This window comes from Butyrivibrio sp. TB (genome assembly GCF_900110805.1).
Taxonomy (GTDB): domain Bacteria; phylum Bacillota; class Clostridia; order Lachnospirales; family Lachnospiraceae; genus Butyrivibrio; species Butyrivibrio fibrisolvens_C.
The window spans coordinates 57,672-115,342 of the sequence record NZ_FOER01000006.1 but is presented as its reverse complement, the minus strand read 5'-3'; the positions used below and the strand labels follow the sequence as shown (position 1 = coordinate 115,342).

Annotated in this window: 41 protein-coding genes and 1 tRNA gene (1 of these 42 only partly in view); 7 read left to right on the top strand and 35 right to left on the bottom strand. The window is 41.0% G+C overall.

Going from position 1 to position 57,671, the window contains the following annotated elements; all coding sequences use genetic code 11:
• The 6 genes from BMX21_RS05570 to cls all read right to left on the bottom strand — a co-directional run.
• A protein-coding gene (locus BMX21_RS05570) for a hypothetical protein (protein ID WP_027206221.1) crosses the window boundary here: on the bottom strand, positions 1 to 24 show its 5' end (the start). 396 nt of this gene lie to the left of the window's left edge; the window shows 24 of its 420 coding nt (coding positions 1-24); the start codon lies at positions 22 to 24; its stop codon lies off the left edge, out of view.
• Positions 25 to 293: 269 nt separating this feature from the next.
• Entirely contained in the window at positions 294 to 1,778 is a 1,485-nt protein-coding gene (locus tag BMX21_RS05565; RefSeq protein ID WP_092042210.1) for a DUF1846 domain-containing protein, read from the bottom strand.
• A 181-nt stretch (positions 1,779 to 1,959) separates the two neighbouring features.
• Positions 1,960 to 2,655 carry a FadR/GntR family transcriptional regulator gene (locus BMX21_RS05560; protein ID WP_177173939.1) on the bottom strand — a complete coding sequence of 232 codons (696 nt, stop codon included), beginning with the start codon at positions 2,653 to 2,655 and terminating at the stop codon, positions 1,960 to 1,962.
• An 84-nt stretch (positions 2,656 to 2,739) separates the two neighbouring features.
• The gene (locus BMX21_RS05555; protein ID WP_092042204.1) at positions 2,740 to 3,816 is read right to left on the bottom strand and encodes a DUF4349 domain-containing protein; all 1,077 of its coding nucleotides are present in this window, start codon (positions 3,814 to 3,816) and stop codon (positions 2,740 to 2,742) included.
• Between the two features lie 329 nt (positions 3,817 to 4,145).
• Positions 4,146 to 5,516 (bottom strand): MATE family efflux transporter, encoded by a 1,371-nt coding sequence (locus tag BMX21_RS05550; protein ID WP_092042202.1) that lies wholly within the window; start codon positions 5,514 to 5,516, stop codon positions 4,146 to 4,148.
• Positions 5,517 to 5,553: 37 nt separating this feature from the next.
• Positions 5,554 to 7,254: a cardiolipin synthase gene (gene cls / locus BMX21_RS05545; protein WP_092042200.1), complete on the bottom strand. Its 1,701-nt coding sequence runs from the start codon at positions 7,252 to 7,254 to the stop codon at positions 5,554 to 5,556.
• A gap of 415 nt (positions 7,255 to 7,669) precedes the next feature.
• Between cls and trxA the strand changes: the two genes are divergently transcribed.
• Positions 7,670 to 7,981, top strand: coding sequence for a thioredoxin (gene trxA, locus BMX21_RS05540; RefSeq protein ID WP_022752915.1), 312 nt, complete (start codon positions 7,670 to 7,672; stop codon positions 7,979 to 7,981).
• Between the two features lie 558 nt (positions 7,982 to 8,539).
• Positions 8,540 to 9,145: a manganese efflux pump MntP gene (locus BMX21_RS05535; RefSeq protein WP_092042198.1), complete on the top strand. Its 606-nt coding sequence runs from the start codon at positions 8,540 to 8,542 to the stop codon at positions 9,143 to 9,145.
• Between the two features lie 45 nt (positions 9,146 to 9,190).
• Here BMX21_RS05535 and BMX21_RS05530 read toward each other — a convergent pair whose 3' ends face one another.
• From BMX21_RS05530 to BMX21_RS05480, 11 genes are all read right to left on the bottom strand, one after another.
• Positions 9,191 to 10,081 carry a YitT family protein gene (locus BMX21_RS05530; protein WP_022752913.1) on the bottom strand — a complete coding sequence of 297 codons (891 nt, stop codon included), beginning with the start codon at positions 10,079 to 10,081 and terminating at the stop codon, positions 9,191 to 9,193.
• Positions 10,082 to 10,391: 310 nt separating this feature from the next.
• A complete protein-coding gene (locus tag BMX21_RS05525) occupies positions 10,392 to 11,414 on the bottom strand; it encodes a hypothetical protein (protein ID WP_092042196.1) in 1,023 nt (340 codons plus the stop codon).
• Positions 11,415 to 11,564: 150 nt separating this feature from the next.
• Positions 11,565 to 12,584, bottom strand: coding sequence for a GGGtGRT protein (locus BMX21_RS05520; RefSeq protein WP_092042193.1), 1,020 nt, complete (start codon positions 12,582 to 12,584; stop codon positions 11,565 to 11,567).
• A 24-nt stretch (positions 12,585 to 12,608) separates the two neighbouring features.
• Positions 12,609 to 13,301, bottom strand: a complete 693-nt coding sequence (locus BMX21_RS05515) for an iron-sulfur cluster assembly scaffold protein (RefSeq protein WP_022757072.1) — start codon at positions 13,299 to 13,301, stop codon at positions 12,609 to 12,611.
• Positions 13,302 to 13,516: 215 nt separating this feature from the next.
• A complete protein-coding gene (locus BMX21_RS05510) occupies positions 13,517 to 14,194 on the bottom strand; it encodes an LbetaH domain-containing protein (protein WP_022752909.1) in 678 nt (225 codons plus the stop codon).
• A gap of 117 nt (positions 14,195 to 14,311) precedes the next feature.
• Positions 14,312 to 16,465, bottom strand: a complete 2,154-nt coding sequence (locus BMX21_RS05505) for a DNA topoisomerase (RefSeq protein ID WP_092042190.1) — start codon at positions 16,463 to 16,465, stop codon at positions 14,312 to 14,314.
• An 88-nt stretch (positions 16,466 to 16,553) separates the two neighbouring features.
• Entirely contained in the window at positions 16,554 to 17,954 is a 1,401-nt protein-coding gene (locus BMX21_RS05500; RefSeq protein WP_092042188.1) for a hypothetical protein, read from the bottom strand.
• 226 nt (positions 17,955 to 18,180) lie between these two features.
• Positions 18,181 to 19,266 (bottom strand): aspartate-semialdehyde dehydrogenase, encoded by a 1,086-nt coding sequence (asd, locus tag BMX21_RS05495; RefSeq protein ID WP_022752906.1) that lies wholly within the window; start codon positions 19,264 to 19,266, stop codon positions 18,181 to 18,183.
• A 230-nt stretch (positions 19,267 to 19,496) separates the two neighbouring features.
• Positions 19,497 to 20,882 (bottom strand): argininosuccinate lyase, encoded by a 1,386-nt coding sequence (gene argH / locus BMX21_RS05490; RefSeq protein WP_092042185.1) that lies wholly within the window; start codon positions 20,880 to 20,882, stop codon positions 19,497 to 19,499.
• A gap of 520 nt (positions 20,883 to 21,402) precedes the next feature.
• Positions 21,403 to 21,582 carry a hypothetical protein gene (locus tag BMX21_RS05485; protein ID WP_022752903.1) on the bottom strand — a complete coding sequence of 60 codons (180 nt, stop codon included), beginning with the start codon at positions 21,580 to 21,582 and terminating at the stop codon, positions 21,403 to 21,405.
• Positions 21,557 to 21,751, bottom strand: a complete 195-nt coding sequence (locus tag BMX21_RS05480; RefSeq protein ID WP_034484156.1) for a hypothetical protein — start codon at positions 21,749 to 21,751, stop codon at positions 21,557 to 21,559. Before BMX21_RS05480 ends, BMX21_RS05485 begins: the two co-directional genes overlap by 26 nt.
• Before the next feature lie 174 nt (positions 21,752 to 21,925).
• Here BMX21_RS05480 and BMX21_RS05475 point away from each other — a divergent pair, with 174 nt between their 5' ends.
• Together BMX21_RS05475 and BMX21_RS05470 are read left to right on the top strand one after the other, a co-directional pair.
• Positions 21,926 to 22,588 carry a hypothetical protein gene (locus BMX21_RS05475; protein ID WP_092042183.1) on the top strand — a complete coding sequence of 221 codons (663 nt, stop codon included), beginning with the start codon at positions 21,926 to 21,928 and terminating at the stop codon, positions 22,586 to 22,588.
• Positions 22,585 to 23,559, top strand: coding sequence for a hypothetical protein (locus BMX21_RS05470; protein WP_092042181.1), 975 nt, complete (start codon positions 22,585 to 22,587; stop codon positions 23,557 to 23,559). Before BMX21_RS05475 ends, BMX21_RS05470 begins: the two co-directional genes overlap by 4 nt.
• A 61-nt stretch (positions 23,560 to 23,620) precedes the next feature.
• Here the strand turns inward: BMX21_RS05470 and BMX21_RS05465 are convergent.
• The 5 genes from BMX21_RS05465 to BMX21_RS05445 all read right to left on the bottom strand — a co-directional run bounded on the left by BMX21_RS05465 (position 23,621) and on the right by BMX21_RS05445 (position 32,698).
• A tRNA-Thr gene (locus BMX21_RS05465) sits at positions 23,621 to 23,693 on the bottom strand.
• A gap of 159 nt (positions 23,694 to 23,852) precedes the next feature.
• A complete protein-coding gene (locus tag BMX21_RS05460) occupies positions 23,853 to 24,869 on the bottom strand; it encodes a mechanosensitive ion channel family protein (protein WP_092042179.1) in 1,017 nt (338 codons plus the stop codon).
• Between the two features lie 32 nt (positions 24,870 to 24,901).
• A complete protein-coding gene (gene glgB, locus BMX21_RS05455; protein WP_092042177.1) occupies positions 24,902 to 27,505 on the bottom strand; it encodes a 1,4-alpha-glucan branching protein GlgB in 2,604 nt (867 codons plus the stop codon).
• 151 nt (positions 27,506 to 27,656) lie between these two features.
• Positions 27,657 to 29,156 carry a L,D-transpeptidase gene (locus BMX21_RS05450; protein WP_092042175.1) on the bottom strand — a complete coding sequence of 500 codons (1,500 nt, stop codon included), beginning with the start codon at positions 29,154 to 29,156 and terminating at the stop codon, positions 27,657 to 27,659.
• A gap of 140 nt (positions 29,157 to 29,296) precedes the next feature.
• Entirely contained in the window at positions 29,297 to 32,698 is a 3,402-nt protein-coding gene (locus BMX21_RS05445) for a DUF5107 domain-containing protein (RefSeq protein WP_092042173.1), read from the bottom strand.
• Between the two features lie 534 nt (positions 32,699 to 33,232).
• Between BMX21_RS05445 and BMX21_RS05440 the strand changes: the two genes are divergently transcribed.
• A complete protein-coding gene (locus BMX21_RS05440) occupies positions 33,233 to 34,159 on the top strand; it encodes an AraC family transcriptional regulator (protein ID WP_092042170.1) in 927 nt (308 codons plus the stop codon).
• Here the strand turns inward: BMX21_RS05440 and pgmB are convergent.
• Positions 34,119 to 34,751 carry a beta-phosphoglucomutase gene (gene pgmB, locus BMX21_RS05435; protein ID WP_027219085.1) on the bottom strand — a complete coding sequence of 211 codons (633 nt, stop codon included), beginning with the start codon at positions 34,749 to 34,751 and terminating at the stop codon, positions 34,119 to 34,121. The genes BMX21_RS05440 and pgmB overlap by 41 nt on opposite strands.
• A 136-nt stretch (positions 34,752 to 34,887) precedes the next feature.
• Positions 34,888 to 36,576: a glycoside hydrolase family 3 protein gene (locus BMX21_RS05430; RefSeq protein WP_092042168.1), complete on the bottom strand. Its 1,689-nt coding sequence runs from the start codon at positions 36,574 to 36,576 to the stop codon at positions 34,888 to 34,890.
• 598 nt (positions 36,577 to 37,174) lie between these two features.
• Between BMX21_RS05430 and BMX21_RS19335 the strand changes: the two genes are divergently transcribed.
• Both BMX21_RS19335 and BMX21_RS05425 read left to right on the top strand, forming a co-directional pair.
• On the top strand, positions 37,175 to 37,327 hold the full coding sequence (locus BMX21_RS19335) for a hypothetical protein (protein WP_177173938.1): 153 nt from the start codon (positions 37,175 to 37,177) through the stop codon (positions 37,325 to 37,327).
• Positions 37,328 to 37,504: 177 nt separating this feature from the next.
• Entirely contained in the window at positions 37,505 to 38,647 is a 1,143-nt protein-coding gene (locus tag BMX21_RS05425) for an AraC family transcriptional regulator (RefSeq protein WP_092042166.1), read from the top strand.
• A 226-nt stretch (positions 38,648 to 38,873) separates the two neighbouring features.
• Here the strand turns inward: BMX21_RS05425 and BMX21_RS05420 are convergent, their stop codons facing one another.
• The 11 genes from BMX21_RS05420 to BMX21_RS05370 all read right to left on the bottom strand — a co-directional run bounded on the left by BMX21_RS05420 (position 38,874) and on the right by BMX21_RS05370 (position 56,689).
• Positions 38,874 to 40,259: an MFS transporter gene (locus BMX21_RS05420; protein ID WP_092042310.1), complete on the bottom strand. Its 1,386-nt coding sequence runs from the start codon at positions 40,257 to 40,259 to the stop codon at positions 38,874 to 38,876.
• Between the two features lie 173 nt (positions 40,260 to 40,432).
• On the bottom strand, positions 40,433 to 43,168 hold the full coding sequence (locus BMX21_RS05415) for a glycoside hydrolase family 2 TIM barrel-domain containing protein (RefSeq protein ID WP_092042162.1): 2,736 nt from the start codon (positions 43,166 to 43,168) through the stop codon (positions 40,433 to 40,435).
• 30 nt (positions 43,169 to 43,198) lie between these two features.
• A complete protein-coding gene (locus BMX21_RS05410; RefSeq protein WP_092042160.1) occupies positions 43,199 to 45,019 on the bottom strand; it encodes a family 43 glycosylhydrolase in 1,821 nt (606 codons plus the stop codon).
• A 609-nt stretch (positions 45,020 to 45,628) separates the two neighbouring features.
• Positions 45,629 to 47,302 (bottom strand): biosynthetic-type acetolactate synthase large subunit, encoded by a 1,674-nt coding sequence (gene ilvB / locus BMX21_RS05405; protein WP_022752888.1) that lies wholly within the window; start codon positions 47,300 to 47,302, stop codon positions 45,629 to 45,631.
• Positions 47,303 to 47,481: 179 nt separating this feature from the next.
• Positions 47,482 to 49,155 (bottom strand): dihydroxy-acid dehydratase, encoded by a 1,674-nt coding sequence (gene ilvD / locus BMX21_RS05400; RefSeq protein WP_092042157.1) that lies wholly within the window; start codon positions 49,153 to 49,155, stop codon positions 47,482 to 47,484.
• A gap of 16 nt (positions 49,156 to 49,171) precedes the next feature.
• Positions 49,172 to 50,767, bottom strand: a complete 1,596-nt coding sequence (locus BMX21_RS05395; RefSeq protein ID WP_092042155.1) for a glycosyltransferase family protein — start codon at positions 50,765 to 50,767, stop codon at positions 49,172 to 49,174.
• Between the two features lie 24 nt (positions 50,768 to 50,791).
• Positions 50,792 to 51,886 (bottom strand): 3-isopropylmalate dehydrogenase, encoded by a 1,095-nt coding sequence (gene leuB / locus BMX21_RS05390; RefSeq protein WP_022752885.1) that lies wholly within the window; start codon positions 51,884 to 51,886, stop codon positions 50,792 to 50,794.
• 260 nt (positions 51,887 to 52,146) lie between these two features.
• The gene (locus BMX21_RS05385; RefSeq protein ID WP_092042152.1) at positions 52,147 to 53,397 is read right to left on the bottom strand and encodes an RNA-guided endonuclease InsQ/TnpB family protein; all 1,251 of its coding nucleotides are present in this window, start codon (positions 53,395 to 53,397) and stop codon (positions 52,147 to 52,149) included.
• A 214-nt stretch (positions 53,398 to 53,611) separates the two neighbouring features.
• Complete coding sequence (gene yajC, locus BMX21_RS05380) at positions 53,612 to 53,959, bottom strand: preprotein translocase subunit YajC (protein WP_034453778.1); 348 nt, start codon at positions 53,957 to 53,959, stop codon at positions 53,612 to 53,614.
• A 190-nt stretch (positions 53,960 to 54,149) separates the two neighbouring features.
• Complete coding sequence (gene tgt, locus BMX21_RS05375; protein WP_092042150.1) at positions 54,150 to 55,331, bottom strand: tRNA guanosine(34) transglycosylase Tgt; 1,182 nt, start codon at positions 55,329 to 55,331, stop codon at positions 54,150 to 54,152.
• Positions 55,332 to 55,549: 218 nt separating this feature from the next.
• Positions 55,550 to 56,689, bottom strand: coding sequence for a M15 family metallopeptidase (locus BMX21_RS05370; protein ID WP_177173937.1), 1,140 nt, complete (start codon positions 56,687 to 56,689; stop codon positions 55,550 to 55,552).
• Between the last annotated feature and the right edge of the window lie 982 nt (positions 56,690 to 57,671).

Here is a 57,671-nt window from a genome sequence, read left to right as displayed (position 1 = left end):
GTCTTCTTCATTATGTACCAGCATATTCCAACCTCAAATACATCTAAATCTTGCAGATTCCTGGGGCTGGCAGTTTATAAATGATTTTAGTGTCTTCAAAAGTATTATCAAATTCAAGAGTTTGATAGATGGGTTTTTATATTCTGTTTGGGATCCACATGTTTGAGCGAAGCGAGTTTGGATCCCAGAATATAAAAGCACATATATCAAGCCTTGAATTTTAATACTTTTGAGACACTAAAATCATTTATAAACTGTCAGTCCCAGGAATCCCCCAAGACTAGCTATTTCATTTATTTATGATAGAGCTTCTGGCTCTCGTAATGCGCTTCGCATGTAAGGTTCACACCAAGCTTCTTGAATACAGTCTCATCAACCTGTGACAGGATAACTGAGCTGTGTGCTTCGCATCCCTTAAGATCCGGGATATGCTCAAGAGCTTTTCTTGCATTCTCATTATTAACAGCTGTCACTGACAGCGCGATAAGAATCTCATTAAGGTGAAGAAGTGAAGAATGATCTCCAAGGCAGTCACTCTTGAGCTTCATGATAGGCTCGATGAAATCCGGCGGGATCAGTTCTACACTGTCTTCTATTCCTGCCAGCTCTTTAAGCGCATTGATAAGAAGAGCTGAAGATGCTCCAAGTAGAACAGATGTCTTACCAGTAAGGATCTTGCCATTAGGAAGTTCCATAGCTGCTGCCGGGCCGCCGGTCTGCTCTGCTTTAAGATTAGCTGCTGCAACAACAGGTCTGTCAGCAGGTGAGATTCCTGCCTTATTCATAAGAAGCTCTATGATGCGGACAGGTTCCATTCCGGCATTACCTTTACGATATTCGCAAAGAGCCTGATAGTATCTTCTGATGATCTCCTGATTAGCAGCTGCTGATACAGCCTCATCATCAAAGATGCACTTGCCTGCCATATTTACTCCCATGTCTGTAGGAGACTTGTATGGTGAACTTCCGGAGATCTTCTCAAACATAGCATTAAGTACAGGGAATACCTCTATGTCACGATTGTAGTTAACTGTAGTCTCACCATAAGCTTCAAGATGGAAAGGATCTATCATGTTAACATCATCAAGGTCAGCTGTTGCTGCCTCATATGCAAGGTTTACAGGGTGATTAAGAGCAAGATTCCAGATAGGGAATGTCTCGAACTTGGCATATCCGGCCTTCACACCTCTCTTGTTCTCATGATAGAGCTGTGACAGGCATGTAGCCATCTTGCCGCTTCCTGGTCCCGGAGCTGTGATGACAACAAGTGGATGAGTTGTTTCGATATAATCGTTTCTACCAAAACCTTCGTCACTAACGATAAGTGATATATCAGAAGGATAATTCTCAATAGGATAGTGTCTGTATACTTTAAGACCAAGTGCTTTGAGTTTTTTCTCATAAGCTATGGCAGAAGGCTGCTCTGCAAATCTTGTAAGAACAACAGATCCAACATACAGACCTTCCTCGCGGAATGCATCAGCAAGTCTTAAAAGGTCCATATCATAAGTGATACCAAGATCGCCTCTTACTTTGTTCTTCTCGATATCTGCAGCGTTGATAGCAATAACGATCTCAGCCTGATCCTTAAGTTCTTTTAACATAGTGATCTTACTGTCAGGATGAAAGCCGGGAAGTACTCTGGAAGCGTGGAAATCATCAAAAAGCTTACCACCAAATTCCATATAAAGCTTGCCGCCAAACTCGCTTATACGCTTGCGAATCTGCTCACTCTGCATTTTAAGATACTTGTCATTGTCAAAACCTATCTTGTTCATATAAGAATCTCCTACCTGTTTAGTTGTACCAATACCTACGGAATAACTTTTTATACACATATGATGTGTTGTGAAAAAATAAGAAGTCAGCTATTACATAACTATGCAATACAAGAACACATTTTAACGCTAAAATAAAATGCATTTCAAGTACTTTTTTACGTCACTTTATGCATGATGGTCACAGATCTTTATAGATACTATAATCTCCGCTAATAGTCTCAGTTGTGGATTTTGATAGCTGTTTAAAGACTCCCTCAAAATCCCTTTGTCTGATATGAAAATAGACCTGGGCAAGGCTCTTATAAAGTTGTGATATGCCAAAATTATTAACATACCTTTGCCAAAGCTTAATCGTAGATGTTTTAAAACCAAGTGTAGTCATTGGGATTATTGAATTGCCGCTTAGAACTGCCAGCTTGTGATAATACTCGTAGGTACATAAAGCCGCTTCCTCTGCAGAACCTGAATCCAGCACTTTATCAAGCATATGGCCAAGGTCTGCTATCTCTTGGTCACTGGCAGTCTCGATGACACGCTTACAGGCAAGTAGTTCCATAGCCCATCTGAATTCAAGAAGCGATCGGATCTCCTGGGGCTGAAGTTCGAACTGCACATTCATAAGAGCCTCAAGGGTATAGATATTGCCATTATGTCTAAAATCATTGACAAAGACTCCCTGCCGCGGCACTACGACAAGAAGTCCTCTTCTTTCAAGTTCTTTTATTATATCCGAACAAAGCTTTCTACTGATGCCCATACTTTGAGCCAGCTCCCTTTCAGGAGGGAGCTGGTCATCAGGCTTGAGCTGGCCTGTTAGTATCATTTCGGTAATGCGAGCTGTAACAATGTCACGGGACGATCTTTTCTCTTCCATCTGTCGCCTTTCCTCTGTATCAATCTGCATTCCAAATCAAGAATATCTTTCTACTAAGAACAACTAAATCGCTTATTCTTATCTTTATTTCTTATCCTTCTGACCATCGCTGTCATTCTGGTAATTGTCACCTTCCTGACTATTAACCGCGTCAATAGGATCGATTATATCTTTGCGACTAAAAACTCCCGATCTCTTCTTGGACTTATTCTCTTTAGATGACTTCATACTTTTTTTAGCGATAAGTACTATAACAATGATTATAGCTGCAAGAAGTATAAGCTGTGGAATGTTGACAACGATGATTATGAACAGCTCAACGAGGAAGTTACCTGTTCCTTTAAGGCTTGACATAAAGCCGTCGCCTATCCTCTGGAAAACAGTCTTCTTCTCAGTAATAGTGAGATTATCAGGCTCAACTTCTTTAATGCTTATATTGATAGTGCTGTAATCAATCTTGTTATCATATACACGGAGCTGGGATTTGATGGAATCAATCTGGTACTGAACATCTGTTAGCTCAGTCTGGATAGTGATGATATCTTCCATGTTCTCAGCCTTCTCCATAAGCTTTTCAAGAGCCTCTTTCTCTGTCTCAAGCGCCTCCTGATGAGCTACTATATCAGTATATGTAAGAGTTACATCTTCTACGTTCTTGCTCTTATATGTGATATTGGTCTTAGAATCAACATCTGTAAGGAATCCTTCAAGCTTCTGCTCAGGTATACGGATTACATAGTCTGCAGTATGAAGATCCACATATCTGTCACTATAGTAATAACTGCCACTTACAGATATGCTGCTGCTCTCAACGTATCCGCCAAGCTCCAGAGTCCTTGCTTCTATCCAGGATATAGTCTCATCAAAGCTTAATGTCTCAGAATTGATATTGACTGTAGTGATAAGCTTCCTGTCAGTAGCCTGCGATGACTCATCTACTTCCACATCAGTTTCTGCTTCTACATCGCCTTCAGCTCCGCCATCAGCATAGTCTTCTGACATTGCAACTTCATAATTAGCATTCTCCGTCGCATAGTAGGCATCGCCCCCTGCGGACTTTGCATTATAGGACGAGCTGTCTGATGAGCTTCCGCAGCCCGATAACAGCAGTGAAAACGATAATGCCACTGTTCCGATAAAGCTTAAACTTTTTTTCTTCATAATAATCCTCCTCACCCTATGGGTAAACTTTTTTCAACACGTTACGATAAACGGCCTGTTAACTCTTTAATCTAAGCTGCTGAACTTATCAGTATAACCTTGCAACCTGCAAACAGGACATTTATATTATTAAGCCCTTACATACAGTAAGACGGAGCGTCATATATAAACGTCACAACTTTTTTATTATTTGGAAAAAATTTTCAAGGTCCAAGATTTGCAGATAAAAAAGTCCCCAAAAACAACTACAGTTATACTGCGGCTATCGAAACGTACATCTCCTTTTTTATAGCACCCCCTATACGCTATATCATTATCATTATATCAGTTTATCGCGCTTTGATAACATCTTTTTTCCAAAGGCCTGTCAGATATAAGGCAAAGAGGATAACTGCCGAGCTTGCATTGGATATAACTACAGAGTACCATACAGACTCAACGCCCATGTCAAACACATGCTGACAGATAAAAAGTGTTGCAAATCTAAATATCCACAACCTTGATGCATCTACTATCATAGTCACAAGAGTATGACCACTTCCTTGGAAAAGTCCCATAGTCACATTATAAAAAGCATTGGTAAAACACCAGAAAGCCATCAGACACAAAAAGTCTGTAGCAAGAGCTACAACCTGGTCATCTGATGTAAGAGTTCTGACCATAAACTCAGCTATAGGGCGCCTTGAAAGGATAAGTCCTGCAATAAGCAGATATACAAAAGCCATCTTAAGAGCTATCCTAAAGCCACTGTCAGCCCTCTTTTTGTCACCTGCTCCTATATTGAGACCTACTATGGTACTGATAGCTGAGCCTATTCCGTTATTAGGAAGAGTTATTATGGAGTTGATCTTATTGCCTATACCATAAGCCGTCGTTGCAATCATGCCATAGGCCTGTACACTTCTACTCATAAGTAGGAAGCCAAACTGCATAGTGCTGTGGCCTATCGCTGTAGGAAGACCTATCCTCACTATGCTAAGGAGCTTTTCTTTCTGGAATCTAAATCCCTTAAAATGAAGAGTGATGACCTGTCCTTCTCTTGTAAGAGTATATAGAGCTATAAGTGCTCCCGGAAGCTTTGCAAAAAGGGTTGCAAAAGCAGCACCTGCGATACCAAAATGAAGGACTACCATAAGAAGCGGGTCCATTATAAGATTGACCACCGCTCCTATAAGATTTAAAAGCATAGGGCGCACAGAATCGCCCTGAGCCTGATGCACCGACGAATAGATATTGATCATGTACAAAAGAGGCATATCCAGAATGACGATCCTGATATAAATAAGTGAATAGTCATATTGAAGCCCTGTAGCACCAAGCCATCCCACAAGAGGCGGAGATATGATAAAACATAATATCGCGCATATTACCGAGAAAATAAGTGTCGAAATGCAGACATGATCCGCCATATTCGAAGCTTCCCTGTCATTGTGCGCACCAAGGTACTGAGCTATAAGTATAGAACCTGCCACGGTGATACCGGATCCAAAATTCTGTAATATAGACTGAAAAGGCGATACAAGCGTGATCGCAGACTGGTACTCTGTTCCCAGAACTCCCAGCCAGTATGTATCTGTCAGATTATAAAGAGACTGAATAAAACTGTTGATCATTACAGGCACTGCCAGCATCAGCACAGCCTGATATATATTACCGTTTAAAACTATATTTCTTTTGTCTTCACTTAACTTTTTTGCCAAAACTATCTTTCCTTACCTAAGCCTGTATTTTCCATTATCACACAAGCGGTGCCACGATTCTCAGAGCGCACTGACTTATACGAAGCGGCACACTTCTATGCGAATGATACTTGTCTGTAACTTCGGTGCTGACTTTAAACATCTCCTTAAAGTCCTCTTCTATATCATTTATAGCTTTACAATTGTATAGATATACGCCATCTTCAAAGTGCAGATACAAGGATCTAAAGTCAAGATTAAGCGTCCCGACAGCCGCGCACTGCCCATCAGCTATGCACATCTTGGCATGACAGAATCCCGGCGTGTATTCGAAGATCCTGACACCATTTCTTGCAAGCTCATTGTAATAAGACCTTGTGATCGCGTATACAACTTTTTTATCAGGAATGCCCGGGGTTATGATCCTGACATCAACGCCCCTCTTAACCGCAATCTCGAATTCGCGGCACAGCTCATCAGTTATAACAAGGTACGGGGTCACAAACCAGCAATACTTCCTTGCAGTCTGGAGCATCCCCATATAGACATTCTCTCCCAGAAGCTCCTCATCCAGCGGCGTATCTGCAAAAGGCTGCACGAAGCAGTCCTTCTCCACAGCTGTGTAAGACACCCTTGGAAAAAAGATTGAAAGATCATTGTCATCAATATCGTTGGCCTTAACTGCATTCCACATCTCAAGGAAAAGAGCTGTAAGCGTCACCACCCCGTCTCCTGTAAGCCTGACACCTGTGTCCTTCCAGAATCCATGCGGCTCGATCCTATGTGTATAAAGATCTGCAATATTATATCCGCCTGTATATCCAACTTTTCCATCTATAACGGTTATCTTCCTGTGATCACGGTTGTTCATAATAACCTGGAAAAAAGGACTTACGTGATTGAACACACGGCACTTGATGCCAAGATCTTCCATCCTCTTTATAAATCCGCTATTAATAAAGCCTCCGCTTCCTATATCATCATAGATAACGCGAACTTCAAGTCCCTCGGCAGCTTTCCTTGCCAATACTTCCTTGATCGGCTCAAAGGTGTCTGTATCCTGAATCGCATAATACTCCATAAAGATAAAGCTTCTGGCCTTCTCCAGTTCTCTTACCTGATCTTCAATTCCCTTCCTCGCATCATCAAAATAGACTACGTCAGTATTCTTATATACCGGGAAGTGACCATAGTCTTCCACATATTTGACTCTTGAAGCTATATTAGGATCACTTATTTCAAGAGAATTAAGAATGCTCCTTCTAGGCTTGAGATAAGGAAGGATCTTGGAGTCAATCTCTTCAAAACGCTTTTTGGCCTTAGCTGTTACACCAGGTCGGCCCATAAGAAGATACAGAAGTATGCCAAACACAGGAACGCACATTATGAATATCATCCATGGCATCTTGTTGGCAGAATTGGTATGTCTCCCGTATATAGTCAGAACGATTATGATCGAGAGAACGCCAAATCCAATCTGAAAATAGATACTGTAATTACTAAATTCATACAGCATAAGTCCCAGTACCACAATCTGAAGCAGGGTAAAAATAGCAATTGCGGCTATTCTGTTCACACTGTTCTGGGCGTTTCTGTTTGCCTTTCCTTTGGGATTGATCTTTACCTTTAAAGACTCATCCAGTGACTTTTTATGAGCCTTGTTTTTATTATTTATATCGCTTTTATTATTGGTATCATTTTTATTATTTAGATTATCTTGATTCTTTATTATTGGTTCTTTTCCCTTATCTTTATACATAGCCCTCCTTACATATAACTTCACTTACCACTCTTCTTGACCTTTTGAGAAGTCTTGTTCATCTAAAATGAAATAAGTGCATGGCATAATAGTAAGTACAATAGTCTTACTATGATATTCATGGCGTTACAGGATAATAATAGACAGCATGATGAATTTTTAGCTCTTACGCTAAAAGTTTGAAAAATGTTTCATTTTCAAACCAAAAATCACAATCCAAGATATGTTATATACTAATTATATCACGCTAGCATTATAACACAGTACTTTATTAAATATTGCTATTTTCATCAAGAGAGTTATTAAAATTGTGTGAAATTTAATTTTGCTGTATCTTTTTTTCGTTTTTCAGTTTATAATATGATTGTGTGAAACCAATAATATTATTTTTTCTATTTAAAAAAGGAGAATTTTTATGGCAATAATACAGCTTACATCTGATAACTTCGAAGCAGAAGTACTTAATTCTGACAAGCCTGTTCTTGTAGACTTCTACGCAGACTGGTGCGGACCTTGCAAGATGATGGCACCTGTTGTAGATCAGATTGCAGAAGAGAACGACGATATCAAGGTTGGTAAGATCAATGTTGATGATGAGCAGGATCTTGCTGCTAAGTACGGCGTAATGTCTATCCCTACAATCGGATTCTTTAAAGGTGGCGACATCGTAGACAAGAGCGTTGGCGCTAAGCCAAAGTCAGAGCTTCTCAAGATGATCGGCAAGTAATATCGAAATAACACTTGTCACAACCTAATAACTATGTTAAAGTAAACAAGACTTAGATGAAAATTTAAGTCTTGTTTTTGTATGCTCCATGAGGGAGTAGCAAGCGTGATTTTGATACGTAATAAGTCAACATACTGGTTTGGCAAGAACCTGGCTTATTTTAAATTGCGAGACTCATGTAAAACTTTCATATAAACTATGGGGGTTTTACATGTGTCTCGTTTTTTATGTGCATCAAAGTCACATCAGCACACATTGCAGCAATGTAATAAGGACATGTAGATGTATCATCACTATCAGATATGTATGAACGCATTTATATGACGTAAGGGTCAAAAGTCATTTCGATTCGAGCTTGCTCGAAATCGAATATGAATTTATGACCCGCCAAACATGAGCAAAGTAGCACGTAGTGCGGATTTGCGAATGTTTGAGGATTGTGAGAGTTTCGAAGAAACGGAACAATCCGGTAGTCATATGGTGTCAAAAGGAACTTTTGACACCTACCTCATTTATATGTTCCAACATCAAAAATCAAATAACAGGCAGGTACAGACTATGATAATCGAATTCTTAATCCTTAGTATAGGCCTTGGCATCGGTCTTGCTATGGACGCTTTTTCTGTGAGCATTGCAAACGGGCTCAAAGAGCCAAACATGTCAAGTTCAAGGCATGCCAAGATGGCCGGCATATATGCCTTCTTCCAGTTCGCAATGCCAATGATCGGATGGCTGTGTGTACACACAATACAGGAAGCCTTCGTATCATTCCAGAAATTTATCCCGTGGATTGCTCTTCTACTCCTTCTATACATCGGAATCCAGATGATAGTAGATGGAATCAAAGGCGAAGATAATGCCAAAGAGCAAAAGGAAGAAGCCCTTTCAAAAGGGGAAAAGAAAATAAGCACTAAGACACTGATAATCCAGGGAATCGCAACCTCTATAGATGCTCTCTCTGTTGGATTTGCAATAGCAAACTATAGCACTATAAGAGCATTTGCAAGTTCACTTGTCATAGCAGTTGTAACCTTCATAATCTGCATGATAGGTGTAAAGCTTGGAAAGATCTTCGGATGCAAGCTCCACAAATATGCCAACTTCCTTGGAGGCGGAATACTTATTGCAATCGGATTGGAAATATTCATAAAATCATTTATTTGATAAAAAACACCACATTCCCGTGATGATTGGGAGTGTGGTGTTTTTTTAATCATTAGGATGAAGATGGAACTTACCGCTAAGCTGTTCTGTCTTGATAACATTAAGGAAAGCATCGGGATCTATGTCAAGTATCTCTGACACTACTGTTCTAAGCTCATCACTTGATACAACCGAATAGACTATCGTCCTGTCCGCATTCTGATAGGATCCGTAAGCTTCAATATCTGTAGCACCGTGGCCTGTAAGCTCATAAATCATATCGGCGATCTCTTTGGGCTTCTGGGTGACGATAAGGAGCGTATTCTTCTTATACCTTTTGTATAAGATATGTATTACCTGTGTAGATGAGAACTGGAAGATGATCGAATACAGCGCTTTGTCCCATCCAAAGATATAACCATCTATTGTAAGGATTATCGCATTAAAGAACAGAATATAGTTAAAAGAATCTATACCGAATCTTTCAGATATCGCTATAGCTATAAAATCTGTTCCACCTGTTGTCGCATCAGCCTTAAGACACAAGGTGATTGCAAATCCGTTGATGAGTCCTCCAAAGATACTGATAAGAAGCACATCATAGGTTATGGCATAGACAGGTATTATATCAGTTAAGAACGTTACTAAAAGTATTGTAATACATGAATAGAGAGTAAACTTCTTGCCTATAAATTTAAAAGCAATAACTATCGGTACTGAGTTCATGAGGAAATAAATAACGCCGTATGGAACTGTTATTCCAAGGAACTTATGGAAGATAGCCTGTAGAAGGAGTGTAAGTCCTGCAAAACCTCCCGGAAGAAGATTTCCTGTATAAACGAATGTACGAAGGTTGACTGACATAAGTATTCCGGCGCAGATACATAGAATTATCCTCCATATATCACTACGCTTAAACTGAAGAACTTCTCTTGATGCTAATTTTTTACGCAACATAGTATGTATACCTCTTAAAGGATAATCTTGGCTGACCGGATAATAAATGCCATGTATACCAGCATTAATAATACTAATTGCTACAGTATATAACATGTTCTCATATCTATATCGGTCAAATGCCAGATTTATTCTACACCTACATTGTTTTTTATGTATATAGGTAAATGCAATATTTATGTATGTTTTTGTGTATACAAATATGCATTAAGTTTTTTATGAAATTAGCTTCTTCCTGCAAGATTTTCAATTATGTCATAATTAACCTCATGTCGCGAGTGAAAAGTTTGAATTCCTAATAAAAACCAGTTCAATCGTTGTCAACAGCCATAACTATACAAAGGATATACTGATCAAATACTACAAAATACAAATGCTCAACTTCGTCATGTAAGAGTTCCTCTCCCAAAAGCTTTCCGGCATATTGACTTAAGGGTTCAGCATTTTCATACATTCCAACCGGCTCTCCAAGATTTTGTAAAAGGTAATAATACAGCCCCTCAGCATGTTCCTGAACATCTCTTTTTTTCTTTCTTGCCTTTGGCGACTCATAGCTGATCATCTCAGGAAAGCCACCATTTACAGGACGGATATTAAAATTCACCTCTCTTAGCTGTCTTGCCAGATCTTCATCCCACTCGTCGAAACGTGAACAAAGATAAGTAAAGAATGACTCCTGAAGAGTTCTGCCATTCTGCCTGTATAACAAGGCTGTAGCCTTATGATGATCAGGTCTGAATCCTATAAAAGCACAGTCAGTTACATAAGTTATGTTAAAATCATAAGTTTTTGCAGGATCGAGCTGTCTTACAAGAAAATCTATAGCACTGTCAGTAATTAGTTTGCTCTCATCTATTGGTGCTCCCTGAGCCTGATTTCCTGCAAGCCTTTTAAGGGAATTGACCAGTCTTGCATAATTATCAAAATAATATGGGATTTTGACCTTCCTACCTAGATAACTGATGGTAATACAATCGGTGGTCTTAAAACCGCCTTTTGATAAATATGTTATTACATCGGCATACCAGGCAGTAATCTCATTGGCATATACTGTTTCAGGCGCTCCTAAAGTCCTTTGGATGATAAAATACCTATCCCTTTCATTAACAGTCACTGCCACTCTCTTATCGGAAAGAGATTGATACAAACAATATAAAATAAACGCAAAAAAGGCGATGCTGATTCCTGCAAATATCGCATATTCCACAGCTGATTCCAATACTAGATATTTTAAAATAAAACCGTATCCTCCAATAGAAAAGCCTCCGATGATCATCATTCCTACAATATCAAAAATCTTAAATCCAGCTGATTCTCTTACCTGATAAGTCATTGCGTATCTCCTCCAAACAAATATAATAATAAACCATTTATAAACAGCCAGCCCAAGGAATTTTCCGGCAACGTACCTCGCTTATGCCCAAAAAAGCCGCCACACCAAAACAGTGTGACGGCCTTCATTACTTACAATTATGCGTGATAATTAGAACTTACCAGCCTTTGCAGCCTCTTCGATAGATACAGCTGTAGAAACAGTCATACCAACCATAGGGTTGTTACCAGCGCCGATAAGACCCATCATCTCAACGTGAGCAGGAACTGAAGATGAACCTGCGAACTGAGCGTCTGAGTGCATACGACCCATAGTATCTGTCATACCATAGGAAGCAGGACCTGCAGCCATGTTATCTGGGTGAAGTGTACGACCTGTACCACCACCTGAAGCTACTGAGAAGTACTTCTTACCAGCTTCAATACGCTCTTTCTTGTATGTACCTGCAACTGGGTGCTGGAATCTTGTAGGGTTAGTTGAGTTACCTGTGATAGATACGTCAACGTTCTCCTTCCACATGATAGCAACGCCTTCCTGTACGTCGTTAGCGCCGTAGCAGTTAACCTTTGCACGAGGAGAGTTAGCATCCTTAGAGTAGCACTTTCTGAATACTTCCTTAACCTCACCTGTGTAGTAATCGTACTCAGTCTCTACATATGTGAAACCGTTGATACGAGAAATGATCTGTGCAGCGTCTTTTCCAAGACCGTTAAGGATAACGCGGAGAGGTTTCTGACGAACCTTGTTAGCCTTCTCAGCGATACCGATAGCACCCTCAGCTGCTGCGAATGACTCGTGACCAGCAAGGAATGCGAAGCACTCTGTGTCCTCTTCAAGGAGCATCTTACCAAGGTTACCATGGCCAAGACCTACCTTACGACGATCAGCAACTGATCCAGGGATACAGAAAGCCTGAAGACCGATACCGATTGCAGCAGCAGCATCAGCAGCCTTACGGCAGTTCTTCTTGATAGCGATAGCAGCACCTACTGTGTAAGCCCACTTAGCGTTCTCAAAACAAATTGGCTGAATGCCTTCGATGAGCTTGTAAACATCGATACCAGCATTCATGCAAATATCTCTACATTCTTCTATTGAAGAGATTCCATACTCCTTAAGGCAAGCCAGGATCTGGGGCTCTCTTCTTTCATATGATTCAAATAAAGCCATTATTATATTCCTCCTTACCTATAATTACTCGTGTCTAGGATCAATGCAACGAACTGCATCAGCAACACGTCCATACTGTCCTTTAGCCTTCTCAAGAGCTGTGTTGGCATCATCACCAGCTTTGATGAAGTCCATCATCTTACCAAAGTTAACATACTTGTATCCGATGATCTCATCGTTCTCATCAAGAGCGATATCTGTAATGTAACCATCTGTGAGCTCAAGGTAACGAGGTCCCTTCTCAAGAGTACCGTATGTTGTACCAACCATTGAACGGTTACCCTTACCAAGGTCTTCAAGACCTGCACCAATCTGAAGTCCGTCTTCAGAGAATGCAGACTGTGATCTACCATAAACGATCTGAAGGAAGAGCTCTCTCATAGCTGTATTAATAGCATCACAAACAAGGTCTGTGTTAAGAGCTTCAAGAACTGTAAGGCCAGGAAGAATTTCTGAAGCCATAGCTGCAGAATGTGTCATACCTGAACATCCGATAGTCTCTACAAGTGCCTCCTGAATGATACCTTCCTTAACATTAAGGGAAAGCTTACAGCAGCCCTGCTGAGGAGCACACCAGCCGATACCATGTGTATAGCCTGAGATGTCCTTTATTTCTTTTGACTTAACCCACTTAGCCTCTTCCGGAATGGGAGCTGCGCCATGGTGTACCCCTTGAGTTACAGGGCACATGTTTTTTACCTCTGTTGAGTAAATCATGTAAAATCTCCTTTCGTATTGTAAAGTAACTTTCATTACTTACTACCGAATAAAAAAATAGATTGGTGTCTGCCAAGCACCAATCCTATTTTTGCATATAATCTCTTTAATTTCAATGGGGAATGATATTTTTTTAACAGCTTTTTATACATTACAAATATAAGCTATGCATAAATACTGCCTAATATCTCATATCGTCACCAAGGCAGATAGTATTAGTCATGCTTGGGCACGATGTTGTCCTGATTCTTGTAGATATGATGATCCGGAATGCATCCACGCACGCAGCTTGTAGGATAGATATTGGACCATCTTCCGATGCAGGTACCTGGGTTAAGTACGCTGTTACAGCCAACTTCTACATGATCGCCCAGCATAGCACCAAACTTCTTAAGACCTGTCTCGCACTTATCATCAGATGCTGTATCCTTGACTACAACAAGCTTCTTGTCACTCTTAACATTGGATGTGATAGAACCTGCGCCCATATGTGCGTAGTTTCCAAGGACAGAGTCTCCAACATAGTTGTAATGAGGAACCTGAACCTTGTTAAAAAGAACTACGTTCTTAAGCTCAGTAGAGTTGCCTACTACAGCTCCCTTGCCCACGATAGCATTACCTCTAATGAAAGCGCACTGGCGGACTTCAGCATCTTCATCGATGATACAATAGTCTCCAAGATATGCTGAGTCAAATACTGTAGCACTCTTAGCTACCCATACATGCTCTCCTCTTTGCTCGAACTTGTCCTTAGGAAGCTTTGGACCAAGCTCAGCTATGAAGTCCTTGATCTTAGAGAGAACTTCCCAAGGGTATGTAGCTCCCTCAAAAAGATCTGCTGCTATAGTTTCATTTAAATCGTACATATTTTTAATAGTATATGCTTCTAACATAATAGTTCCTCCTGCATTGATAAAAATAAATTTATTATTTTATATTCAATATTAAGTATTCAATGCCTTTTCTAATTTTTTATTGCTGTTTAATGTTATTGCTTTTTTAGAACCATTTCAACTGTTTTTCCCAGATGATGTCTTAGCTTTATCACCAGATCCTTTAGCACCTGATGACTTCGAACCCGATGACTTCTTAGCTTCAGGATAGTACTGATCTATCGTCCTGAACCTTTGCATCAGCTGGTTCTTGTAATTGTTCTCTTTGACCTGATTGGTTCTTCTTGATACGAAGTCGTCCAGCTTGTCCATGTATTCTTTTTCAGAAATAGCACCTTCTGCAACTCCTGTAAGTCCTTTCTCCCAGGACGCGGTAAGTGCAGGATTGAGCATAGGCTTCATTGATATAGCTACTGTCTCATATACCATCTCACCCAGCTGCGTAGGCGTTATGATCTGCGTCTTCTTGTTAAGATTCAGATACTTGATGGCAAAAAGCTTGGTAAGGATACCGGCACGTGTTGCTGATGTTCCGATTCCGCTTCCCTTGATCTGGGATCTTAATTCTTCATCTTCTATAAACTGTCCTGCATTCTCCATTGTAAGGATCATGGTTCCTGAATTATAGCGCTTAGGCGGAGCTGTCTCACCTTCCTTGACAGACATTCCGGATACAGGGATCTTACTTCCCTTTCTGATCTTCTGAAGTTCTTCAAAGAAAGCTTCATCCGTCATCTGCTCTTCATTTTCAGCACTGTTTTCACCTTCACTGTCTTTTTCTTTTTTCTTAAAGAAAGAATAATCCATCACATGAAGATAGCCCTTTGAAGATAGAACCTTGAAGTTACTGTAGAAGTGCTCTTTGTATGGAACGTTCTCGCCTCCGGGCAATTCCTTGGACTGGCAGAGCTGAAGTTCAAGATCAAGAACAACCTTCTGATACTGAGCAGCCGGGAAGAATATAGCAAGGAATCTTCTTACAATGATCTCGTATACCTTTTGTGTAGTAGCAGAGCATCCGGAAAGTGCAGATAAGCCCTGGCCTGTAGGTATGATAGCATAGTGATCGGTTATCGCCTTATCGTCGCAGTACCTGGTCTTGGCTATACCTTTATATGACTCGTGCTGCAGGATCGACTTAGCATATACACCTGCCTGAGGATAATTGGTAAGACCTGATATATTCTTATCTATTACCTTACAGATAGCAGATGATAATACTCTGGCATCTGTTCTTGGATAAGTTGTAAGCTTCTTCTCATATAGTTCCTGAGCTACAGCAAGTGTCTCATCAGGATTGATCTTAAAGAATCTGGAACAGTCATTCTGAAGTTCCGCAAGGTTATAAAGAAGCGGTGCATTCTTGGTTTCTTTCTTTTTCTCAGCTTTTGCTACAGTAAGTTCAAGAGGATCGGCAGATTGTTTGCACAATTCTATGAGAGCATCAGCATCTTCTTTTTTCTTAAAGCCCTTTTCAGAATAAAGGGCCGGGGACTGATCATACTTACTCTCAGGCTGAACTTTCCACTCAGCATCCGGATTCCTGTCACCTATAGCAAGGGCAGCATTGACTTTATAGAAAGATGTCTTGACGAAGTTCCTGATCTCACGCTCTCTGTCAACAACTATGCCCAGAACACAGGTCATAACTCGTCCTACAGATACAACTCCCTTATCAGCGCCCAGATATGTCTTGATATTATAGCCATATCTAAGTGTCAGAGCTCTTGAGAAGTTGATACCCATAAGATAATCTTCCTTGGCGCGAAGATAAGCTGCCGATCCAAGATTATCATATGCTGAGTCATCCTTGGCTTCTCTGATACCTCTGATGATCTCCTCTTCTGTCTGAGAGTCGATCCAGACACGCTTCCTGGTCTTATCCTTTACACCGGCCTGGCGGTCAACAAGTCTGTATATATACTCACCCTCTCGTCCCGAGTCAGTGCAGATGTATATAGTATCAACATCAGCACGGTTAAGTATGCCGCTTACAATATTGAACTGCTTGCGTACGCTTGGTATAACTTCGTATTTGAATTCTTCCGGAATGAAAGGAAGTGTATCCATCTGCCACTTCTTGTACTTCTCATCATAGACTTCCGGATAACTCATTGTGACAAGATGTCCTACGCACCAGGTTATGATAGAATTGTCTGATTCCCAGTATCCGTCTGCTTTTCTGTATTTTTCGTTATCAGCGTGTTCAAGAGCAGCTCCAAAAGCCTGAGCTACACTTGGTTTCTCCGCTATATAAACGCTTTTTGACATTAGACCTCCTAAAAAAGCGGTTTTTTCGTTTAAAAAAGGTCATGCCGCCGGGCATGACCTTTACATTGCAGGTTAGGCAAATCCCTTATCAGGCATTTTTCTTAGCCTTAGTCTCTTCTTCGACATCTTTTTTCTTAGAAGCTGCTTCTTCTGCACGTTTTTTATCTCTTTCAGCTTTTCTCTTCTTAGCAAGTTTTTCTCTTTCTTCGTGCTTTTGTCTTGCCTCTTTTTCAATCTTATTTCTTTCTTTGGAAAGCTCTCTTTCTGCTGATTTCTTTTCCTTTTCAGCAAGCTTCTTGGCTTTCTTAGCTTCCTTTCTTTCAGGAGCTGTTCTCTTCTTTTCTTCTCTCTGCGCTGCCTTCTGTGCTCTGCGAGCTTCAAGCTCTTCTTTCTTCTGAGCAGGAGTCTTAGGTGTATATCTCTCGATAGCTGTCTCTTCTACGATGTAGTTCTTGAGCTTAGATACATTGTCATATGCGCCATCGAAACGGATCATTTTGTTATTGTTGTCATTGAAATATGTAAGTGCAATAGAGTTTGCATTCTTGCCTGATATCTCGTAGTCAACCATATCCTTCTCATCTACAACTTCACCAAAGCTGAAGATCTTGTGGATACCAAAGCGGTTCTTGTTAACAATAAGACGAAGGCTAAGTCTCTCCTGTAAGAGATAAGCTGCAAGTACAGCAAGTACAGAGATAAGGAACGGGATACCTACTGTATGTGAGAATGCCTCATTCAGGTCATTATGAATTCTGTCATAGTACAGACCGTCAAGGCAGAATGCTGCATAGAGTACTACTACCTTACAGATTGTAAAGAGTCTGTAGTTCTTAGCAGAAAGCTTAACTTCAAAACGGGACTCTGTCTCGTTCTCAACGTGATCTGAATATGGATCCTTAACTGTCTCGATCACAGCTTCAGGGTGCTTCTTGTAATCTCTTGCTACAAGATAAAGGAATGCAGCTACCCATACAACATTGGCAAGTACAAGACCTGCAATAGCCTTAGGGCTGAAGTGTCCTGCAAATCCATACCATACGAAAGCTACAAATATTGTCATAGGAAGGAGCTGGATAACTCCGCATACAGCGCGAAGAACTACGCTGTTCTCAAAATATGGAATAAAGTTCATAGCAACATATGAACCGTCAACCTTAGTATAGTACCAAGGATTGATAAGTCTCCAGAAAAGGAGCCAGATGATACCGCACAGGATCAGCATCCATACGTTAGAAGCTGTAGAATACTCTGCTCCATTAGCTGCATGCCACCAGATATAATGGATCATCGGCACTGATGCTGTGATAAGTGAAAGGTTAAAAGAAATTGCATTCGCAAGGCCATGAACCTTGAGAAGTTTAGTACATAACAATCTGCCTATTATGGTAATAAGTCCGATAAGGGCTATATCCCAAACACTGAAAGTATTACCTGAAAAAGGCAATTCTGCAACCAAGGCTGCAATTAGGATCTGTAAAGTAATCATTATAAGATTCCTCCCAATAGAATAAGCGTCAGTGAAGTCATCTATCCCTAGTCGCCCCCTCATCCCAAGGCATCAGGAAAATGTCAACACCAACGCTTATTATAAAACAAATCTCTGTAGAATTCTATAATAGTTTTTATAATAAATTAAGAATTCTTCTTTTATCTATATCAGAGGCTTTCAGACTACAATCAGCCGCAAAATCCCGCGATAGAAACTCTTTCAATTACTTAGCCTGAATATATCCAAGAGCCTTCATAAGCTCAGCGCACTCTACAGCGCCGCCTGCTGCTCCTCTGAGAGTGTTATGTGAAAGACCTACGAACTTCCAGTCATATACGCTGTCCTTACGAAGTCTTCCGATAGACACACCCATACCGCCTTCATAATTAACATCAAGCGCAACCTGAGGACGATTGTCATCTTCAAGGTACTGGATGAACTGCTTAGGAGCAGATGGAAGGCCAAGTTCCTGAGGCTTACCTGTGAATGAAACAAGCTTCTCAATAAGCTCTTCCTTAGTAGCTTCCTTCTTGAATCTTACAAAAGCAGCTGCTGTATGACCATAAAGAACAGGAACACGGATACACTGTGTTGTGATAACAGGGCTCTCAGCAGGAACTATCACACCATTTTCGATATGACCGAAGATTCTAAGAGGCTCAAGCTCTGACTTCTCTTCTTCTCCTGAGATGAATGGAATGATGTTGCCAACCATTTCAGGCCACTCTTTGAAGTTCTTACCTGCACCTGAGATAGCCTGGTATGTTGTAGCTACAACTTCATAAGGGCCATACTCTTTCCATGCAGCAAGAGCAGGTGTATAGCTCTGGATAGAACAGTTGGGCTTAACTGCGATGAAGCCTCTTGTAGTACCAAGACGCTTTTTCTGATATTCGATGACATCGCTGTGCTGAGGGTTGATCTCAGGTACGATCATAGGAACATCAGGTGTCCAGCGGTGAGCTGAATTGTTAGAGATAACAGGAGTCTCAGTTTTAGCATACTCCTCTTCTATAGCCTTGATCTCATCCTTGCTCATGTTAACAGCTGACAGAACGAAATCAACATCAGATGCAACGCCCTTAACGTCTGTTACATCCTTAATTACAAGATTCTTAACTGCTTCCGGCATCGGATCATCCATCTTCCATCTGTCTCCGACGCTCTCTTCATAAGTCTTACCTGCACTTCTGGGGCTGGCTGCAACTGTAGTAACTTCAAACCATGGATGATCTGAAAGGATAGAGATGAATCTCTGACCTACCATACCTGTTGCACCAAGGACTGCCACTTTCAACTTCTCACTCATAATAATGCTCCTCTTCCAATGCTTTTACGCGTCCCGTACTTTAGCGCGTTAATTTGCTGTTTATTATAATCTTATTTTTTCTCTGTGAAAAGAGATAAAATATACATTTTTTACCATATAGTCAAAAACTTTTATATATCTTTGCATAAAAACAGTGTTTTTACATATAGTTCTTGTATATATTTTTCTTGTATATATTTCTCTTATATATTTTTAGCCACAAACTTATTTCAAATCTTATAGTCTTCAATGAACTTCTCATTGACTGCGATGACTTTCTCCATAGCACTTATACCGGGAGCTCCGATCGTAAGTCTCTTTTCAACACAGGTCTTTAGAGATATTGCATCGTATATATCATTATCGAAATGTTCATCAAAAGACTTAAGTGTATCTATATCAAGGTCATCGATAGCGCATCCCTTATCTATACAGTGAAGCACTATTCTTCCTATAACAGAATGTGCATCCCTGAAAGGAACACCCTTAACAACCAGATAATCTGCTGCATCAGTTGCATTTGTAAATCCGTTCATCGCACTCTTTTGCATGACCTCTTTGTTGAACTTAAGGGTTCTAAGCATATCTGTAAAAAGGATCAGGCAGTTTAGAGCATTGTCCATCGCATCAAATGCCACCTCTTTGTCTTCCTGCATATCCTTGTTGTATGCAAGAGGTATACCCTTCATGGTAGTAAGAAGGCTCATGAGATCTCCATAGATCCTGCCTGTCTTACCACGTACAAGCTCTGCTATATCAGGGTTCTTCTTCTGAGGCATGATACTGCTTCCTGTAGAATAGGCATCATCTATAGTCACAAACTGATACTCATTAGAGTTCCAGATGATAACTTCCTCTGAGAATCTTGAAAGGTGCATCTGCATGATAGCAAGCGCAGACATATACTCAAGAAGATAATCTCTGTCTGCTACAGAGTCCATACTGTTAAGAGTAGGGCCATCAAAGTCAAGAAGCTTTGCAGTATACTCTCTGTCCAGATTATAAGTAGTACCTGCAAGAGCGCCTGATCCTAAAGGACAATAATTCATCCTCTTATAGATATCCTTCATACGGAGGGCATCACGCTTGAACATCTCCAAATACGCTCCAAGATGATGGGCAAGTGTAAGAGGCTGCGCCTTCTGAAGGTGTGTAAAGCCTGGCATGTAGGTATCAATATGCTCTTTTTGAAGATCTAGAAGAGTTTTGAGCATATCGATAATAAGTTCCTGCGTCTCCTTGACCTTATCTCTTGTATAAAGTCTCATATCAAGCGCAACCTGGTCGTTACGGCTACGCCCTGTATGCATCTTCTTGCCGGCATCGCCTATCCTGTCTATGAGATTAGCTTCTATAAAGCTGTGTACATCTTCATATTCAGTAGTTATAGAAAGCTTACCGCTCTCAACATCTGCCATGATAGAGTCAAGCCCCTTGAAGATAGCCTCTTTATCTTCATCTGTGATGATTCCCTGCTTGGCAAGCATTGTTACATGAGCTCTGGAGCCTCGTACATCTGCCTCCAAAAGCCTTTTATCAAAAGATATAGATGCATTAAAATCCCAGGCAAGCTGGTCTGTTTTACCTTGAAAACGGCCTCCCCAAAGTTGTGCCATATGAATTCCTCCTGTATATTTATACATGTTATGAATGCTACTTTACCACATCAGATGTGGCAATGCAAGTTTAAAAATGTATATTTTTGAATATTTTATGCATTTTTAAACTTGCAATATTCATATTTCCATTGTAAAGTTTTCAATTCAGCTTTCCATTGCAAAGATCATATGAGCTTATGCCGCACAGTTTATCAATCACAATCAAATATTGCTTTGCTCATAAGCCTGTCGCCGTATACAGCCTTCCACTCTTTATGCACATCCGAAGCATCAAAGGCTTCATGTGGAACTCTCCTTCATTATTTTTACATTATGGACGTGCTCCTACAGGGTGCACGTCTAGAGTTTTAATTGTTTATCAATTCAAACTCCTCTTATAAAGAAAGCTCTCCTGCCTAACAGGAAAGCCTTTTTAACAATAACTTTTATCACCAATATTTTTTATTATTCAAAAAATCAAAATAATTTTTATAGAAAGAGTTAAAAACATTTCTAACTCGCTCTAGTAATTACTCCATCATAAATATTTAATAAATTTCTGTTTTTCAGCTATAGACAATTCTGATATACGTTTTCCTTGTTCCTTCGCATATTCGATAAGCTTACGCATTTCAAAACGAGCATTGGGTACTTTAGGCTCTTGCATATCATCAAGCGACTGTAAATATTTATCATATTTCGTCATCTGTCCATTCATAATCATAAACCTCACGAATCTTTCTTGCAGCTTCATCAAATATACCTATTTGATATTCATGCAACATACAAATCGGTTCAGCTCCATGGAAAACTTCTGTCTCAAGAATATCACCCGTTGATGCATCTTTCAGACAAGGAACTAAATTATCAATTTCAACGCAAATCATCTATTTCTCTCATTCCGATTTATTATCTTTATATAATAATTATAGCACATATGAACTAAACTTGCCTAATCAAAGCCGAATCTAACGCTTCTGTTAATGTGACAGATAATCACACCTTTGATAAAATAAAAATTGATTATCGTATTTGCGACAACAGAAACGGAGTAAAAAGCAATGACAAAAGGTAGTAATAAGGAATCCATCTTCTTAAATGAACATCTGATGGCTGTAGTATGCGTATCATCTGTGATCACAGGCGCCGCTTCTCTATTCTTACTAAGCCTTCTTGAAAATAACTATATGGCTATATTTGGGCTTGTAATTAAGCTCATTACAACTGTTGCCATGTTCTTTGCGTTCAGGCATTACAACTGGGACGTTGCCAAAGGTCTCATGGGCGGTGTTTTCTTTAGTTTAATGTATGAGGAAGCTTATCTTGTTCTAGGAAAGCTCTGGAGCGAGCAGGATTTTGATGTATATCTGGTCGTTGGCGTTCAGGGGAGCTTGTACCTTGCAGCCGCAGGTATGTCTTTTCTCATGACGATAGTTATTACGATCAATCATTTCATCATCAATTATGCGATTCATGGAAATCCCGAGAATGTTATCTTCAACCGCATGGCTATCATATTCAAATTCATCGTTTACATTATCCTTATTGTTACCAACAGCATGCTGGGCTTATCTGCATCAGGCATGTGGGCCAATGCGCTCATGTATCTGACCGATATGGCTATCCTCATCATGCTCATATGCATAGAATCCCAGTTTGATTCTTTCAAGCTACTTCGTCATGAACTTCTTAATGAAAAACGTGAAAGGAAGAACAATAAATGAACCTTCGCAAACGCTTATCCGGAATATGGCTTATGGCAATGGCACTGCTTTCTTTGTGCTCATTCACATGCTTTTTCGTAGCACAGATGTGGCTTAATATCTTATATATGTTTTATCTGACTATAGCTCTGGTTCAAGTTGTCACTTTGGTGATCTATCTCTGGGGGCCTGAGAAGCTTGCCTTTAAGCCGCTTAAGTATCTTTATCGCATTTTTTATGCATCTTCGATACTTGTAATTCCTTCATTTGCATTTATATTCATGGGGCTTATATCCCAATATCATATTAATATTCCTGAAAGTATAGATGCTTCCAGCATGCCTGTCGATAAGATCATCCCCGGGAATGAGACAACAATATACAACACAGGCAAGGTCTATATCTTCTTCCCTGAATATTCCAATGTAGAACTTGTATGCAAAGATCGTCCTTCCAAGTCTGATGATTCCATCACATGGTGCAGCGGGGCTGCCTTTCAGCATACGGTAAGTCTTGACTTTAGTCAGGAGAATGTTGAAGGGGACCATGCTGTAAACGGAGCCTACTATGCAAGTCCCTATAACAAAGATGCTTTTGCTGCTTTTACATTTGCAGATGGAGAATTTTCTTTTGAATTCGATGATCCGGAAGGAGCAATAAAAAAAGCCGCCGATGCAGGCGGCAATGGCTTCATGCAATTTAGCCTTATCAAAGATCACGAAGTTGTCATGAACTTCGACAGGCCAAGAGCAAGATGCTATAGAACTCTTGCTGAACTTAATGGAAATCTGTGCATAATCGATTCTGTCAATATGATGCACTTCACCCAGTTTATGGAAGAACTCCAAAGACTTGGTGTCACCAACGCTCTGTACATGGACATGGGCGCAGGCTGGAACTATTCCTGGTACAGGAATGCAGCAGATAAAGATGTGACTCTCTTCGGGCTCCCGGTACCATGGTCACATAACTGGGTTGTGTTCAAGAAATAAGTTCAGGAAATAGATTAAGGAAATAATGCCGGGTACATCATAAAGATGTACCCGGCACCCGAGCTGGAAAAGGGACTCGAACCCTCGACCTACTGATTACGAATCAGTTGCGCTACCAACTGCGCCATTCCAGCAGCTTATATGTTGTCAGGTGCGAATATACCCTTCGCACCGACAAAAAACATTATACTAGCAGCATTTCTCTTTTGCAAGGACTTATTTCGCAGTTCTTTTGACACAGCGCATCTTGATAATAAGCGCCACAGCTACGATCTGCAAAATCTAAGAAATACTTATTTCATATGCACATCAATCTGATTAAATGGAATCTCTATTCCGGCTTCATCAAGTGCATTCTTGACTCTCTCATTAAGATCCCACTTGGATGCAAGGAATTCATAAGACTTAACCCAGCATCTAAGCTGCATCTCAATATAGCTATCCTTGAAGTCATTGACTACAACCAGCATCTCGCGGTCCTTGAGTGCGTACTTGCTTGAATTCATAGCGCCTTCAAGTACGCTTCTAACCTTATTAGTACTCTCACTGTAAGGAACTCCTACAAATACCTGAAGTAGCCTTACTTTATTGCCTGTCGAGTTGGTAAGTGATGTATTGGACAGATCTCCATTAGGGATCACGATCACTCTGTTATCAGGTGTTATAAGCTTGGTTGTAAAGAGGGATATCTCCTTAACAGTTCCTTCATGCCCATGTGAATCTTCTATGATATAGTCGCCAAGCTTGAAGGGCTTTACAAGCAGTATCATCACACCACCTGCAAGATTGGAAAGTGTACCCTGAACAGCAAGACCTATAGCAACACCGGCAGAACCAAGAAGAGCAACTATACTTGCAGAATTAAATCCAAGAGAAGCTGCCACAAGGACTATGCTCAGGAACTTAAGTCCCACTTCGATGAACTTACATACAAAGTGGATGATGCTCTCATCCGACTTTGCCTTCTCCATAGACTTACGGAGTGCCTTGACTATCAGGTTAGACAATTTCCAGCATATAAGAAGGAATACCAGCGCTATAAGAACTTTAACTCCAAAGTTAAGTGCCTTATCAGGAAGCTCTGTCATGAATTTCTCCAAAGCCGAAGGATCAACCTCTGTTCCGGAGATCTTGGTAAGTGTCTCAGCCGCTGCTTCTGTAGAAGGGAGTACATCTATCGTCTCCTGCAGAGCTGTTGAAGCAGTAGCGGCTGAATTTGCTGCCGCATCTGAATTTACAGTCGTAGCAGAAGCTGCACTACCTGAAAGTGCAGCCCCTGCGAAAGTGTTTATCAAAAAATTGTAAAACATATAAAACTAATTCCTTTTTTTAGTATACCTATTCAGGCTTTATCACCTGTGTCCTTCTTCTTACTACTCTTTGAAGATGATGTCTTCTTGGAAGTGCTCTTCTTTGCTGCAGGCTTCTTTACATCTTTTCCCTCAGGGAACTTGGTGATAGTGCTCTTCTTAGTTACCTTCTTAACAGCTTTCTTTGGAGCCTTCTTATCAGAAGCTCCCTTTTTGGAGCCATCTTCATTGGTACCTGTCTCAGCGAGCTTCTCTATAGCAGCATCAGATACTATAGCAAAGATCCTTTCCTCTTCGATCTTGTCATACTTTTCTTCTATTGCCTTCTGCTGCTGGGCAAGTTCCTTCTCGTATTTGGCCTTAAGCTCAGCAAGCATCCTTGCCTCTTCCTTCTCATGCTTACTAAGAAGAAGTGAGCGGCTCTTCTCCTGCTCTGCTATCTTCTTCTCATGAGCCTCTTCTCTGATCTTACGGATCTTCTTCTCCTTATCTGTATAAGGAATGTAAGAAAATACTGCAAGTGAAAGAGGTGCAAGCTTAACAGGCACGCTATACTTGCGGCCATCAGCCTCTATAAGCTCAGCCTCGATCTTTCTGTCATTGACTACGCCGCTTCCGCCAAAGTCCTTGGCATCTGTATTAAGGATCTCTTCATAGCGTCCATCGTGGTTGACGCCTACTCTGAACTCTCTCTCAACACCAGCCATATTCATGACTACAAGGAGCTCTTCCTCGTCCTTGCTGCTCTTTCTGACAAAAGCAAGCATGCACAGATCTGCTGCCATCGAGTTGATCCATTCAAATCCATCAGTCACATCGTCAAGCTCATAAAGTGCCGGATGATCGAAATACATCATATTGAGCTTGTATATGAAGTTCTCCATCTGAAGGCCGCGCTCCATAGATACAGCATTTCTGCCATGATAGAGCATCTTCTTACCGGGATGAACCATCATATAAGCAAGTATCAGTCTGACATTGGACTCCTTCTGGTCATCATCACCAGGCATCATCTCTTTAAGGAAAGGATATCCGCCGACATCTTCATGTGACAGAGCCAGTATGAACTTCTCTGTATATGAATACATCATAGAGAATGTAAGCTCATTGTGATGCTGACCCCTGAAGATAGGATCATACTTCATATACTCAAGACAGTCATGAGACCATCCATTGTTCCACTTGTAGTCAAATCCCAGTCCGCCCTCTTCAACAGTATCTGTAAGATGCGGCCAGCATGCTGTCTCCTTGGTGATAAGAAGGATTCCCTGATCCAGCTGATTGACCTTTTGTGTGAGTTCCCTCATGAACTCTACAGCTTCAAGGTTCTCATATCCGCCGTAGATATTAGGAGTCCACTCGCCGGGCTTTCTGTCATAATCCAGATACAATACTTTTGATATATCTGTAATACGTAAACCATCAATATGGAATTCTTTTAATAAGTATAAAGCATTAGCATACAGGAAATTGGTTACCTGCTTGCGTCCGTAGTCGAATATCAGGCGATGAGTTCCAGGCTGGGTTCCCTTGCCGGGATCCTCATACTCGTAGAGAGCATGGCCATCGAAGTAGGACAGTCCATAATCTCTTTTGGGAAAATAAGTAGCTGTCCAGTCAAGGATAACACGTATACCTTCCTTGTGGCAGGCATTTATAAAGTCCATGAAATCAGCTGCTGTTCCGTACTCACCTTTTATCGCATAGAAACTATTAACATCGAATTTGTGAATTTCATCATGCTCACATACAGGAAGAAGCTCTATAGCATTAAAACCATTGGCCTTAACATAATGGATCACACGAGCTGCCAAAGCTGCATATGTAACATCTTCATCATCTTCAAATGCAGTCTGTGCAAATCCGTCAAGAGACAGCTCTACTATAGAAAGGGCGCTGCCTGTTTTGTCATAAGTCTTCCTCTGAGTCATCCATGCCTTGTCATCCCACTTATATGAAGGAGCCGCAGCAACTACAGACACCTCAGCCTTATAATCTTTGGTTCTTGTAGCATACGGATCGGGACGAAGGAATATCTCTCCGCCTCTTGTCTTGCACTCATACTGATACTCCTGACCTTCAGTTACATCAGGAATAAAAAGTTCATAGATGCCGCTCTCATCTACTCTTCTCATCTGATGTATACGGCCATCCCAGTTATTAAAGTCTCCTATTACCGATACTCTGGCAGCATCGGGCGCCCACACTGCAAAGTTTACACCCTCTACTCCATCTCTTTTCATCATATGAGCACCAAGCTTGTCATAGATTGTATCATGCATACCGCTTGAGAACTTGATACAATCCTCCCTTGTTATAAGAGGCTCATACACATATGGATCATGAGATACTGTCTCCTTACCGGTCTGATCTACCAATACGTAATGATAGGAGAATCCTGCCTTGTATGGCAACAAAGCTGCATAGAATCCCGCATCATCCTCAAGATCCATCTTGTAAGTCTTGCCATCAGATGATACTACTTTGACCTCTGCATAATCAGGGCGAAATGTCTGAATCAGAACAGAATTCCCAACCTTATGTGCTCCAAGAATACGATGCGGATCGTGTCCGTCCGAATAAATTATCTCCTCAATTTCCGGCCAATTCATCAACTTATAAAGTCTGTTGTTCACGTGGTTTTCCTCCGTTTCAACTTCTTTTTTATTGTGGTGCTGAAAAAACTAAAGAACATAAAAAATACAGAACGCTTTAAAGATTCAGTAATATATTATCACATAACTTGCACACTTACATCGAAAAAAACAAGAATCATTAATGTAATGATCAGTATATCACAACCGGAGTACCTATTTCGACATAACCATAAAGTTCTTCTGCCTTATCTGTAGGAAGATTGATGCAGCCATGAGAACCTTCGTTTTGGTATATATCTCCTCCGAACTCATCCCGCCAGGATGCATCGTGCATTCCAACGCCCTTGTAAACAGGCATCCAGAATTTGACAAAAGACACATAGCCCCTGCCTCTTAGATATCTGTTTCTAGCCTTGCCATATACATAGAATACACCTGTGGGAGTATCTCTTCCTCTTGCCACATTGCCTGTAACAATATCGCAGCTAAGCATCAGAATCCCATCTTTATAATAATACAGATGCTGATCCTCTATACTGATCTCCACATAGGTATTGCCTATATCATCAGAGCCTTTACTTGCAGCCACCTGTTCATAGGTAGGTTCGTGAGTCTCTTTGATTCCTTTTATGATAGAACTTATCAGATATTCAAACTCATTATTACTATCTATCTTATTGCCATAAGTTCCGCCGTCAATTGTTATAGTCTTACCTCTACTGGTGTAAAAAGACCTGCTGCCTCCCACAGTACTATACTGACCGCATAGTTCCTGCACACCTTCATATAGCGCAGATTCGCTTACGATGATGTTGCCCGCATTATCTACTGCAAATCCATTCTCTATATAATATTCTTTGGGAAAAGATGTTTCCTTGCCGCCAACAATAAAGTTGCCACTCCCCGGCTGATTCTTCTTGGGCTTTTGAGACTTTAGATCCGGCGCCATATCTTCTGTAACTATGGCACTGCTCATAAAAGATCCGCTAAGCTCTATTTCATCATCTCCAAATTTATATACTATTCCTATATCCTGGATCTTACTTATCTTTTCAAAAGTCTTCCTGACAGACTTCATTTCATCAGTAAGCTCAAGCTCTTTGTAACATGAATCCAGCAAGCCAAGATCAAGATTGCTGCTTCCGCTTCTTAATGCTATTTCGACCTGCTTGAGTATCTCGTCATATACAGGTACGTCTCCCGTAGTATCAATAAGCTGATAGCCTTCATCAACTATGTTTACTATTTCTATAGTTCTGTCCTCTTCTTTAAGATCGAACATAGACCAGGAGGATACTATGCTCTGGAGCTTCTCTTTGTCATATGTTATATCAGCGGCCATAGTAAGCTCCTTGCCATTAACAAGATGATAGATCCAGCTGATCACATTCTGATTGTCAAAAGCCGCCTGCAGGGACTTGGTATAATCTGCTTTGATATTAACATCAGAAGCTTTGACTATGTACTCCTGCCCCTCTAAATCTGTAACCGTGATGTCGCAGGGTTCATACTCGCTGTTTAGAAGCTCTGCTGCCTTACTAACAGACAGGCCTGTAATATAATGTCCCTGAGCCCATGTCCCAAAAACAAAACGGTCGTGATAATAGACTGCCAGAGCCATATAAACGGCTGCAGCCACTATCACGATCCCTATTAAAATACCACTTGACCATTTAATTATAGTTTTCATATACTCATGATACCACAATTAAAAAGTTTTTATTATCTATTTTTCGATTATTTACCGATATTTAGTTATGCCGTTTTCATCTCAGCTCAAAATCTTTACTAACCAAGAAACCCATATGTAAAATGCTGCAGCTCTATCACTTAGCACATCTCAAGATACAAGGATGCAAGTTGGTGGTTTACGTCAAGTTGCAGAGCTTTGGTAAACCATTTTGCAGCTTCCGGAATGTGTCCAAGGCCCATGTTGCCAAGGCCCATGAGGTAGTAACAATGGACTTTGTTCTTTAGATCCATATCTGCATCAAACACAGACATATCCGGCATTGATACTGCGAAGTAATCCATTACGAACTTATCGCCCTCGTGATGTTCACCGTAATCAAGGAGTTTATAGAATCTGGTATTAGCATTGCCAATGTCATCAAGTTCTCCATAAGCAAGTCCCTGATAGAGTATCATATCTGCCGGCTGGTCATAGTAGTACATCATACCGGCCGGTTCGCTTTCGCCAAGTGTAGCTTTTCTAAAGCATTCGGTAGCTTTCTCAATCTCACCCATAGCTTTATAACATTTTCCAAGGAGGTAATATAGATTATTGTCTTTGGTTCCTTCAAGTCTTCCTTCGCCAAGGTTGTCAGGATATGAGAGCGCCTTGTTAATAAGGCTTGCAGCTTCTTCCGGCTTATCATCACGCAGCTTACCTCTTGCCATCATATATAGTGATAATTTGTACTGGGTTGTTATCTTGCCTTCGGCGCCTTCCCAGGTCTGGAAGTCATGCCGCATTATCATGTCGTAGGCCTTTTCATACTGCCTGCACATATTAAGAATGGTCACATACTCGGTATATAAATCGTCTCTTTTTTCTATAAGAGATATATTATCTTCAAATAGCTCGAGGCGCTTTGCTGCGTCTACTCCAAGTCTTTGATATAACTGATCAAGCTCTAAGAAAACTCTTGCATCGCTCTTATTAAGTTCAAAAGCTCTCTCCATGCACTCTCTGGCCTTATCCTTGTCACCTTTTTTGTTGTAATAAGCTATAGACAGGTTCCTATAGAGCGTTGGGAAGCTGTCATCAAGATTGCCTGACTTCTCCCACAGATCCACTGCTTTGTTATATCCAAGCTTATCATAATACAGGCATCCCAGATAATAGTAAGCTTTTGAGCCTTGAGGATACAGTTCTATACACCTTTCCAATACCAGGATATCTTCAAGTTTGTTAGGGAAACAGTATTTGAAGGATGCTTCCTGCGCAAGGAGCAGTTCCTTATGTGCCTCATCATGTCTGGCAAGTTTATCAAGATAGTATGCTCTGTAATAGTGCTTCAAAGGGCTATCCTGCTTGCATAATGAAAGAACCCTTGCGGCATATTCATAAAGACCATATTCGGCAAAATCTCGGGCTGTCTGGAGGAAATTCTCTATATCCCCTGTGACTACTTCTTTATATTCTTCTTTATATTCTTCTTTATATTCTTCTCTATATTCTTCTTTATGTTCTTTTATATATTCTTCTACTTGCTCTTCTTTATAATTCTTGCACTTCTCCTTCTTATCTGTTTCTAAAACATTCTCATCTGCTGCCGCTGCTTCCCGAAGCTCAGTCGCCATCTTCAGGAATCTGGAAACAAAGTCAAAGGCATCGACCTTAAGGTTTTCATCTATATACTCAATAGATTCTTTATTTCTATTTAGTATACTAAGAAGCGTAGCTTTAAGGCCTCTTGCCTTTATATTATGAGCATTCTTAACAAGCCCTCTTTCAATCAGGTCAAGCGCCCTGTCGTACTCACCTCTTCTGCAATCAATGACTGCAAGATAGTAATAAGCCATCTCCTGCTGGGCACTGGTCCAGGTTGCCTTATAGAAGGCATCGTAAGCTTCATCCTCTTTTCCTTGGTAAAAGAGTGACAGACCGAGGTTGTAATATGCTTCGCTATCATAAGGATTGGGATTTAATAAAGTCAGTCTGTCAATTGCCTTCCTGAAGTGCTTCTCAGACTTGGCAAATTCACCTCTTCTTAATAAAAGAAGTCCATAAGCATTGTTGATACGTATATCTCCTTCATCCCTTTTAAGTCCCTCAAGATAGTATCCATCAGGAAGCCATGTCGCATGACGGTACTGCTCGATATGCCTTCCCGTAAGGTACAATTCCTCATTAGTCATGATATCCTCAGGCTTTTTGGCAGGTCTTGCAGGCTCGGCCAGTTTAGGTATCCCATAGTCTTTCTCCTGATAAGAGACAAGTTCTTTGCCTTCATTAAAGACAGTTATCTTAACCTTATATCTGTCAGCATTTTTTGCAGGTATATTTTTGGTATATACATTTTCAGGAGATATTGAGGTCTTTTCATCCAGTATGATTTCTTTATTATTAGTAATAACAACTCTTGCATTTATAAGATCGCTGCTTGCATAGACGATAGCTTCTATATTATCATCAGATACTTCCAGATTAACTGCCGCATCTATACTTGCATTCTTGATATATCCCGCTTTCTTGTATGGCATAAAGTACTGCCTGAACTTCTTCTCCTCATAGGGCATAAGCCAGGCAAAATCAGGCTGGTTGTCGCAGTATACACCTGTCATCAGCTCAATATAAGGGCCGTCTGTATCTGTAAGGTTCCTGTCCCAGGCCTTGCCAAAGTCTCCGCACCCCCAGGTCCACTGCTTCTTGCCGGGAGATATGTGATGATCAGCTACATGCAAAAGTCCTGCCTCCCTGCCATAATCATAGCCGCCTACAAAGTCAAAATCAGAACGCTCTGCCATATAAGAAGTCGGCACAGGTATATTCTTATATCTTGAGATATCAACGCCCTGGCTGTAATCATGCTTATAATATACGCCGGTAGCAATTGGGAATCTTGATACAGCTCTTTTGCCATGGTCATAGACAGAGTGTACATCAGGCGGGAACACTGACTGGGTGTTGTCATTGACAGACACAGCAGGGTTGGCCCACCACAGGAAAGTCTGCGGAAGTGGCGTTCTGTTATAGAGCTGGCCTTCAATCTCAATATATGCCTTGTCAGGATATAGTGTTATAGCTGTAATGACCCTTGTGCCATACATCCTGTCTACATCTCCAAGAAGAAGTGATTTAGAGCCGTCAGCGTTGTCCCTTATCTTGTGCTCGACCTTCATATATGTTGTGGGTCTGTGATGCTGAGGCCAGTTGAACTCTATGCCGCCTGATATCCAGGGGCCTGTAAGTCCCACAAGTGCAGGCTTTATCACATGATTGTAATATACGAAGTCATAGCCATTGGTCTTGTCATAGGCTCTTTGGATCCTGCCGCCAAGCTGCGGCATGACCATGACTTTGATATATTTATTTTCAAGGAAAACAACGTTCCAGATCTTATTTTTCTTTTCTCTTTTGATCTCAGATGTTGCAGGATAGGGATAGATCTTGCCGCTGCTGCCCTGATACACTCTCTTTTCAAGAAACATTGGATTGATGTCAGGCTCTCCAATGTCATAAGTTGGAATCTCAACCTTCTCTTCCCAAATATTTACTGTATCCATGATGCCTCCTTTTGGTAAGGTACTCCATTTATTTAATATATCGCCCGAACTTCCCACTTAGACAGACCAGCATCCCCAAAGTCTTTACAGGGGTAGGCAGTATATAAATCATTGTCACACTGTTAATCATTTTATGAATTCATGGCATGATATCTGTAGCTTTTTATTCTGGGGTCCGAAACTCGCTTACGCTCAGACATGCGGACCCCTGGCAGAATAAAAATCTCCATCTATCACGCTCATGAATTCTATAAAATGATTAAAAAGTGTGACAATGATTTATATACTACCTACCCCTGTAAAGACTTTGGGGATGCTGGTCTGTCCAAGTGGAAAGTATGAGAACAATTCATTTTCATATCCAAATTAGTGTCGCAAGATCCACCAATATAGACCTTTTAATCACTCGCTTTGCTCGCGACATGCGGTTAAGTTTAAGTTCTTAACAAATCATACTTACAATATAAATATTTAACAATTAAGAATATTGCTTTATAATGTAAAAAACTTGCTCTATATAGAAGGAGAGTTCCGATGTATTCTACAGAACAGAACATCACCATAGATTCTCAATACTTTTTGTATACTCCTACGGCCTTGGCACGCAAATTGTTCCTGTATCCTACTGTGATAGGGCGTTTTGAATATATGCCTTCATATACCCTTACAAGAAGCCGTTACGACAGCTATCTTATTATTCTTATAGAAAGCGGCTCTATGGAAATATTGCTCGAAGATGGTTACCAGACTGCTAGAAAAGGGGACGTTGTTATCATAGACTGTTATAAGCCTCATGCTTATAAGAGCGGTTCCGGATGCAAGGCATTGTGGATGCATTTTGACGGCGCTATGGCAGGAAGTTATTTTGAATACTTGCTTATGGGAAGGAATAATGATCAGCTCGAAGATAGAATGTTGGTAAGTGATTCATCAAGTGCTATATCTGTCCCGGGCTCAGCTATCATTTCTATGCCAAATTGCAGCATGATACGCAGAGAGCTATTAAAGCTGTATGATTCTTTTGAAAAGCATGAGTTAGTAAGCGAAGCATCCATGAGTCTTATAATAAACAACATCCTTCTTGAACTGATGTCTTTTCATGATAATACGGTTACTTCCGTTCAGGATGGCATCAAGAAAGTCACTGCGTATCTTTCAGATAACTTTTCAAAAGATATATCTCTTGATCAGATGGCAGAGATTGCGGGTTTTTCTCCATACTATTTTGCCAGAAGATTCAAAAAAGAAACCGGTGTAAGTCCGCACCAGTTTCTCATATCAACACGCATCTTAGCTGCCAAATATAATCTTCTTAATACAAGCATGACAATATCAGAGATTGCCTATGCCTGCGGATTTGAGGATGAGAGTGCCTTCTGCTACTGCTTCAGGCAAAGAGAAGGCATTACTCCCAATCAGTTCAGGAAAGGCTCAGGATATCAGAAAACTTCTGAATCTTGATGTCTGTCTTGTCATAGCCTGCTGCATCGCCGATGCCTACAGATGTCATACCACCAGCTTCTGCAGCATCTATTCCTGAATATGCATCCTCAACTACGTAGCAGTCTTTGGGGCTTTCACCGATATACTCGGCAGCCTTTAAGAAGACCTCCGGATCAGGCTTTGACTTTGTGATATTGGTGCCGTCAGAGATTGCATCAAATGCATCCATAAGTCCTACTCTTTCAAGTATGAATTTGGTATTCTTACTTGATGATCCTATTGCAAGCTTATATCCCCTATGCCTTAACTCTTTGAGAGTATTCCTTACGTCTGTGCTTACATCATCAGGTGTCATGGTCTCAAGAAGTTTTCTATAGTTATCATTTTTTTCAGCCGCAAGTAGGTCTTTTTCCCTCTGTCCAAGTTTATGGCCTTTATAATTCTCAAGTATGATCTCAAGAGAATCCATGCGGCTTACTCCGCGAAGTCTGTTATTAATAGTCTCGTCAAAATATATATCCATCCTGTCAGCCATCTTCTTCCATGCCTGATAATGGAACTTATCTGTAAAGACGATCACGCCGTCCAGGTCAAAAATAAAAGCTTTCAAAATTTACTACTCCTATATCCAATTCTTTTATGCTTTGGATTCTTTTGTATCTTAAATTCTTTTGTATCTTAAATTCTTTTGTACTTTAAATTCTTTTGTGTTTTAAATTCTTCTGTTCTTTAAGTTCTTTTATGCCTTAAAATCCTAGATCCTGTCTTCCGCAGAAAGGATCTATAGGTGACACTCCCTTAAAAGGTGACCTTCCCATGATCTTGTCTATGACAGCTGACATAACATACTCAGAATTGCAATATCCGTTTATGAATGTCTTGACCATAGGCGCATCCAGAAGGTGATAAGGATTGCCAACACTTATGAACATAACAGGCATCTCATATACCATCCAGGGCATGTTGGTTCCAAGTCCGAACATGGTATGCCAGTTGATCCTGGCTACAGTGTGGTTGGACGCTGTCTCGATGTTAGCCACGTACATCACAAGGTCATACCTTTCTTTGAGCTTAGCTACAGAATCGTCCATTACTTCAAAGCCTTCTTTGACATAAACTGTCACATCGAAGCCTTCCTTAGTGAGCTTATCTACAAAAAAGCGCTGAACCCTGTCATTGGACTCATACTCACCAAGGATCTGAAGAAGGATCCTCTTGTGCTTAACAGGGCTTATAGGAAGAAGATTCTGAGTATCCTTAACAAGTGTTACACCCTTATCCGCACATTCTCTTGCCCAGCTGTCATGTTCTTTGCAGTTAAGGACTTTAAGAGCATCCTCGTCAGGTACAAGAGTGCCTTTTTCCTTCTTAGTGTTAAGTCCAAGGGCAGCCTTGGTTGCCAGTATCCTCTTGACCGCTTCTTCGAGTCTTGCATCCGACAATATACCTTTTTCATAGCCCCTATGCATGTATTCATAGTCTTCATCTATATTTCTATTAAAAAGAAATACGTCACAGCCGCTTTCTATAGTCATAGGAACGGCAGTCTCTCTGTCACAGGCACAGCAAAAGCCAACCATAGGTGTAGCATCAGTAGTTATGAGACCGTTAAATCCAAGCTTGTCTCTAAGAAGCTTCTTGAGAAGATTTGGAGACAGTGTTGCAGGAATCACTTTATCAACCTCTTTGCCCTCATAGAAGTCTTCATATGAGGGAAGTGCTATGTGACCTGCCATGATGCTAAGAGTCCCGGCTTCTATCATAGCCTCGTAGATCCTGCCGTAGCTTTCATCCCATTTGGATACAGACAGAGAATTGACACTTGTAAGAAGGTGCTGATCCCTTTCATCTATTCCGTCTCCCGGGAAGTGCTTGACCGCTGTTGCAACGCCTTCCTCTTTTGCCGCCTTGATATAAGCAGTTCCCATATCGATAACCCTTTGAACATCATCTCCAAAAGTCCTGACATTCATGATCGGATTGTGATAGTTCCTGTCGATATCAACTACTGGTGCAAAAGCCCAGTTAACTCCAACTGCAGCTCCTTCCTTGCAGGAAATCTTGCCAAGCCTGTAGGCGCTGTCCGTATCATTAGTAGCTGCAACCAGCATCTGCCTTCCGTAATATGTACCTTCTACAGCTGATCCATTGCCGCCGTATTCAAGATTCGAAGCCGTAAGAAGCGGGATCTTGCTCGCCTCCTGCAATATCTTGTGGGCATCTCTTATCTCTTGTCCGGGGCCTTCTCTATAGAGCATTCCGCCGATATGGTATTTGTCTATGAAGTTTTCCAGTTCTTGCTTGTCCTTGGTGAAGATTATCGGGCAAAAGAGCTGTCCGATCTTCTCATCAAGGGTCATGTTGTCATATGTCTCTTCAACCCACTTTATCTTCTCATCGTCAAGAAAAAACGGGTTTGCCTTAAAATCAATCATGTCGCTCCTTAAAAATTCGATTCATTAAACACACGTAGTATTAGGGGATGTTGGTTTGTTTGCCGACTATAGTTGCCCACTTGTCCGGACCGGCATCCCCAAAGCCTTTACTGGGGCAGGCAGTATATAAATCATTGCCACGCTTTAATCGTTTTTAGACTTCATGGCATGATATCTGAAGCTTTTTATTCTGGGGTCCAAACTCGCTTCGCTCAGACATGTGGACCCCGGGCAGAATAAAAATCTCCAGCTATCACGCTCATGAATTCTACAAAACGATTAAAAAGCGTGGCAATGATTTATATACTGCCTGTCCCAGTAAAGACTTTTGGGATGCCGGTCCGGACAAGTGGGGGTTTTAGTTATTTATAGATTTTATGTAAAAAGGGGGTGTAACTACATAGGGAATCTTAAGCATAATCCGACATTTTTTAAGATTGATTTTTGTGGTGGTTTATTGTATAAATATCTGATAACACGCGCTTTTTACTTTTGCTCTGTCACATAGAGCATTCGATAAGGGATTTTTTAACTTTGATTTGCAATAGTTTACATTGTTTGAAGTTATTTTTAGGTTGAATATTTAAGATAAAAATACATGAACTTAGCACTTGCCAAACATACGTCACTTCTTGCTGCTGTTCCAACGTGGGCAGTTTATAAAGTCTTTTCGTGCTCTTTTGAAGGTGTTATAAAATTCAGGAGCGTGATAGATGGAGTTTTATATTCTGCATGGGAGCCGCATGTTTGAGCGAAGCGAGTTTCGGCTCCCAGAATATAAAGCTTCAGATATCATGCCCTGAATTATAACACCTTCAAGACACGAAAAGACTTTATAAACTGTCCGCGTTGGAACAGCAGTAAGGAGTGGCGTATGTTTGGCAAGTGCGAATTCTGCATTGCATTTATTGCTTATTAAGAGGTTGAGATGAATAAGTATATTAGTTATGGTGAGTTTCAAAACCACATGAGAAGGTATTATAATCAGTCCGGCAATAAGGTTCAGTTCATCGAGATGATCAATTATCTTGAAGTTAACGGCATGCTCCTTGATGAGCGCCCTGAGCTTGTAATGCCCTACTGGAACAGCGAGTCTACAACCGCAGAGTTTAACAAGGTAATAGACTCTCTGATACTGACTGTCACTCCCATGGAAAGTACAACCAGTACTGTTGAAGAGGGATCCATCATCCCCAAGAGCCGTGATGTGTTCATAATACGCCATCCAAGATATACAAGACGTGATCCACATCGTCACAACTATTTTGAGATCAATTATGTTGTAGAAGGAAGCTGCAACTTCCATTTCAACGGAGAAGATCTGATTTTAAAAAGCGGCGAGATATGCGTGATAGCTCCCGGCTCTTTGCACGATATCACTATTGATGATGAGTCAACGGTCTATACACTTATGATCAGGAAGAGCACCTTTAATGCCAACTTCTTTTCACTACTGTCCAATAAAGACCTTTTGGGGCACTTTTTCAGAACCATCCTGCAGGATGATTCTCATGAGAACTACCTTTTATTTTTTACCAGGGAAAATAAAAAGCTTAAGAGCTATATGCGTAATGCCCTCTTAGAGTGCCACGAAGGCGATACATATAGTAACAGCTGCTGTATCAACTGGGTCAACCTTATTTTTTCAGAGCTTCTGAGAAACTACAGCAGTACTATACAGTTCTATAATTACCAGATGGGTACTGACTTCTCGCTCATACTTCAGTATATACAGCACAATTATCAGACTCTGACGCTTTCGTCCCTCGCCGAGTTCTTCCACTACAGCGAGCCTCATCTTAGCACTTTGATAAAGCACAACACCGGCAGAAGCTTCACAGATCTTATCAAGGAGCTGCGAATAAATGATGCGATCAACCTTCTTGTTAATACCAATATGAAAGTCAGCCAGATTGCAGATCAGGTCGGCTACAATTCGGCAGATCACTTCTCAAGAGTATTCCGCGGGATCTACAAGGAATCGCCCTTGGAATACCGCAAGAAGCACTCGCAGGAAGAACAGTTCAAACCATTCCAAAAAGAAGAACAGTCAAGGCGGCCCTCGCTTTGATCCCTGATAATCCTTGTCAGGATTTTATGAGTCAGTACACTAATATCGACTAGCTTATCATAGATAATCGCCGTCGGATGCACTAAAAAAAGAGGCATATTCCATCAAGAGTATGCCTCTTTTTTTACTATAATACGAGATAGTTATCACAAGTTTCTTTTGACATCATATGATATCCTGAACATATCTTAAGCCTCTGAACAAGGCACAGATCTCTTTACTAAGTTCAGGCCACATCTTCCATCTTGCTCTTCATATCTTCGATCTCCTTGGCATATTTGTGCACAGGATTGAACATAACGCTCAGGATCAGGATGATGCCTGTAAGACATGGTGCGCCGAACTTCAGGAAGTTAAGTGCAAACAATGTTGACTCAGGCTCCTGGCCTATTGCATTGGCTACATATCCTGAAAGTGACAGTACCAGAAGTACTCCGGAGTTTGTAAATGTATTGCCGCACTTCTGGGCAAATCCCTTAATTGAAGAAATAACGCCGTTGGCAGAGATGCCCTCTTTGAGCTGAATATAGTCGATCGCGTCATTTACAAGTACATTTACAAGCGCATTCTGCATTGATGATGTGCATGCTGAGATGAATGTAAGAACGCATAGGAATGTGAAGTTTGTTTTACCAAAGAAGAAAAGGATGATATAGCAGATCATAGATAAGATCTGAGATACCATAAGTGCTCTCTGACCAGTCTTAAATACCTTAAGGAAAATAGGCATCAGGACAACCATTGATACAAGTGCGCCGATAGAGATAACGCCCATGTATACTGAGATAAGGTCTGGTCTCATGTAGTAATACATCATGTAATAAACTGAAGTTGAGAACATAAGTCCATATCCCATTGAAGCCATGATCCATGCGATGATGTTAGGGAAAAGCTCTACATGCTTAAGCACAAGTTTAAGGTTCTTAAGAGTCTCGCCCTGATTAACAGGCTGGAGGTATCTCTCCTTGGATGTTGCAAAAAGTCCCCAGAATGAAACAGCTGAGAGGATGCCGCATACGATCATAAGCGGTATGTATCCGTTACTAAATCCAAGATTTGTAAAAAATCCTGTGAGCTGTGGTGTGAATGTATTACCGATTGTAAATGCTGCTGCGCAGGTACCGGCGCCCATTGTGATGATCATATTTCTCTTCTGGTTGCTCTTAACAGCTGCCGGAAGGATAGCCATCTGAGGCATTGTATACATAGTAACTGTCATGCCGTATCCTATGTATGTCACAAGCACCCATATAAACTTACCTGTTGCTGAGAATCCGGGATTGACCCAGATAAGTACTGAGAACAGTGTTAAAAGAATTGGTGCAAAGATAAAATAAGGTTTGTATCTTCCAAGTTTGGTATGCGTCCTGTCTGCAAGTACTCCCATGATCGGGTCATTGATAGCATCCCATAGCGTTGCTATGAACATGATAAGTGAAGCCGCTCCTGCTGCCAGCCCCATATGATCTGTCATATACTGGGAAAAATAACTCGAAATAACTGCCGCAATGACCATCGCACCGCCATTGACTGATGTTGCATGGAACCATGAAAAGGCTTTGCTTACATGTTCTTCTTTCTTAGCACTTTGTGCTCCCTGATCTTTAGACATTGTAACCTCCATAAACGTTTTCTCCTTTTTTGTACCCTGTATACCCCGTGTGTTTAATGTGATTACATTTTATAGTTATCAAAACATCGAATCCATGTAATATAATTGTCCAAATCCGACATTTTTTACGATGAGCAAAAATGAAGCGGGCCAGCCATTGCAGCCCATATAAATTATATTATCTCGTACTCTGTTAATAGTTCACCCGCTTTCAGGGTTACAATCCCCTTATTATTATCTCGGCGGCGTACTATCAGCTGACATCTGCCGTTAAAGGTTCTTGTGTCTGAAGTCTTATAATTTGTGACATCTCTTGGATCTGCCGAGCCAAAGCCCATTAGCTCCAGATTGTCTGACAAGCTGACATGGATATCTGTGTCTGACTCTGTGTTGACATTGCCTACGTCGTCGCAAAGGGATATATTCAGATATACTATTTCCATATTTTCATATGAATCAGAATTGTCACATGACGCTTCTTTCTCCATAGCTTTATCAATGGTTTTGATATTTATAGAGCCATTGCCTATAGCATTATTACAGCTTTCCTTATAGTCATTTTGTTCCCTGACCACTTCAATCTTAGAAGCCTCTCCTGCGGTTACCAGAGACACTCTGCCTATCTCTTTGCCGTTTTCGTATGAGACAGCTTCCAGTTCACCTTTTTCATAAGTTATATCAAAAAGTGTTCTGTATCCTTCCTTTTTGCCTGAAGCTTTTCTGCCAAGGCTCTTGCCGTTAAGTATGAGCTCAGCTTCATCTCCGGCCGAATATACTTCTACTATAACGCCGCTTCCTCTAGGTATATCCCATGTCCATGATGATATGGCATCGCTCATGACCCATGGCGTTGTTATGACTTTTTCACCGTAATGATGAGGATCCTGCACTGCTATATAAGGCGCTTTTCTAAGTCCGAAGACTATCTGCCTATAATAAGAAACGGGTCTTCTAAAGCCTGTGATATCAAAATCTCCGACATATGATAATCTGCATGGATATGAAGCGCCAAAGCCTCCCTCGCCAAACTTATAGGCAGGTATACCTATTCCGGCTTCTCCAATATAGTCCCAGCCTGTCCAGGTGAAGTCGCCTATCACTGTACTGTACTTTTCTATTTCAGCCCAGTTCCTTGCTATCTGCGGCGGATAAGTCTCTGATCCTACTATTATCCTGTCGGGATTGTTTACATAATCTTTTTCATATCTGGCAGTCATGTAGTTGTAACCTGCTATATCAAGGAAAGTGCAGGCGTTATCAAGTCTTTGGGATACAGCCTTGTGATTGACGATCTCATCCATGTGAGCATCCATAACTGTCATGAAGTCATTGACATTACCATCAGCATTGCCATCTACATTACCATCTGCTTTTCCATCTACTTTGCTATCAGTAGTTTCTTGTGTCCCTGATTCTTTCTCTATTTCAACATCTCTTTTAGCTTCTATTTCAACTTCTCTTTTAGCTTCTATTTCAACTTCTACTTCAGCTTCTATTCCTTCTACATCTTTTGCAGATTTTTGCTCCTTTTTATCACATGCAGCACTCAATATATCCTGCATTATCTCGCCAACTTTGTCTCCTGCAGCGAATACGCCGTTGATACCGGCTGTTGTATACCTGCTATCATCAAGTTCTTTGACATATGCATTCATCTGTGTTCCGATACGGGTACCTATATCCGTACCTATCTCAGGTATCTCATTACCAATTGAATACATGATCACAGACGGATGATTATAGTCCTTCATGATCATGGACTTAAGGTCCTTTTTCCAATCAGTCTCAAAGCTTATGCTATAGTCATAGTCTGTTTTGTTACGAGTCCACATATCAACAAACTCGTCCATGACATATACGCCCAGCTTGTCACAGGCTCTAAGAAGCGCAGGCGCAGCAGGGTTATGGGCTATTCTAAGAGCATTGAATCCCGCTTCTTTCATCTTGCGAACCTGCCTGTACATCACACTGTCATAGGTTGCAGCTCCAATAAGCCCGCTGTCATGGTGGATGCAGGCACCTCTGAGCTTTACAGTCTTGCCATTAACTCTAAGGCCGTGTACTTTGTCCAAAGACATAGTCCTTATTCCGAATGACTCTTCGCTAGAATCCATTATTATATCTTTTTCTGTAGCACAAAAGTCATCTGAAGTAATCACCGATACGCATTTATATAGATCCGGCGTATCTTCAGACCATGGGCTTGGATCAGTAACAGTGATTCTCTGCACGATCTCTCTACTTTCAAGAGGCATCAAGTGCACAGGCACTTTGACAGAAGCGGCTTCTTTTCCTGAAGGATCTATGATCCTTGTCTCAAGACTAGCCGTAAGCCTGGAATTGTCTTTATTATCAATTCTTGTTTTCACAAGGATCTCTGCACTGTCATCATCAAGAGTAAGCGTATTTATACGAACGCCATAAGGAGCAATATGAGCCTTTTCTCCTATTAGCATATATACATCTTTGTAGATTCCGCCGCCGCTGTACCATCTGGAGTTTGGCATAGCCCCATTTCTAACAATCACTCTTATCTCATTTTCCGCATCCAGCCTTAAAGCTCCCGTAATATTAACATCTACTACGCTATATCCGTAGTTACAGCTTCCTACAAGCTGCTCGTTCACATAGATAGATGACTTTTCATATATTCCTTCAAATCTGACTATTACATCTTTGCCTGCATACGCAGATGATGAAACGTAGAATCTTTTTACATATGTATAGAGCGCGCCCTTAGCATATCCGGTATTAGTCCCGTTAGGGCAGTCCTCATACGGCGTCTCAAGCGCCATTGCATCGTGTGGAAGCGTTACATCTACAGCGTTTTCCGGTATCCCCCATACTAAGGCAAAAGAATCTCCGCCGCTCCAGAATTTCCAGTTATCATTCCATTTCCTGATCTTCATATATGTCCTCTTTCTTACCACCTATTTTGGTCATCTTATCTTAATCACATCACCATGTGTGATACCTGTTTCGTTAAAACTATCAACTCGTACATAAATAGGAGAATCCTTGACGATGGCCCCTATATTCTGGGAATCCCTCCCAAGTACCAGATAGCTGTGATAGAGCTTTGTCGGTGCATAGCCCCATACAATATTGTGGCCTGCAGCGTTATCTTTGCTCCAGGACACCTGCATATCTATGTCAGTCTTCATCACAGCCTTAACACCGGCAGCTTTGGCTGGCATCCGGCCATTGCCCTTTCCAAATACCCTGATACCGGACACACAGATATTCTGATCAAAAGGCACCTCTATTACAGTGAGCCTTATGAACCTTGCCTTTATACCTTCCGCCCTATATACAAAATCATTGCACAGATTAGTATCTGCCTTTGATTTATCTTCTATTACAAAAAAGTCTCCGCCGTCCAAAGACCCTTCAAGTATCCACCTTGTGAGGCGCTTCTCCCTGTCTATGTATCTGATCTCATGTGCAACAAGACACTGTGCGCCTTCCGGAATCTTAGCCTTAATCCCGTCATCTGCAAAGTTTATCTGAATGCAGTTAACATCCATCGCTTCTCCAAGATCTATCACAGCCCACTCGCCCGTTTTGGAATCCGCCTTCCACCAATTTTTTACATCCTCATTTGTAAGCTTATCTGCTCCAACACCTGAAGAAACAAAAGCTTTTTTACCATATGAAAGAAGCATATATTCGGGCTCTTCAAAAGCTTCCTTGTCCATATCAGACGGCCAGTCTCCATAACATTGATCGCAGTAAAGCTCGCCATCTGCGTCAAAACCTGCCTTCCACAAACCAAGCCTTCTCTCCATATCATTATTAACAGATATGGACATCGACGCCGCATGCCAGTACCTGCCATATTCATCAGCTATAGTAGATCCATGACCTGCGCCATTAATAAAACCTCCCGGCTTATAACTAAACGGATTATTGCGTGCAAATTCAAAAGGTCCAAGCGGATTATCCCCTACTAAAACACCGTCTCCATATACATTGGTCTGAGTCTGCGGAAAAGCATATTGAAGATAATACTTCCCATCATGCTTGGTCATATAAGCTCCCTCAATATATGGATCATCTCCTGCAAAGCCTCGTGCCAGCTTCCTCACAGCATCCTCAGTAGTAAGCCCTTCCTTCTGCCTAAGTTCCATAGGCATCTTCATAAGATCCTGAAAAATAGCTTCCGCAGCCTTATCAAAATCCATCCCAGCCTTAGGACTCACATGATCCATACCAATACGCTCATAGCCCCTTGACTTATTGTCCATTTCGAACATAACCTTCTTGTCACAGACAGGCTTCATAGTCCTTGGATCAAGTTCCACTCCCCATATAGGCGTAATATTAGAACATCCCCAATACAGGTACATCCTCCCATCATCATCCAGAAACAGATCCGGATCCCAGAAAGGAAAGCTCCCTTCAATCTCTTCAAAGCCTTCATTAACAGGATCTTTGGACCTATAGAAGTTACATACCTCGTTCCTTTTCGATGCGCAGAAATACAGATAATCTCCCACCGCCCTAACATCAGGAGCATAGTCAAAAACAGGAATAGGAGCATCAAGCTCATGATATTCCCAGTCAAGCATATTGCTGCTAACATAAAATCCCGCAGTCATAGACGGAAAAAGATAATACCTCCCCTTAAAATATTCCAGCGTAGGATCCGCCGCCTCCCTGTATACAGAAAGCTTATCATCTCCAAGCCCAGGCATGTTGGGCTTTTGAAAGCTGTATTTATACGGCAAATTAAGCGGATTACAATATACTCTGCTCATATAGACCTTCCTCTTTATAAAATAGATACTACATATTTTTAGCCAATGATACATTTTACACTCATTATATTCATCTCTATTATTGCCATAAAGATATATACATAAGAAGAATACGACATATTTTCAGATTGTTTTTTTGCTTTAGTTTTTATATTATTCTTCAGTTTTTGGGAATTTGTTTTTACAGATTGTTTTTTGATTAGTCTTTAGTTTCAGTTACTTTGGTATTTTAAAATGTTTTCAAAGATTCTTTTTATCATCTAAAAAAGCCCCGGCAATCAACTTGCCAGGGCGTTGTCCCACCAAAAACTTCCCGCTTGCAAACCAGACTCCATCCCTTGGAGCTGCGCTGGCATGGGTGGTTTAAAAAGTTTTTGCGTGTCTATTGAAGGTGTTATAAAATTCAAGAGCGTGATAGATGGAGCTTTATATTCTTCCCAGGGTCTGCCTGTCTGAGCGAAGCGAGTTTCAGACCCTAGAATATAAAGCTCCAGATATCATGCCTTGAATTATAACACCTTCAAGACACGCAAAAATTTTTTAAACCACCCATGCCAGCGCAGCTCCAAGGGATGGAGTCTGCCCTTTTTTACAAGCGTGAATTTTTATTTACTCTTCTATATCGCTAGCATCGAATACTTCCGTAAGCGGCTTGCCTGCAGGTACCATCGGATATACCTTATCATCCTTCTCGATAACCGCATCGATAACAACAGGACCACCAGCATTTATAGCTTCCTTAAGCGCAGCTGCAACCTCAGACTTCTTGGTCACACGGATAGCCTTGCATCCAAGACCCTCAGCAACCTTGCAGTAGTCAACCTTGTCAGTTAGAACAGTCTGAGAATAACGCTGACCATAGAACAGATTCTGCCACTGACGTACCATACCAAGAACCTCATTATCAATGATAATCTCGATGATAGGAATATTGTATCTGCTGGCAGTTGCAAGCTCATTCATGTTCATTCTAAAGCATCCGTCACCTGCAATATTGACACAGATCTTGTCAGGATTGCCCATCTTGGCACCTATTACTGCGCCAAGACCATATCCCATAGTTCCAAGACCGCCACTTGAAAGGAAAGTTCTTGGATTTTTGTACTTATAGTACTGGGCAGCCCACATCTGATGTTGACCTACATCTGTTGTGATGATAGCACCACCCTTGGTTATCTTATCAAGCTCTTCCATGATATAAGGACATGTAAGCTTACTCTTGTCATAAGAAAGCGGGAACTCCTCTTCCATCTCCTTGATCTCGGAGAGCCACTCGTCATGCTTGCCCGGTTTTAAAACTTCAAGAAGATCAGTAAGTATCTCTTTAAGATCACCAACTATAGAAGCATCTGTCTTGATATTCTTATTGATCTCAGCAGCATCTATATCGAACTGTACGATCTTAGCACCCTTAGCAAATGCCTTAGGATTGCCTATTACTCTGTCTGAGAATCTGGCACCGCAGGTCAGAAGGAGATCACACTTGCTGACTCCATAGTTTGAAGTCTTGGTTCCATGCATACCGATCATTCCAGTATAGAGCTCATCTGTACCATCGAAGGCACCTTTACCCATAAGAGTATCGCATACAGGAGCCTGAATTCTCTTTGCAAGCTCTCTGACTTCCTCATGAGCGCCTGATATGATTGCTCCGCCGCCGACATAGATAAATGGACGTTTGGATTTAGCTATCATTGCAGCGACTTTCTCTATGTCTTCCTTGGAATATTCCTTCTTAGTCTTGGGTTCAGAGATCTGAGCCGGTGTATAATCACATTTGGCAGCAGTAACATCCTTCGTAATGTCAACTACTACAGGTCCTGGACGGCCTGATCTTGCAATCTCAAATGCTCTTCTTAATGTATCAGCAAGCTTCTTAACATCCTTGACGATGAATCCGTGCTTGGTAATAGGCATTGTGATACCGTTGATGTCAACCTCCTGAAAGGAATCCTTACCAAGTGCGGGAAGATTAACATTGCAGGTGATAGCAACCATCGGTACGCTGTCCATATATGCTGTTGCTATTCCTGTTACCAGATTGGTAGATCCGGGGCCTGATGTAGCCATGCAGACTCCAACCTTGCCGGTGGATCTTGCATATCCGTCAGCTGCATGAGCAGCACCCTGCTCATGGCTTGTAAGGATATGGCAAAACTCATCCGAATGCTTATATAATTCGTCATAAATATTAAGAATCGTTCCGCCCGGGTATCCAAATACAGTATCTACCCCCTGCTCCTTAAGACATTTAAGAACGATTTCTGCACCATTTAAGACCATTGTACTGTACTCCTTATAACAAGTATTAATTCTGTGATATAAACGTAAAAAACCTTTATGTGCCCTATACAGGATGTATTAAGCACATTTTTAGAAGTCCATGGATGGACTTCTATGTGCCGTATACAGGGATGTATTAAACACATGTATAGAAGTCCATGGATGGACTTCTATGTGCCCTAGTCAACATCCGGAACTTTAAGGATAGCGCCTGTGTTGCCGCTTGTAACTAGCTTTTGGTATCTTGCAAGATATCCGTCTGTAACCTTAGGCTGTCTTGGCTTCCATGCTGCCTTTCTCTTAGCAAGCTCTTCATCAGATACTTTCATGTTAAGAGAATTGTTATTGATATCGATTGAGATGATATCGCCTTCCTGTACCAGAGCTATAGGTCCGCCTACTGCAGCTTCCGGAGATACATGTCCTATAGAAGCTCCTCTGCTTGCTCCTGAGAATCTGCCATCTGTAATAAGGGCAACTGTAGATCCAAGTCCCATACCGGCAATTGCAGATGTAGGATTGAGCATCTCTCTCATACCAGGTCCGCCCTTAGGTCCTTCATATCTTATAACAACTACGTCTCCGTCTACGATCTTGCCGCCAAGGATAGCTGCAATAGCATCTTCTTCACAGTCGAATACTCTCGCAGGGCCTTCATGAACCATCATTTCAGGAGCTACTGCAGACCTCTTTACAATACCTGTATCAGGTGCAAGATTACCCTTAAGTACAGCAATACCGCCGTTTGGAAGATATGGATTATCAATAGGTCTTATAACCTCAGGATTGAGATTCTCAACGCCTTCAAGGTTCTCTCCTACAGTCTTGCCTGTACATGTAAGAAGATCTGTATGGATGAGATTCTTCTTGGTAAGTTCCTTCATTACAGCATATACACCGCCTGCCTCGTTAAGGTCTTCCATATATGTAGGACCTGCAGGTGCGAGGTGGCACAGATTAGGTGTTCTGTCAGAGATCTCGTTGGCATATTCCATATTGATATCAACACCTGCTTCATGAGCGATAGCAGGGATATGAAGCATTGTATTAGTAGAGCAGCCAAGTGCCATATCCATGGCAAGAGCATTCTCAAAGGCTTCTTTGGTCATGATATCTCTTGGCTTTATATCCTTTTCCAAGAGTTCCATGATCTTGTAGCCAGCCTTCTTGGCAAGACGGATTCTTGCAGAGTATACTGCCGGGATCGTACCATTGCCTCTAAGACCCATACCGATAGCTTCTGTCAGGCAGTTCATGGAATTGGCAGTGTACATACCAGAGCAGCTTCCGCAAGTAGGGCATACCTTCTCTTCGTACTCAAGAAGCTTGTCATCACTGATCTTGCCGGCAGTAACCTCGCCAACAGCTTCGAACATAGATGAAAGAGATCTCTTACGACCATCAACATGTCCTGCAAGCATAGGTCCGCCTGAAACGAATATAGTAGGTATATTGCAACGTGCCGCAGCCATCAAAAGTCCCGGTACATTCTTATCACAGTTAGGTATCATGACCATGGCATCGAAGCCATGAGCCTTGCACAGACACTCTGTAGAGTCTGCTATAAGATCTCTTGTAACAAGAGAATACTTCATTCCGATATGTCCCATCGCAATTCCATCGCACACTGCGATAGCAGGAACTACTACAGGCATTCCGCCGGCTTCAGCTACGCCGAGCTTGACAGCTTCAGCGATTCTCTGCAGTTCCATATGACCCGGAATGATATCACTTTGAGAGCTCACAATTCCGATAAGAGGCTTTCTTTTCTCTTCTTCTGTAAAACCAAGTGCATTAAACAAACTTCTGTGAGGTGCCTGCTGCAGTCCTCTTAAAACTCTGTCACTGTTCATAGTCTTTTCTCCTGTTTTAATTAGTTAATATTATGTAACTGCCGTTTTCGTAAGATCTGTGCATTCTTTTGATATAATCTTTGTTTGCAAAGTCTTCGTCTTCGTACATTTCTTTTTTGATCATAAGATAATCCGCATCCTCTATCCTGTCCGAAGCTTCTACGTCATACAAAAATTCCATTATGTATTCCTGCAGCATGCCTGTGACCGCCGGATGCTTATATTCCGAAGGATCTACCATGATAAGAGCCTGATATGTCTCATCTATCTCTCTGTCATATGGGGCAAAAAAAGTATCGCCAAACACTCCAATGAAGAAGTATACAACAGATATAGCTATAGGCAGAGCATAGAATATATGCTTTAGGCCAAATCTCTGCAGTGTAAGTATCAGATTGCCTATCACAACGCTGACAGCAATAGCCATGATAACACCCATGAACATATATGATTCATAGGACGGAACTCTCTTAAAAAAGACAAGTATAAGAGGCATCCAGAATAGCTGTCCCAGGATTATAAGTCTGATGCAGGTTCTGCTCTCCTCAAAATACAAGACGCAGCCGGTGATCATTACAAATATTGATACGAAGCACATGACCATAAGTGCATGCTCAAATCCCGGTGCAAAACTTTTAGAAAAATCGAATATAAAGTGATACCACCTTACAAGATATGTATTACCTTCCGGTGTTATCATTCCAAAAGACTCTCTGACAAGCTTAAGTCCCTCTATGAAGGCTCTGACAGGATCTTTAGATATGATCCCAAGTCTTGAGAGGCCTTCAAACTCTTTATCTGAAGATAGGATATACGCTCCGCTTCCAAGTATATTAATTGTATAAAAAATACCGGCAATGATAAAAGCTACTATCTCACAGCTAAGGATATTAAAAAACTGTGAAAAGTAAATATTGTTCTCAACTGTTCCGCTTACCTTCCTGGTTCTGAGCCCGTTGATAAGAAGATACAACAGAACCGCAAAACACATAGGAATGATCCAGTTAATGTTCCAAAGGCATACCAGTAAAGCTGCAACAAATGTGATCACAAGGAAATAATACTGGATATTGCTAAAGTTCTCCGTAAGTGAAAGCCTTCCGAGCATATATATCGATAATAGGAATAATGTTACCGAAAGTGTATACCCTCTTCCCTGAATATTCAGGATATTGACCAGTTCAAAACCACTGTAAGTCACAATAGTCGCAAATGGGATCCAATGTGTAAAATACCTTTTTGAAAGTCTGTACAAAAGGATGAGATTGGAAGAAGCCGCAATGCAGGATATTCCTCTCATGACCATATACTTAGGCATCCCGGACATATTTAGAAGTGATGCCAGGAAGTTATATCCTATGTGGTTACCTTCTGCCGACCAGTTGCTAAGCGTAAATAAAGGTCCTTTACTGATAAAATAAAAATAATCGTGAAGCTCCTCATACGAAGGAGTTATATAGAACATTCTCCAAATGTAGTACAAAGTCATGGCAAGTACCGCAAGTACTACTGCCATATCCTGAGGATCTTCTGAAATATGAAGGCGAGGCGGTCTGTAATGGATCTTGAAGATCACCAGCCCCTTATCAGATTTCTTTTCCTTTTTAATCATCCCGTAATATCACTAAACCCGCTACTACTTTATCTCACTTGCAATAAGGCTTCCCATACCTGAACATGAACAGATCATATCTTCAGGAGTCTGTGCATCCTTAATATCTCCTGTCCTATACCCTTTTTTAAGGATTACTTTAACTGCATTTTCTATAGCGTCAGCTTCCTTATCAAGACTGAAGGTATAACGCAGCATCATAGCCGCTGACAGGATCGTAGCTATCGGATTAGCTATATCCTTTCCCGCAATATCAGGTGCAGATCCGCCGCTTGGCTCATAAAGTCCGAAACTCGTCTCATTAAGTGACGCTGAAGGAAGCATTCCGATAGAACCTGTTATCATACTAGCTTCATCTGAAAGGATATCTCCGAACATGTTCTCTGTAAGTACCACATCGAACTGAGCAGGATCCTTAACAAGCTGCATCGCGCAGTTGTCAACCAGCATGAATGAAAGCTCTACATCAGGATAATCCTTTGAAACTTTGGTAACTACCTTTCTCCAAAGTCTTGAAGAATCAAGTACATTGGCCTTATCGACACAAGTTACTTTCTTCCTTCTCTTTCTTGCAACATCAAATGCCCTGATAGCAATTCGTTCAATTTCTTTTTCTGAATAAACAAGAGTATCTGTGGCAACTTCCTGACCGTCAATCTCCTCAGTCTTCCTCTCCCCAAAATAAAGACCGCCTGTAAGCTCACGCATGATCATAAGATCAAAGCCCTTCTCGCTTATCTGAGTCTTAAGAGGACATGCCTCCTTAAGTTCAGGATACAGATATGCAGGTCTTAAGTTTGCAAAAAGTGAAAGTGCCTTGCGAATACCAAGAAGTCCGGCTTCAGGCCTCTTCTCCGGTGGAAGTTTATACCATGGTGATGTAGATGTATTGCCGCCTATAGAACCCATAAGAACCGCATCGGAAGATTTTGCTATATCAATGGTCTCCTGGGTAAGCGGAACCCCGTACTTATCAATAGAACATCCTCCCATAAGTACGTCTGTAAAAATAATCTCGTGTCCATATACTTTGGCTACGCTCTCAAGAACTTTTTTTGCCTCAGCAACAATTTCCGGCCCTATCCCATCGCCGGGAATGCTTGTAATGTTCAGCTTCAATGTTATCTCCCCTTTCCGTTTTCGCAAAAGTTAAGTATCATCTTAGCTTAAAAAAATTCAAAGTACAAGGTGCAAAATTAATGTATCGAACAATACGATATTAATATCACACCTATAAACACGATTAAAAATCACCTATTAAATTGTATCACATACCATCTGTTTCTGATGTGAACTACCCATCACCTAAAGGTAATGGGCTTCTAAGAGCCTGACGGCTCTATTTAAGAAGTTTGATATTTAAGTTTCCACCTGACAGGTCAGGCAATCCTTATTCTTACAGGCGTGTCCACATCGCCTCTACCGTATAGGATGCTAAGATCCACAACGCTACTTTTACGCATTATATTTAATGCTCCGTTAACATCGGCATTAAAATTAAAGCCATTGGCAGTTTTATACATTCCACGATGTATCCTACTACCACTGAACTGATACTCTTTTGGATTATCATTATTGTAAACAGGAATATTGTCTTTATCCCAAAACGAGGCCTTTGATGTATAGCTTTCCTCCTGTTCAACATAGATAATGCCATTAAGTTCACAAAGGTATGACAGTTTATCTCTTAATAAGCCATAAGGGATATTAACAAAATTCTGATTATTCTGTTTGCCGATATGTGAATTCCTCTGAAACGTAACATTATATCCGGCTACAAGGGTTCCGATATCGTTAGCAATACAATAATCTACTATCTTACGTGCGGCTTTGCTCATATAGTCATTTACTTTATTGTTACGATCACGAGCAATGGCTTTCTGACGATTTGTAGTCTTTTTGCCAAAATGTTGCTTGTCCTTAATGGACTGCAGGCGGGTATTCTCTTTATTAAACCACTGATTTATGGATTTAAGTCTTCTTCCGTCAATAATGAATGATCTGCCATTGCTTGACACTGCAGTTACAAGATTATTTATACCAAAATCGAGAGCCAGTGCATTGTTTTTGTTAAGATTTCTTTGAACACACTCAGCTTCGTAAGTGTATTGGATTTCAAAGAACCTGGCGTGAGCTTTTGGTATGATACGTATCTCTTTAACCTTTTTGTCAACTAGGATTGGCGGGATTGTGATTTCAACCGGCTTGTGGGTTTTCTTAAAGCTGTTTGAAAACGGAAGTATTAACTTACTCCCATTAAGTCTTACAAAACCTATAACAAGTGTGGTATGTCCGTCTTTTGGAAGATAATGTGGCAGTTTGCAATCCTTAAAGGCATACTTACCCTGTTTTGCAAGTTTAATTAAGCTAAAGAATGATTTGAAGCTGCCATCTACTTCTTTAAGGATCTGCTGTGCCATATTAGAATTTAATGCCTTGTAATTAGGACTACTTTTAAGAAGTGTATAATTCTTCTCATACTTCAGGAATTTACCTTCAGTAAAGTAATACTGCCTAACATTATAGATGGCTTCATTTGCAAGATTTTTAGCTGAATGGCACAGTTCTTTTAAGGTTTTGTAATCGCCTTTCGACAGATGCTTTACCTGCTGTTTAACAGTAAGATACATACAAATTTCTCCTTTCGTAGACTCAGAAATGGAATTTCCTGTATGTATATTATATCATATTTTTACTAAAAATACATGTTTACAGTAAAATATAATACACACTCTAAAACTGACGCCATTCATCCCACGGTCTAAAGACCATGGGTTTTCTGGCTGAGACATTATAAAAAAAGGATGACAGGAAAGCCGCAACTTTCTTACCATCCTTTAAAAATCAATCCTTTTTCTTCTTGTCAGCCTTGGTCTCTACAGGCTTAACAGCATCTTCAGGCTTCTCGATCTCTACGATTGCTTCCTTAACCATAGGGATACGGCAGTTCTTGTTGTTACCGAACTCGATGATAACCATGTTGTCATGAATATCGATTACAGTTCCGATGAAACCGCCTGTTGTACGAACGCTATCGCCAACTGCAAGTGCTGCCATCATAGCTGCCTTCTCTTTTTCCTGCTTACGCTGTGGTCTGATCATAATGAAATACATGAATGCGAACATTACAACCAGAATGATCAGATAATAGCTCATGCCTACAGGTGTAGCATCTGCAGCAGTAGCAGCCATTTTAAATAAATCTGAATACATTTAATTGTCCTCCGGAATCCTCTTTAATTCTTTTAAAAAGCTTTCGAAAAAGCTACCTTTAAATGATACACAATATAAAGTTTACTTACAAGTGCGTTTTTCATAAAAAATTCCTGTCAATAATCGGCATATTTTACTGAAAAACATTCTGAATGTATCAGCACTTCCATCAGCCTTTACGCCAGTTCTTGGCTATGTCGCTTCCGGGAGCTGTAGAGATCTCTTCATATTCTCTGAATCCGTCAAGGGTCTTCTTCTTATAAGCAGCAAAGTTTCCATTATCAAGAGCATCTCTTATCTCTTCCATCATATTGTTGTAGAAATACAGGTTATGAAGGACGCAAAGCCTCATACCAAGCATCTCTCCGGCTTTTAACAGATGACGGATATAACCTCTTGAATAGCGCTTACATGCAGGACACTGACATCCCTCTTCAATAGGATGAGAATCAAGCTCAAATCTGGCATTAAGGAGATTGAGCTTACCCTTCTTGGTATATACATGACCATGACGGCCATTTCTACTTGGATATACACAGTCAAAGAAGTCTATACCTCTTTCTACGCCTTCAAGAATATTGGCAGGTGTACCAACACCCATAAGGTATGTAGGCTTGTCCTGAGGAAGATAAGGAACTACCTGCTCAAGGACATGATACATCTCTTCATGAGTCTCACCTACTGCAAGGCCTCCAACTGCATAACCGTCAAGATCCATCTCTCTGATGCGCTTGGCATGTTCTATTCTGATATCATCAAATATCGCGCCCTGATTGATACCAAAGAGCATCTGGTGAGGGTTCACTGTATCAGGAAGTGAATTAAGTCTGTCCATCTCCTTCTTGCAGCGCTCAAGCCATCTTGTGGTCCTGTCTACAGACATCTGAACATATTCATGATCAGCTCTTGCAGATGGGCACTCATCAAAAGCCATGGCAATAGTACTTCCAAGATGAGACTGGATCCTCATACTCTCTTCTGGTCCCATGAAAAGCTTGTGACCATCTATATGAGAATGGAAGTATACGCCTTCCTCTTTGATACGCCTTGTCTTAGCAAGTGAAAATACCTGAAATCCGCCTGAATCAGTAAGGATAGGCTTATTGCATGACATAAACTTGTGAAGACCGCCCATACGATATACATTGTCATCGCCGGGGCGAAGGTGAAGATGATATGTATTACATAAAACAACCTGATTCTTAATACCTTCAAGATCTTCTGTAGAAACAGCGCCCTTGATGGCTGCAACTGTTGCTACGTTCATGAATACAGGTGTCTGGATAGTTCCATGAACAGTCTGAAATTCGCCTCTTTTAGCACGGCCTTCTGTTTTTAATAACTTGTACATAGTACCTCTTTTCATAACATAATCTGAGAAAATATAAGGATCACACATGATCTTGTACAATATAAATCCTATAAATTCTTGAATATGAATTAAAGGAATTTATGCATTATGGATTTTATATAATTCAGTTCAGATCCTTATACTCAAAAATATAGGGACATGTCGCACATGCCCCTATACATAATATACCATTACATTTTATTGGACAAGTAAATATATCAGTACAGATACTCGTCCCAGAACTCTTCAAGGCAGATGCCCTCTTCATACATTACAGTTGCAGCCGAAACTCCAACATATCTTATATGCCAGGGTTCATATTCAATACCTGTAATCTCTTCTTTGCCCTTAAGATAGCGAACTACAAAGCCGTACTTGTACGAGTTTTGCGCAAGCCACTTACCGGCAGGTGTATCACCAAATCCTTCATCCAGTGAGCTGTATCCGTCAGTGATGATATCAAGAGCAAGCCCTATCTCATGTTCTGAAGATCCCGGAATAGTTACTGCCTGAGAAGCAAGTGTATATGACTGCATATAGTCATAGCCTTGCTCTAAATAGTAATCAACCTTCCTTGCAAAGAGCATCTCCTGACGATTGTTGGATCTATACGGTGAACATACTACAAGTGACACTCCGTCTGACGCAGCTGCTGCCACCATCTGTCTAAGAGGCGATAATATTCTCTCATCGCATAGCTTGCCACCGCTGGATATCTGCGCAGTGGCAAAAGTATAATTATCAGGAATCGGATGCTGCTTATTAACAAGCATAAGATTCCAGTCATCTGCAGAAAACTGTGTGTTTCCTGCCACAGAATCGTCATTATCTTCCTGCTCTATATCCTTACTACCTGTTTCGTCTTCTGTATTTAGTATCTCCGAGATGCTGATCTGATCGCTTTCGAGGACTTCTCCCAAGAGTTCTCCATTGCCATCATATACAGGATCTTTATCTGCGTCTTCTTTAGTATAACTACTGCCTGTAGGAACCGTCTGATCATCGATAGAAATTGTCTCAAGATCTGCAACGTCTTTAGCATCTACTTCAGCTGAAACATAAGTCGTACCGGCAACATCCTCACTGCGGATACTGTCTGATACAAAACTTACATCCATTGGTAAAACGGGATACGAAAAACTACTCGATGATACGAAGAATAAAAGAACACAAGCAATACTAAGAAGACGTTTTCTATTATCATATAGAGCACTACCAAGTGCCGTCACAAACACGACTACTGCGACAGCAATCACACCGAAGAAATAGAACTTCCTATTCTTTTTTACGAACTTCCCTATTCGCCGAACAGCTTTCTCCCGAAACGTCGGCTCAAATGAAACATTTTTGTTATTCATTGCACCTAAGCTCTGGCTCCCCCTGTATTTTCGGTATATCATAATGGTATTATACTACATTTTGAGAACTTTTGAACACTTTTTATAAAAAAGCTTCAGTTTTCATGCCCGTAATTATAAAATATACCAAAAGAATAGTTTTTATACCTATCGCTTTCACGCTTGGGGGGACGGGCGGCATGGTATCCTCGAAGGCTGGCGGGAGTGGGTAGACGATGGGCGGACAGAATATAGATCATTGTCACGCTGTTAATTGTTTTATAAATTCATGGCATGATATCTGGTCCTTTTTATTCTGGGGTCCAAACTCGCTTCGCTCAGACATGTGGACCCCATGCAGAATAAAAAGTTCCAGCTATCACGCTCATGAATTTTATAAAACAATTAAAAAGCGTGACAATGATTTATATTCTGCCCGCCCATCGTCTACCCACTCCTGCCAACCTTCGAGGATACCATGCCGCCCAAGCCAGACGTATACGCTGTGTATAAAATAGCTTACGGATGCATTTTTGCGTGCCTTATGCAGGACGTGTTACGCACATTCTCAGGAATGCATGGATGCATTTCTATGTGCCAGTGCCTTATTCTCTGACTTTAAAGTGTTGAATTTATGCAGTAATAATGTATAATAAATTAAGTTTTATATTCATAACTCAACCTTTCAACTTAGACGGTGCTGTATCTCAAAGGATTTGCAGGGGCAGACAGTATATAAAGCCTTCCCACGCTTTTAAGCGTTTTATAAAATTCATGAGCGTGATAGATGGAGCTTTTTATTCTGCCTGGGGTCCACATGTCTGAGCGAAGCGAGTTTGGACCCCAGAATAAAAAGGGACAGATATCATGCCATGAATTATAAAATGCTTAACAGCGTGGGAAGGCTTTATATACTGTCTGTCCCTGCAAATCCTTTGAGATACTGTACCGTCTAAGTTGGAAGGTTGAGTTTACCATTTATAGTTTATTACCGCAAAAAGGG

Coding starts and splice junctions, on each gene's coding strand:
- BMX21_RS05565 (WP_092042210.1), bottom strand. CDS start 1,778: ATGAACAAGATAGGTTTTGACAATGACAAGTATCTTAAAATGCAGAGT.
- BMX21_RS05560 (WP_177173939.1), bottom strand. CDS start 2,655: ATGGAAGAGAAAAGATCGTCCCGTGACATTGTTACAGCTCGCATTACC.
- BMX21_RS05555 (WP_092042204.1), bottom strand. CDS start 3,816: ATGAAGAAAAAAAGTTTAAGCTTTATCGGAACAGTGGCATTATCGTTT.
- cls (WP_092042200.1), bottom strand. CDS start 7,254: ATGTATAAAGATAAGGGAAAAGAACCAATAATAAAGAATCAAGATAAT.
- trxA (WP_022752915.1), top strand. CDS start 7,670: ATGGCAATAATACAGCTTACATCTGATAACTTCGAAGCAGAAGTACTT.
- BMX21_RS05535 (WP_092042198.1), top strand. CDS start 8,540: ATGATAATCGAATTCTTAATCCTTAGTATAGGCCTTGGCATCGGTCTT.
- BMX21_RS05530 (WP_022752913.1), bottom strand. CDS start 10,081: ATGTTGCGTAAAAAATTAGCATCAAGAGAAGTTCTTCAGTTTAAGCGT.
- BMX21_RS05525 (WP_092042196.1), bottom strand. CDS start 11,414: ATGACTTATCAGGTAAGAGAATCAGCTGGATTTAAGATTTTTGATATT.
- BMX21_RS05520 (WP_092042193.1), bottom strand. CDS start 12,584: ATGGCTTTATTTGAATCATATGAAAGAAGAGAGCCCCAGATCCTGGCT.
- BMX21_RS05515 (WP_022757072.1), bottom strand. CDS start 13,301: ATGATTTACTCAACAGAGGTAAAAAACATGTGCCCTGTAACTCAAGGG.
- BMX21_RS05510 (WP_022752909.1), bottom strand. CDS start 14,194: ATGTTAGAAGCATATACTATTAAAAATATGTACGATTTAAATGAAACT.
- BMX21_RS05505 (WP_092042190.1), bottom strand. CDS start 16,465: ATGTCAAAAAGCGTTTATATAGCGGAGAAACCAAGTGTAGCTCAGGCT.
- BMX21_RS05500 (WP_092042188.1), bottom strand. CDS start 17,954: ATGATTACTTTACAGATCCTAATTGCAGCCTTGGTTGCAGAATTGCCT.
- asd (WP_022752906.1), bottom strand. CDS start 19,266: ATGAGTGAGAAGTTGAAAGTGGCAGTCCTTGGTGCAACAGGTATGGTA.
- argH (WP_092042185.1), bottom strand. CDS start 20,882: ATGGCACAACTTTGGGGAGGCCGTTTTCAAGGTAAAACAGACCAGCTT.
- BMX21_RS05485 (WP_022752903.1), bottom strand. CDS start 21,582: ATGAATGGACAGATGACGAAATATGATAAATATTTACAGTCGCTTGAT.
- BMX21_RS05480 (WP_034484156.1), bottom strand. CDS start 21,751: ATGATTTGCGTTGAAATTGATAATTTAGTTCCTTGTCTGAAAGATGCA.
- BMX21_RS05475 (WP_092042183.1), top strand. CDS start 21,926: ATGACAAAAGGTAGTAATAAGGAATCCATCTTCTTAAATGAACATCTG.
- BMX21_RS05470 (WP_092042181.1), top strand. CDS start 22,585: ATGAACCTTCGCAAACGCTTATCCGGAATATGGCTTATGGCAATGGCA.
- BMX21_RS05460 (WP_092042179.1), bottom strand. CDS start 24,869: ATGTTTTACAATTTTTTGATAAACACTTTCGCAGGGGCTGCACTTTCA.
- BMX21_RS05450 (WP_092042175.1), bottom strand. CDS start 29,156: ATGAAAACTATAATTAAATGGTCAAGTGGTATTTTAATAGGGATCGTG.
- BMX21_RS05445 (WP_092042173.1), bottom strand. CDS start 32,698: ATGGATACAGTAAATATTTGGGAAGAGAAGGTTGAGATTCCAACTTAT.
- BMX21_RS05440 (WP_092042170.1), top strand. CDS start 33,233: ATGTATTCTACAGAACAGAACATCACCATAGATTCTCAATACTTTTTG.
- BMX21_RS05430 (WP_092042168.1), bottom strand. CDS start 36,576: ATGATTGATTTTAAGGCAAACCCGTTTTTTCTTGACGATGAGAAGATA.
- BMX21_RS19335 (WP_177173938.1), top strand. CDS start 37,175: ATGAACTTAGCACTTGCCAAACATACGTCACTTCTTGCTGCTGTTCCA.
- BMX21_RS05425 (WP_092042166.1), top strand. CDS start 37,505: ATGAATAAGTATATTAGTTATGGTGAGTTTCAAAACCACATGAGAAGG.
- BMX21_RS05420 (WP_092042310.1), bottom strand. CDS start 40,259: ATGTCTAAAGATCAGGGAGCACAAAGTGCTAAGAAAGAAGAACATGTA.
- BMX21_RS05415 (WP_092042162.1), bottom strand. CDS start 43,168: ATGAAGATCAGGAAATGGAATGATAACTGGAAATTCTGGAGCGGCGGA.
- BMX21_RS05410 (WP_092042160.1), bottom strand. CDS start 45,019: ATGAGCAGAGTATATTGTAATCCGCTTAATTTGCCGTATAAATACAGC.
- ilvB (WP_022752888.1), bottom strand. CDS start 47,302: ATGGTCTTAAATGGTGCAGAAATCGTTCTTAAATGTCTTAAGGAGCAG.
- ilvD (WP_092042157.1), bottom strand. CDS start 49,155: ATGAACAGTGACAGAGTTTTAAGAGGACTGCAGCAGGCACCTCACAGA.
- BMX21_RS05395 (WP_092042155.1), bottom strand. CDS start 50,767: ATGATTAAAAAGGAAAAGAAATCTGATAAGGGGCTGGTGATCTTCAAG.
- BMX21_RS05385 (WP_092042152.1), bottom strand. CDS start 53,397: ATGTATCTTACTGTTAAACAGCAGGTAAAGCATCTGTCGAAAGGCGAT.
- yajC (WP_034453778.1), bottom strand. CDS start 53,959: ATGGCTGCTACTGCTGCAGATGCTACACCTGTAGGCATGAGCTATTAT.
- tgt (WP_092042150.1), bottom strand. CDS start 55,331: ATGTACAAGTTATTAAAAACAGAAGGCCGTGCTAAAAGAGGCGAATTT.
- BMX21_RS05370 (WP_177173937.1), bottom strand. CDS start 56,689: ATGAATAACAAAAATGTTTCATTTGAGCCGACGTTTCGGGAGAAAGCT.